Origin of the sequence: Yersinia rochesterensis (assembly GCF_003600645.1) — a bacterium.
Classification (GTDB): domain Bacteria; phylum Pseudomonadota; class Gammaproteobacteria; order Enterobacterales; family Enterobacteriaceae; genus Yersinia; species Yersinia rochesterensis.
In genome coordinates, this window is the sequence record NZ_CP032482.1 from 1,152,068 (window position 1) to 1,209,738 (window position 57,671).

Below are 57,671 nucleotides of genomic sequence, written 5' to 3' on the forward strand. Positions count from 1 at the left end.
TGTCACGGTGGTATTATTGGCTGCGCCATCAACAATAAAGTCGCCGGAATTCAAGGTGGTCGTGTTGGCTGTTGCACCTTTATTCAGTGCAAATTTGCCGCCTGTCACGGTGGTATTATTGGCTGTGCCATCAATAATAAATTCGCCGGAATTCAAGATGGTGCTGTTGGCTGTTGCACCTTGATTAAGCGCAAATTTGCCGCCTGTCACGGTGGTATTATTGGCTGTGCCATCAATAATAAATTCGCCACTATCAAGGGCGGTGATGTTAGCGATTGCACCCTGTTCCAGTCTAAATTTACCGCCATTTATTGTCGTGTTATTCGCCGTCGCCTTGGTATTGGCAATAAAGTTACTATCACTGCCAATAGAGGTATTTTTTGTTTCCGCGCCCTCGAGCAGCGTAAAGGTTGAACCGTCCAACAGTGTGGTGTCATCCGCCGTGGCACCTTTTACCAACGCTAATTCGGCAAAGTTCAACAGAGTGCCAGTGGCTGTGGCACCGCTTTCGAGGGTAAATGTGGCAGCTCTATCATATATCTTAGCGCTTTTGACTACGGCACCAGATTTGAGAATCAGTGTACCCTCATCCGTTACATTAACTTCATCCGCACTGGCACCGTCATTAACGGTCATCGTGCCATTGAGCACATGAGTTAAAAAGGCTGACGAACCTTTTTCCAAGGTAAACTCACTATTGTCAGCACGCACCTCAGTTCCACTGGTTTTAGCATTAGCCTTTAAAGTAAATACCGCGTCTTCACCGACTTTAGTGCTATCAGCCGTTGCTCCCTCGATCAACTCCAGATTGGCTCCATTCAGTGAAGTATGTTGCGAGTTAGCCCCTTTTTCGATAGTCAGCGTGCCGCCATCAATAGCGGTGTTAAAGGCTTTAGCGCCATCTTTCAGCTCAACAGTCCCTTTTGTGCTGCTAAGGTTATGAATTTCGGCAAATTTGCCAACCGTCGCTGTACCACCTTCAAGGATTTTCGCACCATAGGATTCAGCAACGTTTATGACATCCTTGCCATTCGCATCTTGTTTCTTTTCACCTTTCAGTGACAGCTTGCCACCATCATTGATGACTGAATCGTGATCAGTACCACCATTGTTGTTAATGATGCCTTTATTGATCACTGTATCGTGAGCCAGTGCGCCAACGGCCAAGTTTAGGGTACCGTCTTCGCTAATAATGCTGCCAATGACCTGGCCGTCTTTTTCAACATGTTGCGTGCCGCCCGATACTTGGGTAGCCATTGCCATCGTGTTTGCGGTGACTGTTTGCAGCTCACTTTTGGCAATGATTTTATCAAATACCGGCATATCAACAGTAGGATCGGTCGCTTTATCAAACAGAGCGAGTTCCGCTACTGCAACATCCATTTCGGCTTTTTTGGTTGTCAGCTCGGCAGTTGCGTCAACTTTTTGCTGCTTGGCAGCAGTAAACTTAGCGGTTGTATCTTGGGCGGAATTTTGGGCGGTTATGTGCGCAGTAGTTGCATCTTGAACTAACTGATTTGCAGCTTCTGCTTTTGCGATGGACTCTTGGGCTGTTTTAGCGTCTGCTATTTTTAACGGGGGAGTATTTTGGTCGGCAATCAAGTCCTGTAACTTTGTAGCGAGATCTGGCGTGTTTGCATCCCAACTGGGATCTACATCTTTAATCGCTGCCATTTTTTCTGTATCCAGTTTAGTGAACTCAGCTTCAGCGTCATTTTTCGCTTTTTCAGCGATTTTGGCTTTTGAATCCGCAATGATTGATTGCATCGTAAGCTTTAACTCCGCAACTTTTGCTGCTTTTTCTACTTTTTCTGCTGCTTCCTGTGCCTGTTTAGCTACTGCTTGCGTGTCTAATTTGGTTTTTTTATCCGCTAACTGGGTTACCAATTTTTCTTTTTGTTCTGAGGTAATCAGACCTTGATTCAGATAATCCTGAAGCTTATTCAGGGCATCTTTGTCAGTTTGTTGTTGCTGCTCGATTGCTGTGATTTTTTGCTTAATCACGGGCGAAAGAGTTGATTGGTCTTGGGTTAGTGACGAATTAAACAGCGAATCGGCTTCTTCTGGTGTGAACTGACCCGGTGCTTTGGTCTCTAGACTGGTAGCAAAAGCATTTTTCGCGGCTTGAAGGAGTTTGTTCTTGTTGTCATCACTCTGATCTTTTGCATAGGTAAGAGCGGCCTCTGCTCCCAGTATATTTTTTGCAAATACCTTTTCAAAGGCAGCTAATTCTTTATTCGCTTGTTTTTTTTGTTCAGGTGCCATTGTGTCAATAGCAGCTTTAATATTCACAATTTGCTGCTGGTGATCACTTTTTATTGCCGCAATTTGCGATTCAGCCTCAGTTTTCATCTGTGATGTAATGGGTTGACCCGCTGGGAAGAAAGTTTCTAGCAGGATATCCTCAGGTTTTTTGTTGTTAGCCACGTTATTATTGGCCGTGAGACGGCTGGTTATCTGAGTGTTGCTGCCATTCGATATATTGGGTGTAACCGCTGTTGTTGATGCGGCTACTGCCCCACCTGACACCAGCGAAGAAATCAAGATAGATAAAGGTAATAAACGCGTATTCAGAGTGTTGTGATGACTCATGGTTTTATAGGTTCCTATTTAAAGATTAATTTTGATAGACATGGAATAAAGATTTTTAATAACGGGAAGGTGTTGGGTGAAATATAATGGCATGAGGTTTCTATGCCTACTTATTAAAAAATAAAAATTGATTTTTTATATTTATTTTATATTTTGTTTTATTTCTATTTGGGTTTATCGTTTTAATTCATTGTTTTTGTTGTATAAAATATTAAATTCTGTAATTGGTTATTTTATGTGTTCATTAATTTAATTTTTTATTAAAAAAATATTAAATATGATTTTTTTCTGTTTTTTTCTGTTTTTTTCTGTTTTATTCTATTTATCTAAAACTAATTCGATAAAAGATGAGAATATTCTCTATATAGAAATGGTCGGTTTATCTGTCTATATTCCCTTTCCGGTGAATGCTATAATCTTGCCATCAACCAGGGAGAGAGATATGAATCACAAGGGTTTACATCGGTTAATGTCGAAAATAAAAGGGCGTCAAATGGCACTCTTGGTCAGTGCCGTGCTGTTATTGGCGGGCTGTGATGATGAGAGTAAAAATAAGGATGTTGCCGCTCCATCTACCCCGGTCACGACACAGACCAGTGAACCGGCAGCCAAAGTTGCGGTGAGCAAAATAGACGATGTAAATAAGTTGGCGGAGCTGACAAAACAGCATGCGGGTCAGCCACTAACCTTACTGGATGCCTCTGAGTTACAACTCGATGGTGCCAGTGCCATGGTGCTGACTTTCTCGCAGCCATTGGATCCCAAGCAAGATTTCTCCTCTCTGGTGCATTTGGTTGATACTGTTAGCGGCAAAATCGACGGGGCTTGGGAGCTGTCCGACAATCTGATGGAGCTGCGGTTACGCCATCTTAAACCTGAACGTAAATTGCTACTGACCGTCGACAGCACCTTGAAAGGGATCGGCGGTACTGAGCTGGGTAAACAACAACAGCAGCAAATAACCACCCGCGATATCAAACCGAGTGTCGGGTTTGCCAGTAAAGGTTCTTTATTGCCGGGTAAATTGGCACAGGGCTTGCCGGTGATGGCGCTTAATGTTGATAGCATTGATGTTAACTTTTTCCGCATTAAGCAAAGCAGCCTGGCTAATTTCCTGGCGAACTGGCAGTACCGCAGCGCGCTGTCGAATTGGGAATCGGACGAATTGTTGAAAATGGCCGATCTAGTCTATACCGGCCGATTTGACCTCAATCCTACCGCCAATACCCGCGAAAAACTGATGCTTCCATTAGCCGAAATCAAGCCGCTGCAAGAATCCGGTGTTTATTTGGCGGTGATGCAACAAGCCGGGCGTTACAGCTACACCAATGCGGCCACCTTATTTACGCTTAGTGATATGGGTGTTTCGCTGCACAGCTACCATGACCGGATGGATGTCTTTACCCAAGCATTAGCTGGCGGGGCGGCCTTGAAAGGGGTGCAGCTGCAATTGCTGGATGAAAAAGGCCAAGTGCTGGCACAGGTTGAAACTGACGGTCAGGGCCATGCGCAGTTGGAAAAGAATGCTAAGGCGAAATTGCTGCTGGCTTCGCAAAACGGCCAAACCAGCTTGATTGATTTCAATACACCGGCGCTGGATCTGGCCGAGTTTGATATCGCCGGGCCGGAAGGTTTCCAAAAGCAATTTTTTGTTTTTGGCCCGCGAGACCTTTATCGCCCCGGAGAAACGTTAATTGTCAATGGGTTACTGCGTGACGCTGATGGTAAACCCCTGACCACCCAGCCGGTTAAAGTGGATATTCTCAAGCCCGATAACCAAGTGGTGCGCAGCTTTGTTTGGCAGCCGCAAGCCGGTTTGTATCAATATCAATACGCCATTCCGGAAGGCGGCCCCACCGGTGAATGGTCACTGCGCATGAATCTGGGCGATAACCAGCCGCGCCTGTATAAATTTAAAGTCGAAGATTTTCTGCCAGAACGCATGGCATTAGAGATTGCCACGAGTCAAGAACCCATTGCCACCGACAGCGAAGCGAGCTTTGCCATCACTGGCCGCTATCTTTATGGCGCTCCAGCATCCGGTAACCGGTTGCAAGGGCAGTTATTCCTGCGCCCATTGCGGGAAGCGGTGGCATCATTACCCGGTTTTGAATTCGGTTCAGTTATTGAAGAAAATCTCTCGCGCACCTTGGATGAGTTTGATACCACACTCGACAGTGATGGCCAAGCTGACATCGAAGTCGATAACAGTTGGCAGAATGCGCAATCGCCGCTGAAACTGATTTTACAGGCTAGTTTGCTGGAATCCGGCGGGCGGCCGGTCACACGGCGCGCTGAGCAAGCATTGTGGCCAGCTGATGCGCTGGTGGGGATTCGCCCCTTGTTTAACCAGCAGCAAGTTTATGATTACCGCAGTGACAGCTATAAATCGCAGGCCATGGTTGATCAAGACACCAGCGCTGATTTCGACATTGTTTATGCTAATGCTGACGGTGAAAAACTGGCGGTGAATGGTTTGAAAGTCAAACTGGTGCGTGAGCGCCGCGACTACTATTGGCAGTGGTCAGAAAGTGATGGCTGGCAGTCACTGTATGATAAAAAAGATCTGACACTGGCCGAGCAGTCAGTGAATATTCCCGCCGACGGCAGCGCCAAGGTCAGCTTCCCGGTGGAGTGGGGCGCATATCGTATTGAGGTGAGTCATCCAGATAATGAATTAGTCACTAGCTCCCGTTTCTGGGCGGGGTATAGCTGGCAGGATAATACCGGCGGCAGTGGCGCGGTTCGGCCCGATCAAGTCAAACTGACACTGGATAAACCGGCTTATCGCCCGGGCGAAAAAGTAAAATTACACATTGAAGCCCCGGCTGCCGGTAATGGCTATTTGCTGGTGGAGTCCAGTGACGGCCCATTGTGGTGGCAGGAGGTGACCATTCCGGCTGGCGGCGCTGAGGTTGAAGTGCCGATTAACAAACAGTGGAACCGCCATGATTTGTATCTTAGCGCGACAGTAATTCGCCCTGGTGATAAGTCACAGCAGGCGACCCCCAAACGCGCCATTGGTTTGCTGCATCTGCCGCTGGTGGATGAAACCCGCAAACTGGCGCTCGAGCTGGAATCACCGGAGCGAATTCGCCCGAATCAGACCTTGACGGTCAAGGTGAAAGCTAGCCGCACCGGTGCGCCGTTACCCGAAAAAGTGCAAGTATTGTTGTCGGCGGTTGACAGCGGGATTCTCAATATCACGGATTACGCCACGCCAGATCCCTATGACGCTTTCTTTGGTCGCAAACGCTACAGTGCTGATCAATATGATGTTTATGGGCAATTAATTGAAGGGCAGGGGCGGTTGGCGAGTCTGCGTTTTGGTGGGGATGGGGATGACGAAGATGCGCTTTCCCGTGGTGGTAAAAAGCCCATTACGGAAGTCACTATTGTGGCGCAACAAGCCCAGCCGGTGACATTAAACGCACAGGGTGAGGGCACCATTGAACTGGCTATCCCTGACTTTAACGGTGAGCTGCGCTTGATGGCACAAGCCTGGAGCGAAGAAGATTTCGGTAAAACGGAAGCTAAAGTGGTGGTCGCGGCCCCATTGATCGCCCAACTCGCCACCCCGCGTTTCCTGGCCGGAGGGGATAGTACCCAACTGGCCTTGGATTTGAGCAATTTATCCGGCCAACCTCAAACTTTGTCACTTCAATGGGCCGCCAGCGATTTACTGGCACTCAATGGCGCACAAAACCAAGCTATCTCGCTGGCCAATGGCGAGCGCAAGACGGTGCTGATCCCGGTGCGGGCCTTGAATGGCTTTGGGCAGGGTGATATCGGCCTGACCATCACGGGGATGGTTTTACCGAATGAAAAGCTGCCGGATTACCAGCATCATTGGAAAATTGGAGTGCGGCCCGCGTATCCGGCTCAGACTCGCCATTTCGCCAATGTGTTGCACAGTGGTGATAGCTGGAGTTTACCCGCAGAGGCTACCGCAGGGCTGGCCGCTGAAACTCTACAAGGGAAATTGCTGATAACCAGCCGGCCGCCACTGAATTTAGCGCGTTATATCAGTGAGTTATATGCCTATCCTTATGGCTGTCTGGAACAAACCGTCAGCGGGTTATATCCCTCTTTGTACAGCAATCATGCTCAATTGACGGCGCTGGGTATCAAGGCCGACAGTGATGAAAAACGGCGCAAAAGCATTGATGTCGGTATCGAGCATTTGCTCAGTATGCAGCGCTATAACGGCGGTTTCGGCTTATGGAGCAATAATAGCCCAGAAGAATTTTGGCTGACGGCTTATGCCACTGATTTCCTCTATCGCGCCAGCCAGCAAGGGTACAGTGTGCCAGTAGCGGCGCTCACTGCGGCGAATAATCGTTTGCAGCGCTATTTACAAGACCCGAGCCAAATTGAAATTCGCTACAGCGAACAAACTAAACATACCCGTTTTGCGGTGCAGGCCTACGCGGGCTTGGTGTTGGCACAGCAGCAGCAAGCTTCATTGGGCGCTTTGCGCCAATTGTATAGCCGCAGCAATGATGCGCACTCCGGTTTGCCGTTGGTGCAACTGGGCGTGGCGCTGAAATTGATGGGGGATATGCCACGAGCTAAAGAGGCCATTACCCAAGGGCTGAACACCAGCCGCAGTGATAAAGATTATTGGCTGGAAGATTACGGCAGTTCGCTGCGCGATGATGCGCTGATTTTAGCCCTGTTAACTGATAACAATTTACTGCCGGAAGCGCGTGATACCCGGCTGTTGGCACTGTCTGATGCGCTGACCAGCCGCAACTATCTGTCCACGCAGGAGAGCAATGCGGTATTCCTTGCGGGCCGCACATTGATGAGTGGGGCAGAAACGCCGTGGCAGGTGGCGATAGCTCCACAGGTTGAGCCGATCGAACAGGTAGCAACATTGACGCAAAGCACGGCATTGAACCAAAACTGGTCGGCGCAACAGCTGGCGAGCGGAATGCAATTACAAAACCGTGGCGATGTTGCTTTGTATAGCCGTGTGGATATCGTGGGATACCCGCAGCAAACGCCTGCGCCATTTAGCAATAATTTACATATCACCCGCAGTTATATGGGGCTTGATGGCCAGCCGCTGCGCTTATCACAGTTGAAAAGTGGCGAGTTAGTTTTGGTGCATTTAGATGTCTGGGCCGATAAACGGGTGCCAGATGCGCTGGTGGTCGATTTGCTGCCCGCCGGTTTGGAATTGGAAAACCAAAACTTGGGCGACAGCAGTGCCAGTCTGGGGGATAGCGCCAGCAGTGTGACGGAGTTGATGCAAGATATGCAGCAGTCGGATATCAAACATCAGGAATTTCGCGATGACCGCTATGTTGCCGCAGTCAATGTCGATGGATACCGCCACACCACCTTGCTATACCTGGCGCGCGCGGTAACACCGGGAGTCTATCAAGTGCCTGCGCCACAGGTGGAATCTATGTATGTTCCGGACTGGCGAGCACTGGGTAGCACGGTGTCGCAGCTCGAAATAGTGAAGTAAACACTTACTCCCCTTTTGCGGTACCGGTAAAAGGGGAGCGAAATAGTCTTGATGCTAAAAATAGGCTTTTCCCGTCATCGCCGTAAAGTTTGGCTGCTGGCGCTTATCGTTTTACTGTTTCCGGCCCTATTGTGGTTGGCGGATAAACGCTGGCCGCTTCCGCTGACCGAAGTACAGATCGCGCGAGTGGTCACCGCCGAAGATGGCACGCCGTTATGGCGCTTTGCCGATGCTGATGGTGTGTGGCGCTATCCGGTGGCACTGCCACAGGTTTCTCCTTATTATCTGCAAGCGCTGCTGACCTTTGAAGACCGCTGGTTTTATTCTCATCCTGGTGTGAACCCATTGGCGCTGGCCCGCGCCGCCTGGCAGGATTTGCGGGCGGGTAAGATTCTTTCTGGCGGCAGCACCGTATCTATGCAAGTTGCCCGCTTAATCGACCCACATCCCCGCACGTTAGCCGGTAAACTGCGCCAAGTCTGGCGAACGTTTCAGTTGGAATGGCACTTTTCTAAAGACCAAATTCTCGAAATTTACCTTAATCGCGCCCCTTTCGGCGGCACATTGCAAGGGATTGGCGCGGCCAGTTGGACATATCTGGGCAAACCGCCCTCTGAATTAACTCCCGCAGAAGCGGCATTATTGGCCGCGTTGCCGCAAGCACCGAGCCGTTTGCGCCCGGATCGCTATCCGCTGCGGGCTAAAGCTGCACGCGATAAAGTGCTAAGTAGACTGGCGGATTACCAGGTGTGGCCGGCGAAGCAAGTGGCTGATATAAAACAAGAAGATATTTGGCTGGCTCCACGTCAGGTGCCGCAATTAGCGCCATTATTGGCTCGGCGCTTGACGACGGGCAATCAGCGGGAAGTGATTCAAACTACAGTGGATGCCGGGTTACAGCGGCAATTGGAAGATATGGCCGCAGGTTGGCGTCATCAACTTCCCGAGAAAACGTCATTGGGATTGCTGGTGGTGGAGCACAGCGGCATGAAAGTGCGTGCTTACCTCGGCTCGGTCGATTTTCAAGACGACCGCCGCTTCGGCCATGTGGATATGGTCAGCGCCTGGCGCTCGCCGGGGTCAACATTGAAGCCATTTCTCTACGCGATGGCCTTGGATGATGGCCTGATCCATGCAGAATCACTGCTGCAAGATGTGCCGCGCCGTTTTGGTGATTATCGGCCCGGCAATTTTGATACCGGATTCCACGGCCCGGTCAGTGCCAGCGAGGCATTGGTGCGTTCATTAAATCTACCGGCGGTGCAATTACTGGAAGCCTATGGCCCGAAACGTTTTACCGCTAATTTGCGTAATGGCGGTTTGAACTTACGTTTTCCTCTTCACAGTGAACCCAGTTTGGCGGTGATTTTGGGAGGAACAGGGTCACGGCTGGATCAGTTGGTCGCGGCATACAGTGCTTTTGCGCGCGGCGGAATGGCGGCCAGTTTGCGGTTCGAACCCCAACAGCAGGTGCAGGAGCGGCGGTTATTTTCGCCAGGCGCTGCATGGATTACCCGGCGAATCATGGCGGGGGAAGCCCGGCCATTACCGGATGATATTTTACCGGCCACTGTGCCGCTGGCATGGAAAACCGGCACCAGCTATGGTTATCGTGATGCTTGGGCGATAGGTATTAACGCGCGTTATACCATTGGCGTGTGGGTTGGTCGGCCAGATGGTACACCGGTCGCCGGGCAGTTTGGTTATGCCACTGCCATTCCTATTCTTAATCAGGTCAATAACTTACTGATGACGGGATTACAGCAAAATGGCCGCCAGTTGCCTCTTGATCCCCGCCCATCCTCTGTTAGCCGCGAAGAAATTTGCTGGCCGGGTGGGCAACCGCTTGCTGCGGGTGATAGTAACTGCCGACAGCGGCGGCAAAGCTGGGTTCTTGACGGCACTTTGCCCCCAACCCTGGCTGCACCTGGTCAGGAAAATATGCAGGGTAGCCAACTCCGTGTGTGGTTAAATCTTCAAGGCAAACGAGTTGCGGCAGATTGCCCGGGCGCTAACCCAGCCCTGTTAACTCTCTGGCCACTACCGCTTGAACCCTGGCTACCGCTGGCAGAGCGCCGTAGCCAAAGACTCCCCGCAGCCAGCAGTGAATGCCCGCCACAAGGTGATATTGAGGCGGCACCCTTGTTGGTTTTAGGTATCCGTGACGGTGCCGTTGTGAAGCGATTGCCGGGCCGAAATCGTCTCGACCTCCGCTTAGCAGCACAAGGTGGGCGTGGACAAAGATGGTGGTTCCTCAATGGGGAGCAGGTGGCGGTGACTGAGAATAATCAGTCGTGGATACAAACATTAACAACACCGGGCCGTTATCAGCTTAATATATTGGATGAAAGTGGGCAGGTGAGTAATTTGGTATTTAAATTAAATTAGCAATTATGCTTATGATTTTAAATGATAGTCTATTTTTTCTATTTCACTAAAATAATATGCTTGTAATAAAAATCATATTAATGACCTTCTTTATTTTAATGTAATATGTTCGAAGTTATTTTTATATGATTTCCTTTAATTTCAGGTTAATGGTGCGCTTAATTTTGTTAAGAACTTTACTATAATAAAATAATGTAATTTCATTATAATTAATAAAATATTGGAGGATGTATGATAAGAAATAAAATTCCATTCATATTGTTTTCGTTAGTTTCAATGTTAAGTTTTGATGTGTTTTCTAATGACCCTAAAGTTTGTTTTTTCGTTGATGAAAATTATAAGGGGGAATCTCTTTGTACTACAGAGGGTAATGCTATTAATGATATACCTCTTAAGTGGAATGATCGGATATCGTCAATTTCTGTTCCTCGTGGGTTAGTGGTTTCTATTTTTAAAGATATCAACTTTTCTGGCAGAACATTAACATTGAAAGATAGTGTGGATTCATTGTCATCCCTGCGCTGGGCAGATTTAAATGACAACATTAGTTCTTTTAAGGTCAGAAGCGCCGCGTGTTTTTATGAACTTGATGCGTTTGCTGGTGACTCGTTTTGTTTGTCCGGTAATGAGAGTTTAGACCTTTATCATGACAGTGATCCTGCGGATCGTAAATATCATATCGTCAATACATTTAATGATAGAATTAGTTCTATAAAGCTACCGCCAGATACTCAAGTGACTCTTTATGAAGATGATAATTACAGCGGGAAATATTATGTAATAATGAATGATTTTTCTGCTGGCGATTTAGAAGCAATTGGTATGAATAAAAATATAACCAGCATGAAGGTTTCTCAACAGGAGTATTTTACTTGTGATCAATATTGTATTGTGAAAAAATCTATTTATATTCCTATAGGGTATGAATTTGGAAAATATTGGATAGATGACAGAATTAAATATAAAGATGTATTAATTAGTTTCAATATTAGTGGGGAAGATAATTATGCCATTAAACTTTTTGATGGCGGCATTATCAAGGTTATGGGGTTGGTGATATTGTTGCTGCATAAGAATCACCAAGAAAATAGTTATATATTTGAATTAGATGAACTTAGTGATACATTATCATTTCTATTTAGGTTTAATGGTGGTTATTCTGAAGTTCAGTTTATTGAGTCTGTGGGGAGTCAAGCAGTATATATATCACCTTTGGTTGGTTCTTTATTTGATGTTGAATTTGCTAATATAAGATTATTTGTTGAGAATTATAATAACAAATATTATGATCATAAAAGTAAGCCTCTGATTATTAATAAAGTCGTCCTGGCAGCAGAGAAGATGTCATCTCGACAGGTACGAAGCTTTATTGGAAATGCTGCCTGTTGGTTTATACCCATCATTAGTATTTATAACTATGTTATCCAAGGTAACTGCAATCAAGCCGACAGGTTTATAAATAATACTGTTGCTTTCTTTGCTAATAACGACAATAAAATATTACAAATATCTGGTTCTGCAAAGCCGTTGCCGAAAAAAAACACTAATAACACTATGGAGTTTGAAACGAGTATTACAGATATTTCTTCTGACATTGAGGCAACATTAACACATATAAATGTTGATATGTGGAGCAAAGCATTAACCATACCGGCGACTGCATTAGCCTGCAAGGTGCCGATGAAAGAACAATTATTGCCTAATTTACGTATTCGGCGTGATCTAACCCCGAATTGTGTTGATTGGACATTAAGTATTTTGACTGATTTCACTTTGCTATTTGGTGACAGTGTAGATCATTGGAATGCTGAAAATTTTGGTCGTGTCATTGAACACATTATTAAAGAGGGAAATATCGATGATACGCAGACGAATGGCCTGGTGGAAACGCGGTTGATTGAAAGTGTTCAGGCACATCTGGCTGAAAATGCGGCGGGTTTTTTACACATCAAAACGGCATTTGATTTCTCACAGCTTAGTTATGCCAATTATTTGCGCCAGCATGACGCTGATAATAGCGCCCACTCACCGGCGGTAGCACAGGAGTTATCCTTGGGTCGTTATGAATTAGCGCTGCCAAATTTTCAATTTACCGTGACCCCGCCCCGTATACGTCGAGGGGGGAATTGGGTAGAAGATTCCGAATTAAATTTTGATATAGAGGTGATTAGTGGGACTACGGACAACACACTGGCAGCCAGGCTAAATATTATACCAGTGATTAACCAATGGCGAAAAGTGTATCACCAAGCTAAACAACCCTCTCTGACGGTGCCTGCATCAGGTGAAAATATGGATGATCCGGTTAGCAAGGATGATAAGGTTTTGACTGATACTGGTGCTAGCAGTAGTGCCGGTAGGAGGGGGATTAATGATGCGGTCACGACTGGTGATGGAGTGATTGAGGCAGCGCGTATTGTTAGTGATGTTGCGCAAAGTTGGTTGCGAACCAGCAGTGATGACTATATTTATGTGGTAGTCCGCCTTTCCGGGCAGATAATTAGCATCACAATGGCTATTGATATCAATGAGTTTGATGTTGGTATTTCAGGTTCACTGACTCACCCTGATTATGTATTACACCCAGAGGCAGAAGGCACAATAAGAGGGGCAGGAACTGCAGCGATCCGGGCTTTGGCTGAGCACTTGAGTAAAAAAGGCAAACGAGCGCTAGTATCCGACGTTATCAGTAAGCCTTCGGCCATTGTCAAAAAGAAAGTGGGATTTAAGTTTATTGATGAGCTCTGACCCCAAATTCACCTGTGCTGCCAGGGAGTTGCCTTTTAATAGGGGGCAGTGATAAAACAGGTTTGTATCTAAAATGTGAGTTGTGCATAAAAATGAGCAATTAAGATAAAATTTTTTTAATGAAATGTTGTAATTCCCGTAGGCAAGTGTAAGGCGCGCACATATAATCGGCGGCCACTGTACAAAGGACGGCATAATTTTGTCGTAAAGGAACTGTCCACCAGCCAAGTTTAAGTGTTTATTTATGATACTTATCGGGGCGTGTTCCGAGTCCGGTTAATATTAAAAATCCAATAGAGGTTATCATGGCTTTAGAACGTACTTTCTCCATTATCAAACCCAATGCTGTTGCCAATAATGACATCGGTGCCATCTATGCGCGTTTTGAAAGTGCTGGTTTCAAAATCATTGCTGCAAAAATGCTGCACCTGACCAAAGAACAAGCGGAAGGTTTTTACGCTGAACATAAAGGCCGCCCATTCTTCGATGGCTTGGTTGAGTTTATGACCTCTGGCCCAATCATGGTTCAGGTTTTGGAAGGTGAAAATGCCGTTCAGCGCCACCGTGATATTATGGGCGCAACTAACCCGGATAACGCGCTGGCGGGTACTCTGCGTGCTGATTTTGCTGATAGTTTCACTGCTAATGCCGTACACGGTTCTGATGCGGTTGAATCAGCTCAGCGGGAAATTGCTTATTTCTTTGCTGCGAATGAAATTTTTCCTCGCAGCTAATTAATTGATTAGATGTAGAAATGGCCACTATTTAATCAACTGAAACAATAAAGTTGCTTGTGCGCCTTTCCAATCATGGAATCCCTGCTTTAAAATTCGTACAATGCCGCGCCCCGGTGGAGACAACTCCGCTGGGGCGTTCTATTATTTATTCATCTATTTATTCATCGCCGTTTCGAAAGCCGTACCCGGTTTAAAGCGCAGCGCCGTAAAGTGTAATAACGAGGCCACGACAACTCATGTCTGAACAATTATTAACTGCATCAACGCCAATTGATGCTGCCCCTCAGCCTGACAACGCGGTTGCCACCGCAGCATCAGCCACCAGCAAAATCAATCTGCTGGATTTAAATCGTCAGCAAATGCGCGAGTTTTTTGCCGAGATGGGCGAGAAGCCTTTCCGTGCCGACCAGGTCATGAAGTGGATGTATCACTATTGCTACGACGATTTCGAGCAAATGACCGACATTAATAAAGTGCTGCGCGCCAAGTTACAGCGCGTGGCCGAAATCCGCGCACCTGAAGTGGCGGAAGAACAGCGCTCAACCGACGGCACCATTAAATGGGCCATCAAAGTTGGCGATCAGCAAGTCGAGACGGTGTACATCCCTGAAGGGGACCGCGCGACCTTGTGCGTGTCATCACAGGTGGGTTGTGCTTTAGAATGTAAATTCTGCTCAACGGCACAGCAAGGTTTTAACCGTAACTTGCGGGTGTCTGAAATCATCGGCCAGGTATGGCGTGCGGCCAAGATTATTGGTGCAGTAAAGGCAACCGGTAACCGCCCTATTACTAACGTGGTGATGATGGGGATGGGCGAACCCTTATTGAACCTGAATAACGTGGTACCGGCCATGGATATCATGATGGACGATTTTGGTTTCGGTTTATCCAAACGTCGAGTGACATTATCCACTTCCGGTGTGGTTCCGGCGCTGGATAAATTGGGTGATATGATTGATGTGGCTTTGGCCATCTCGCTGCATGCCCCTACAGACGATATCCGCGATGAAATTGTGCCTATCAACCGTAAATACAATATTGAAACTTTTCTGGCCGCCGTTCGCCGCTATTTAGCGAAATCGAATGCCAATGGTGGGCGGGTTACGGTTGAATACGTTATGCTGGATCACATCAATGACAGCACCGAGCAAGCTCATCAGCTAGCTGAATGTTTGAAAGATACGCCGTGTAAGATTAACTTGATCCCATGGAACCCGTTCCCAGGGGCACCTTATGGCCGTAGCTCGAACAGCCGGGTGGATCGTTTCTCTAAGGTATTGATGGAATACGGGTTTACGACAATAGTTCGTAAGACGCGTGGTGATGATATCGATGCGGCATGTGGTCAATTGGCCGGTGAAGTCATTGACCGTACCAAGCGCACTTTGAAAAAGAAAATGGCGGGTGAACCTATCGCCATTAAAACAGTCTGATTCATAATGCTAATTGTTTGTGTATAACTATTTGTTATTCAACTTATAATTCGTTGAGTGCTCTATACCCAAAGAGTTTAAAATTGCAGTGGTCAGGTAGACGTGAACTCCATGGATGGGCCGCATCATGAGAGCCGCTAACACATCAGCAATTTGAAAGATGACGGGTATCTTCACATATAAGGATAATTGAGAAAGCATGAAGCTGATAAAACTGTGGAGAGTTTGCCTGATAGCGGGCACATTGGTGGCAGGCTGTTCTGGTTCATCGCCGGAAAAAGTGAGCCAACCCGCCGCAGGGCAGACTCGTTTGCAACTGGGTTTAGAGTATCTGGCGCAAGGTGATCTTAATGCTGCGCGGCAGAACCTTGAGAAGGCTGTAGCGGCAGATCCACAGGATTATCGTGCTCAATTAGGTATGGCTTTTTATGAGCAACGCATCGGTGAAAACAGCGCCGCAGAGCAGCGTTATCAACAAGCAATGAAACTGGCACCGGGAAATGGCACTGTACTGAATAATTACGGTGCGTTTCTGTGTAGTTTAGGGCAGTATGTACCGGCCCAACAACAGTTTAGCGCAGCGGTGCTGTCGCCTGATTACGGTCAGGTTGCAGATAGTCTGGAAAACGCGGGATATTGCTTTTTACGGGCGAATCAAAATGACCAGGCTCGGGTATTGTTGAGCCGGGCATTGAAGTATGATCCGGATAAAGGTGAGCCGTTGCTCACAGAAGCTGAAAGGCATTTTGGAGAAGGGAATCGCGCTCAGGCGCAATTATTACTGGATGTTTATCAACATATCCTTCCAGCCAGTGCTGAAAGTTTATGGTTACAAATTCGTTTCGCCGCGCTAGCAGGCCGTCAAGATAGTGTTCAACGCTATGGCAAGCAGCTTGCGCGAAGTTTTCCACAATCCAAACAGTACCAGCATTTTCTAGCTAATGAATACTGAAGCCTCCCAAGATCAAACTGTTCCAGAGACGACAGGTGTGCGCCTGCGTCAAGCCCGTGAAGCACTAGGGCTAACTCAGCAGATGGTTGCAGAACGTCTGTGTCTGAAAGTATCCACAATCCGTGATATTGAGGAGGATAAAGCACAAGCTAATCTCGCCTCGACATTCCACCGTGGTTACATTCGTTCTTACGCTAAACTGGTTCACCTTCCTGAAGATGAACTATTACCAATGTTGGAAAAACAAGCACCGATCAGAGCGGAAAAAGTGGCTCCGATGCAAAGTTTCTCATTGGGTAAAAAGCATAAAAAACGTGATAGCTGGTTGATGAGTTTCACCTGGCTTATTGTGTTGGTTGTGCTCGGCCTAACGGGAGCATGGTGGTGGCAAAATCATCAGGCGCAGCAAGCAGAAATAGTCAGTATGGCTGATCAATCCTCTGCTCAGTTGTCGCAAAATGACGGTCAATCTGTGTCGCTCACTGATGATAATAGCGAACCTGCGACCTCAGCAGAGACTCAAGCTCCGGTCGCAAATAGCCAACCATCTACTCCAATAGAAAACGGTACTGCACCAGCGACGAACAGTGCAGCACCGGCAGATACGGTGAATAACCGTGTTGCCACAATTGATCCCCAAGGAACGGCCTCAGCGGAGCCTGCGGTCGTTTCACCCAGCCAGGCACCTATGCCTGATGTCCCTACCGCGCAATCACCATTACCTACAGCAGATGCTGGGGTAACGAGTGCTGCCTCATCTGTCGGCTCATTGGTCATGAATTTCACCGCTGACTGCTGGCTACAGGTAGTTGATGCGAGCGGAAAGACATTATTTAGCGGTATCCAAAAAGGAGGCGCGACCCTCAATCTATCAGGAAAATCGCCCTATAAACTGACCATTGGTGCACCGAGTGCATTGACGATTATGTATCAGGGTAATCCAGTAGATTTGAGCAAGTACATTAAGGCTAATCGCGTAGCCCGCCTGACTGTCGGTGTAGAGTAATATTGTGTTTTTGACAAACAACTTTGTGGTTCTAACAAACTGCCATTGTCTTGAGAGAGAACGTCTTGAGAAAGATCGTGGTTTTGGAAGACCACTTAGTTGCGAAAACTACACGACTGTAAAGGAGAGTGTGTAATGCATAATGAATCCCCCATTATCCGCCGTAAATCGACTCGGATTTACGTCGGTAAAGTACCCATTGGTGATGGTGCACCGATTGCTGTGCAATCAATGACCAATACCAAGACTACTGATGTTGATGCAACTGTTGCTCAAATAAAGGCATTAGAGCGTGTTGGCGTAGATATCGTGCGAGTCTCAGTACCGACGATGGATGCGGCTGAGGCGTTTAAGTTAATCAAACAGCAGTCAAATGTGCCGCTGGTTGCTGATATCCATTTCGATTACCGTATTGCGCTGAAAGTCGCTGAATACGGTGTTGATTGTTTGCGAATTAACCCCGGTAACATTGGTAACGAATCCCGTATTCGGGAAGTGGTTGCTAGTGCCCGTGACCACAATATTCCTATCCGTATTGGTATCAATGGCGGATCGCTGGAAAAAGATATTCAGGAAAAATATGGTGAACCTACGCCAGAAGCCCTGCTTGAATCAGCGATGCGGCATGTTGATATTCTTGATCGCCTCAATTTTGATCAGTTTAAAGTCAGCGTAAAAGCCTCCGATGTTTTCCTGGCGGTAAATTCCTACCGTTTGTTGGCCAAGCAAATTAATAATCCTTTGCATTTAGGGATAACTGAAGCGGGTGGTGCGCGCAGTGGCTCGGTAAAATCGGCTATTGGGTTGGGCTTGTTGCTGTCAGAAGGCATTGGCGACACTTTGCGTATCTCGTTGGCTGCCGATCCGGTCGAAGAAGTCAAAGTTGGCTTTGATATCCTGAAATCACTGCGGATCCGTTCTCGTGGGATTAACTTTATCGCCTGCCCAACCTGTTCCCGCCAAGAGTTTGATGTTATCGGTACGGTAAATGCGCTGGAGCAGCGGTTAGAAGATCTGATTACCCCAATGGATGTTTCTATTATTGGTTGCGTGGTCAATGGGCCGGGCGAAGCATTGGTGTCGACTATCGGTGTGACGGGTGCACATAATAAGAGTGGTTTCTACGAAGATGGTGTTCGTCAGAAAGAACGTTTTGATAACGAAAAGATGATCGACCAGTTAGAAGCGAAAATTCGTGCAAAGGCATCGATGCTTGATGCGAATAACCGTATAGTTATCAATATGCTGGATGATAAATAAGTATCTCGGGCTATTTGTCATCGATGAATACAAAAAAGCGGGCGTGGCCCGCTTTATATTGAGCCTGTAGAGCTATACCCTAAATAATTCGAGTTGCAGGAAGGCGGCAAGCGAGGGAATCTCGATGAGCTTACATCAGTAAGTGATTCGGGTGATTGAACGTAGCCAACGCATATGTAGCTTGAAGTATGACGGGTATAACAAACTGTCGCCATTGAATATGTGGGTGGCAAGCCTCTATAATCGGCTTTATTTTTTGCACTATGCCCAATGTCATTGGCGTTGCTGCCGACACCGCTGCAACATCAAGTAGACCGGACATAAAACTACAGAGAACAGACGTGGCAAAGAACATTCAAGCCATCCGTGGTATGAACGATTACCTGCCAGCCGATACGGCGATATGGCAGCGTATTGAAAGCATTTTAAAACAAGTGCTGGCGGGCTACGGTTATAGCGAAATCCGCATGCCGATTGTAGAGCAGACCCCGTTATTCAAGCGCGCTATCGGTGAAGTTACCGACGTGGTTGAGAAAGAGATGTATACCTTTGACGATCGCAATGGCGAAAGTCTGACACTGCGCCCGGAAGGCACCGCAGGGTGCGTGCGCGCAGGCATTGAACATGGTCTGCTGTACAATCAAGAACAGCGTCTGTGGTATATCGGCCCGATGTTCCGCTATGAGCGTCCACAAAAAGGGCGCTACCGTCAGTTTCATCAGTTGGGCGCAGAGGTCTTTGGTCTACAAGGGCCTGATATTGATGCAGAATTGATTCTACTAACTGCCCGCTGGTGGCGTGCGTTGGGGATTTCAGAGCATGTACAGCTTGAATTGAACTCTATTGGTTCATTGGATGCGCGCGCAGATTACCGCGAAGCATTGGTCACTTTCTTGGAACAACATGTTGACGTGCTGGACGAAGATTGTAAGCGCCGCATGTACAGCAACCCATTACGGGTGTTGGATTCCAAAAATCCGGATGTTCAGCTGTTACTTAATGACGCGCCTAAACTGTCTGATTATCTGGATGAAGAATCCAAACAACATTTTGCGGGCTTGTGTGAACTTTTAGACCAGGCCAGTATCCCATATACCGTCAATGAGCGTTTAGTCCGTGGTTTGGATTATTACAACCGCACGGTATTTGAGTGGGTAACCAACAGTTTGGGCGCACAAGGTACAGTTTGTGCCGGTGGGCGCTATGACGGCTTGGTAGAGCAACTGGGTGGTCGTGCAACACCTGCTGTTGGTTTTGCTATGGGGCTTGAACGTTTAGTCCTGTTGGTACAGGCAGTTAATCCTGACTTCCAAGTGCCAGCGACAATTGATGTGTATCTCATTTCATCGGGTGAGGGGGCACAAAGTGCTGCTATGCAACTTGCTGAGCGCCTGCGTGATGATTTGCCAACGCTAAAGTTGATGACTAACTACGGCGGCGGTAATTTCAAAAAACAAATTACCCGCGCTGATAAATGGGGTGCCCGCGTCGCATTAATACTTGGTGAAAGCGAAGTGGCTGCACAGCAAGTGGTCGTAAAAGATTTGCGAACGGGTGAACAAGAAACGCTGGCGCAAGCGGATGTTGCTGCGCGTCTGGCTTTGATGTTGGTTTAAGGAGAGAGACACCGTGGAAGTCTATACCACTGATAATGACCAGGTTGATGCAGTACGCCGTTTCTTTAGTGAGAATGGTAAAGCGCTAGCCGTGGGTGTGGTGCTCGGGATTGGTGCATTAGTGGGTTGGCGTTACTGGCAGAGTCATCAGAACACTGTCTTGACGGAAGCCTCCTCTGCCTATCAGCAAGCCAGTGATGCTTTATCAGCCAATAGTGCTGATGGTGTTGCTCTTGCTGAAAAATTTGTTCAGGGCAATAAAAATAACTACGGCGTATTGGCCGGGTTAGAACTGGCTCACCATTTTGTTGAGCAAAACGAGTTTGATAAAGCGGCACAGCAACTTACCCAAGCATTGGGCCAGACAAAAGATGAAAATCTGTTGTCGCTGATTAATCTGCGTCTTGCTCGTTTGCAACTGCAATTGAAAAAACCAGATGAAGCATTGAAAACTCTGGATGCAGTGCAAGGTGATGGCTGGACTGCGATGGCGCAAGATGTTCGTGGCGATGCATTATTAAGCAAAGGTGATACCGCAGGTGCACGGGCAGCTTACAGTAAAGGCGTCGAATCAAATGCTTCTCAGGCGCTGCAAGCTTTGCTGCGCATGAAATTGAATAATTTGTCCAGCTAAGGGGTATTCCCATGCAATTGCGTAAAACACTCTTAGTAGGACTGGTATCTGTTGCCCTATTGAGTGGTTGTTCACTGTTCAACAGTGAAGAAGATGTGGTTACCATGTCGCCACTGCCAAAAGTTGAGAATCAATTCACACCGACTAAAGTGTGGAGCACTTCTGTTGGTGGTGGTGTTGGTGATTACTACTCTCATCTGCGCCCAGCCTGGCAGGGGACTTCTGTCTTTGCGGCAGACCGTAAAGGTCTGGTAAAAGCCATGGAAGCCGATACCGGCAAGCAAATTTGGCAAACCGACCTGTCTGAGAAAACCAACTTCCTCTCCAGTAACCGTTCTGCAATGTTATCTGGCGGCGTAACCGCTTCAGGTGCTCATGTGTATGTCGGCAGTGAGAAAGCGGTGGTGTATGCCCTTAATTCTGACGATGGTAAGGTTGCATGGCAGACGGCGGTTGCGGGCGAAGCCTTGTCCCGTCCGGTTGTCAGCGATGGTGTGGTACTGATCCATACTTCCAATGGCATGCTGCAAGCACTGAATGAGTCTGACGGTGCAATTAAGTGGACTCTAAACCTCGATACTCCTGCATTGTCTCTGCGTGGTGAATCAGCCCCAACAGTGGCATTCGGTGCAGCTATTGTCGGTGGTGATAATGGCCGTGTTAGTGCGGTGATGATGGAACAGGGCCAGTTGATTTGGCAGCAACGTATTTCCCAAGTGACCGGGACCACTGAAATTGACCGCCTGAATGATGTCGATACCACCCCAGTCGTTGTTGATGGCGTGGTTTATGCTCTGGCATACAACGGTAATCTGACTGCACTGGATCTGCGCTCTGGCCAGATTTTGTGGAAACGCGAAATGGGTTCAGTCAATGACATCATTGTTGACGGTGGCCGTATTTATCTGGTCGATCAGAATGACCGCATTGTTGCACTGAAGACCGATGGCGGCATAACCCTTTGGAGTCAAAGCGATTTATTACATCGTAACTTGACCGCGCCAGTGATGTATAATGGTTATCTGGTTGTAGGTGATGCCGAAGGTTATCTGCATTGGGTGAATACCGATGATGGTCGTTTTGTTGCTCAGCAGAGTGTAGACAGCTCTGGCTTCCTGAGTGCGCCTGTGGTTGCCAGCGATAAGTTGCTGGTGCAGGCAAGAGGCGGCACGGTATACGCGTTCACCCGTTAATCCTGATTTAGCGCCTGTTTAACAGGCTAATACCTGAGTGCCTTGGCGTTGCAGTAAGTCACACCGCTGTAACTTCAAGGACAAAGGTTTTTAAACGGCTCCTGAGGTTCAGGGGCCGTTTGTATTCTAAAAACTGCGCTGTCGAATATTCGATACAGCGCTGTAACGCTTTGAAAATTAAGTAATGAGGCTCCAAAAATGATACCTGTCATCGCGCTGGTCGGGCGCCCGAATGTGGGTAAATCCACTTTATTTAACCGCTTAACGCACACCCGTGATGCGTTAGTTGCGGACTTTCCCGGGCTAACGCGTGACCGTAAGTATGGTCGTGCCGAGGTCGAGGGTCATGAGTTTATTGTTATCGATACCGGAGGTATTGATGGCACAGAAGATGGCGTAGAAACCAAGATGGCGGGTCAATCGTTATTGGCGATTGAAGAAGCCGATATTGTCCTGTTTATGGTCGATGCGCGCGCCGGGTTGATGCCAGCGGATCAGGGCATTGCCCAGCATTTACGCAGCCGTGAGAAAGCCACCTTCCTGGTTGCCAACAAAACTGATGGTATTGACGCCGATACTGCTGCCGCCGATTTCTATTCATTAGGATTAGGTGAAGTTCATGCTATTGCGGCTTCCCATGGCCGTGGTGTGACTCAGCTGATTGAAGATGTTATGGCGCCTTATATGGACGCCGAAGAGCCAGAAGTTGAGCTGACAGACGAAGAAGCTAATGCGGCCTATTGGGCAGCGCAGGAAGCTGACGAAGATGAAATCCCAGAAGACGAAGAAGATGATTTTGACCCGCGAACTCTGCCAATCAAGCTGGCTATCGTCGGGCGTCCTAACGTAGGGAAGTCCACACTAACTAACCGTATCCTCGGTGAAGACCGTGTGGTGGTTTATGACCTGCCGGGTACCACCCGCGACAGTATTTATATTCCAATGACCCGCGATGAGCGTGAATATATTCTGATTGATACTGCGGGTGTGCGTAAACGCGGTAAAATTACTGAGACAGTTGAAAAATTCTCAGTGATTAAAACCTTACAGGCAATTGAAGATTCCAATGTGGTGCTGTTGGTTATTGATGCCCGTGATGGTATTTCAGATCAAGATTTGTCTCTGTTAGGCTTTATTCTCAATAGTGGGCGCTCACTTGTTATTGCGGTCAACAAATGGGATGGCATGACAGAAGAAGCCCGTGCTCAGGTTAAAGATATGCTAGACCTGCGCCTCGGCTTTGTTGACTTTGCTCGTATTCACTTTATCTCCGCTTTGCATGGCAGTGGCGTCGGCAACCTGTTTGAATCCATTCAGGAAGCCTATGACTGTTCAACTAAGCGAGTAGGTACTTCCTTACTGACTCGTATAATGCAAATGGCAGAGGAAGACCATCAGCCTCCGTTGGTTCGTGGTCGTCGAGTGAAGTTGAAATACGCGCATGCCGGTGGCTATAACCCGCCTATCGTGGTTATCCATGGCAATCAGGTCACTGATTTGTCTGATTCTTACAAACGCTACCTGATGAATTACTTCCGTCGTTCATTGAAAGTTATGGGTACGCCAATCCGCATTCAGTTTAAAGAGGGTGAAAACCCGTTTGCGGGCAAACGCAATACTCTGACGCCAAATCAGATGCGGAAACGTAAGCGTTTGATGTCGCACCTGAAAAAAGGTAAGTAATAGCAGCAAAGCGCGGGCATCCCGCGCTTTTTGCATTTTTAGCGCACCCTCTTAGGGGGTTGTTCTCTGGGGTGAGTCGCGCAAAACAAAAGGAGTTGAACGTCAGCCATGTCTTGGGAAACCTGGAGTTTCGCGTTTGGTGTAACAGTGCCCAACTTATTGATGATGTTACTGGGTGTATTGTTACGGCGCTATGGCTTGATGGATGATCGGTTCTGCGATGGTGCAACCCGAGTTGTCTTCAATCTGGCGCTTCCTTGTTTGCTGTTTTTCAGTGTTGCGACCAATCATGTCAGCTTGATGGATAACTTGCCCTTAGTGATCTATGGTGCGGTTGGCACCTTAGTGACATTTTTATTGCTCGAAATTGCCGCCAAGTGGCTGGTAAAAGACCCGCGTGAGCGCGGTGTGTTCGTGCAGGGTGGTTTCAGAGCTAATACCGCGATTGTCGGCTTGGCATTTGCCATGACGGCCTATGGTGCCGAAGGGGTAGCGCTGGGCTCGATGTACCTGACGGTGACCGTCATATTATTTAATATGCTGTCAGTGATAACACTGACCCGCAGCTTACAAGGTGGGCAGGGCGGGAAAATCAGCAAATTGGCATTACTACGCAGCATTGTCACCAATCCTCTGATTATTGGTTTGGTGTGTGGTTTGGCCTATGCTCAAACCCGTCTACCTATTCCTCAAGTCATTGTCCAGACAGGCAGTTATATCTCCGCCTTGGCACTCCCACTGGCATTACTCTGCACTGGCGCGAGTCTGGATTGGCATGCGATGTTCCGCTCCTCTAATGTGGCTGCGTTATCCTCAGTGGCAAAATTATTCATCGTGCCAATATTGATGACTTTAGGCGGTTTGCTGATGGGGTTCCGTGGTGCAACCTTAGGGATTATTTTTCTATTTTCTGCAACTCCGACTGCTGCGGGTAGCTATGTCATGACCCGGGCGATGGGGGGAAATGCGACGCTGGCTGCGAATATTATTGCGATTACTACCGTCGGCTCATTTTTCACGACTGCTATTGGGATTTATTTCTTACGCGCACTGGGCGTAATGTGAGTTTTTAAGTCAATTCGAGGAGAGAAATGATGGATGCATTATGTCCGATTTGTCAGAAAGCAATGACGCAAGTGAGTGGTCACTTTCACTGCTCTAACTGCCACGGCAACTATCAGCAACAGGCCGATTGCCCTGATTGCGCCAAACCGCTCCAAGTGTTGAAAGCTTGTGGGGCCGTTGATTATTTTTGCCAGAATGGTCATGGGTTGATTTCGAAAAGCCGCGTTCTTTTTAGTTATCTGCCGACAGTCTGATTGCTCACCTGAATCACTTATTTGGGTAAATGATTCGGAATTAATGAGCCTCATCCCTGAGGCTCACCCTGCGGGCGAGCATAAATACTGTTCAAATCGGTTCCCGACCAATTTGTCTCTCTCTTGCCGCCTACCGGCAACATCAAATTATTTCAAAGGTGGCGATTTGGCTAATGGGTCGGCTTACGCTGACGGGGCTTTTTTGTCACATTGATTTGAGTGATTTCACTTTCCACCCAGCCATCTTGCAGTCGGGTCGTTAGCTTGTCGCCGGTATGCACTTGTTTGGTAGTCTTAAGCAAGGTGCCTGCGGGGGTCTGTGTGACACTGTAGCCGCGGGCCAATGTAGCTAATGGACTGACTGCCTCCAATTGCGAGCAGGCGATACCAAAGCGCTGACGATAGCCATTCAGTTGGCGCTCTAATGCTTGGCGCAAGCGGTATTCCTGCTGCTGTACCCGTTGGTTATAACGGTGAATTTGCCCTTGCGGTTGAACTTGAATCAAGCGCTGCTGGAGCCGTTCAGTGCGCCGGCCTAATGAGCGAATTTGGTTTTGCGCGCTGTCTTCCAGACGGCGCTGTAACTTCAACAGCAGTGTTTGCTGACGCGCTAGGCGCAAATGTGGGTGTTGCTGTTGGAGCCGATGCTCAAGGCGGCTAAATTGCTGGCTACGCTGCGCCAGATAATAATCCATCGCCATTTCCATGCGCTGCTGCTGCCCCTGAATTTGCCGGACCAGCTCAATTTGGTTGCGGCTGACCAGTTCTGCGGCGGCTGACGGGGTTGGGGCGCGTAAATCTGCGACAAAGTCCGCAATGGTGACATCGGTTTCATGGCCGACCGCACTGACAATGGGAATTCGGCTGTTAAAAATGGCGCGGGCGACTCGCTCGTCATTAAAACTCCACAAATCTTCCAGTGAACCGCCACCCCGCCCGACGATCAGCACATCACATTCTCCGCGCAGATTAGCCAAGTGAATGGCTCGGACTATCTGTAGGGGGGCATCGGCACCTTGCACTGCTGTTGGATAAATAATCACTGGCAGTGATGGATCACGGCGTTGTAAAACGTGCAAAACATCGTGCAGAGCCGCGCCGCTAGATGAGGTTATCACCCCGACTTGTCTGGCTGGACTGGGTAGTGGTTGCTTGTGACTTTGATCAAAAAGCCCTTCTGTGGCCAGTTGTTGTTTAAGCTGCTCAAACTGTTGTTGCAGTAGCCCGTCGCCAGCAGGTTGCATACTTTCAGCAATTAACTGGTAGTCACCGCGCGGTTCATACAGGGTAATTGATGCCCTGACCAAAACTTGCTGGCCATTTTGCGGGCGGAAAGTGGTTCGGCGATTGCTGTTGCGAAACATCGCGCAGCGCACCTGCGCCCGGTCGTCTTTTAAGGTGAAATACCAGTGACCAGACGAAGGCTGAGAGAAATTGGAAATCTCGGCCGTGAGCCAAATTTGGCCCATTTCCATTTCCAGCAGTTGTCGCACCGTCTGATTAAGGCGGCTGACGGTAAAAATTGATGACGCAGAAGTTTGTGACATGTGACCTGGATCAAATTTTAAAACAAGCACTTAATTGATCGATATTACCTGCCTCAAACCGCATAGCAAGAAAAATAATGAGAAAGTGCTGGAGGCAACCGATTACGCTCTGTATAATGCCACGGCAATATTTTATCTTTTTCACATTCACCTTGGTGAGATATTGCCCATGCTACGTATCGCGAAAGAAGCTCTAACATTTGACGACGTTCTCCTGGTTCCAGCCCACTCCACAGTCTTGCCTAATACAGCAGAACTTGGTACCCAACTGACTGCAACTATCCGCCTGAATATCCCTATGCTGTCCGCAGCAATGGATACCGTAACCGAAGCTCGTCTGGCCATTGCGCTGGCACAAGAGGGCGGTTTAGGTTTCATCCACAAAAATATGTCCATTGAGCGCCAGGCTGAAGAAGTCAGCCGCGTGAAAAAACACGAAAGTGGCGTGGTGACTGAGCCACAGACTGTAACGCCAACCACAACTCTCCGTCAGGTTAAAGAACTGACCGCCCGTAACGGTTTCGCCGGTTATCCGGTAGTGACCGAAGATTACGAGCTGGTTGGGATCATTACTGGCCGTGATGTGCGCTTTGTGACTGATCTGGACCAACCCGTGACGGCGGTGATGACACCGAAAGAGCGCTTGGTAACGGTCAAAGAAGGCGAAGCCCGCGAAGTTGTACTGCAAAAAATGCATGAAAAACGTGTCGAGAAAGTGCTGGTCGTTGACGATAGCTTCCATCTGCGCGGCATGATTACCGTGAAAGATTTCCAAAAAGCAGAACGCAAGCCAAACGCCTGTAAAGACGAGCATGGCCGTCTGCGTGTTGGTGCCGCTGTCGGTGCCGGTGCGGGCAATGAAGAGCGTATCGACGCGCTGGTCGCTGCGGGTGTTGATGTTTTACTTATCGACTCATCTCATGGTCATTCCGAGGGCGTGTTACAGCGCATTCGCGAAACCCGAGCCAAATATCCTAACCTGCAAATTGTTGGTGGTAATGTCGCGACAGGGGCAGGTGCGAAAGCATTGGCCGATGCTGGCGTGAGCGCGGTCAAAGTGGGTATCGGCCCTGGCTCAATCTGTACCACCCGTATTGTGACTGGCGTTGGTGTGCCACAGATTACTGCAATTGCTGATGCCGTCGAAGCGCTGGAAGGCACTGGTATCCCGGTTATTGCGGATGGTGGTATTCGTTTCTCTGGTGATATTGCTAAAGCCATTGCTGCGGGTGCTTCATGTGTCATGGTCGGCTCGATGCTGGCAGGGACAGAAGAATCACCCGGTGAAATCGAACTCTATCAAGGCCGTTCATTCAAATCTTACCGCGGTATGGGGTCATTGGGCGCGATGTCCAAAGGCTCTTCAGATCGCTACTTCCAGACCGATAATGCTGCCGATAAATTAGTACCGGAAGGTATTGAAGGGCGTGTGGCATACAAAGGTTTGTTGAAAGAGATTGTGCATCAGCAAATGGGGGGCTTGCGCTCTTGTATGGGGCTGACCGGCTGCGGCACTATCAATGAATTGCGTACCAAAGCTGAGTTTGTGCGTATCAGTGGTGCTGGGATTCAAGAAAGCCATGTGCATGATGTTACCATCACCAAAGAATCCCCGAATTATCGGATGGGTTAATTCCAAGGGCTAAACCGGCGAATTTGGTGATTGTCCGCTGCTCGTATTGCTCATTGACTTGGTGTCAACTGCGCATGCTGGGCTGCGGACATTAACTAGCTTGTTGGTTTTTCCGACGGAAGTGACTCTGGTAACCATTTAATTTAATTAATTATTTTTAAAAGCGGCACACATGACAAAAAATATTCATAAGCATCGCATCCTTATCCTCGATTTCGGCTCGCAGTACACCCAACTGGTGGCGCGACGTGTTCGTGAAATTGGTGTCTATTGTGAACTTTGGGCGTGGGACGTGACTGAAGCCCAGATCCGCGATTTTAATCCAAGCGGCATTATTCTTTCTGGCGGCCCTGAAAGCACCACTGAACACGACAGCCCACGCGCGCCGGATTATGTGTTCACTGCCGGTGTCCCTGTGCTGGGTGTGTGTTACGGCATGCAAACCATGGCTATGCAGTTGGGCGGTAAAGTTGAAGGGTCAAACCAGCGCGAATTTGGCTATGCGCAGGTTGAGATTAAAACTGACAGCGCACTTATTCGCGATATCAAAGATGCGATCAATCCAGCGGGTGAAGCCGTATTGGATGTGTGGATGAGCCATGGCGACAAAGTGACTGCAATCCCGTCTGACTTTGTGACGGTTGCCAGCACGGATACCTGCCCGTTTGCCATTATGGCCAATGAAGAAAAACGTTTTTATGGTGTGCAATTCCATCCTGAAGTGACACACACCAAGCAAGGCCAACGCCTGTTGGAGCGCTTCGTTCTGGATATCTGTGCCTGTGAAGCGCTGTGGACCCCAGCCACCATTATTGAAGATGCGATTGTGCGCCTGCGTGAGCAAATCGGTGAAGACCACGTGATTTTGGGCTTATCCGGGGGGGTTGATTCTTCAGTAACCGCGATGCTGCTGCACCGTGCGATTGGCAAACGCCTGACTTGTGTGTTTGTTGATAACGGCCTGTTACGCTTGAACGAAGCTGATCAAGTATTGGAAATGTTCGGCGATAAATTTGGTCTGAATATTGTCCATGTAGCAGCGGAAGAACGTTTCCTGACGGCATTGGCTGGTGTTGATGAACCAGAAGCAAAACGTAAAATTATCGGTCGCGTGTTTGTAGAGCTGTTTGATGAAGAAGCTTGCAAACAAGAACAGGTGAAATGGCTGGCACAGGGCACTATCTACCCAGATGTGATTGAGTCAGCAGCATCCGCTACCGGTAAAGCGCATGTGATTAAATCTCACCATAATGTGGGCGGCTTGCCGAAAGAGATGAAGTTGGGCTTGGTCGAGCCACTGAAAGAGTTGTTTAAAGACGAAGTGCGTAAGATTGGTCTGGAGCTGGGCCTGCCGTACGACATGCTATATCGCCATCCATTCCCAGGCCCAGGTTTGGGGGTGCGTGTATTGGGCGAAGTGAAGAAAGAATATTGCGATTTACTGCGCCGCGCCGACGCGATCTTTATTGAAGAGCTGCACAAAGCGGATCTGTACAATAAAGTCAGCCAAGCCTTCACCGTCTTCCTGCCGGTTCGTTCCGTCGGCGTAATGGGTGATGGCCGTAAATATGATTGGGTTGTTTCACTGCGTGCTGTTGAAACCATCGATTTCATGACTGCGCATTGGGCGCATCTGCCATATGATTTCCTAGGTCGCGTGTCAAACCGCATCATTAATGAAGTGAATGGTATTTCTCGTGTGGTTTATGATATTAGCGGCAAGCCACCAGCAACCATTGAGTGGGAATAAATATTTTATTTTATCAATAAGATATTTCCACTGATATAAATAAAACCTCCGATATTTCGGGGGTTTTTTATTTTTATTTTAGCTATAAGAAAAAATGTATTTATTATTTTGCCTTTAAATGTCAGTAAAAAATGAATTCATTTTATGTGGATTGTTCTTTGATGTCGTTTATGTTTGTGTGAGTATAAAAAATCAAGTTATTACTTATTGGCTCATGCAAAATAGCATGTTTCTGCTAGCTTACTCTTTAAAGGTGAAGCATGAATATCAATGTTCAAGTATGTAAGGTTTTTTATAGTTTAGTTTTTATCTCATTTAGTGCAATATCCAATAGTTTTGATGATGATAATGTCTGTTTTTATTCTGTCGATAATTATATTGAAAAAGGCGATTCTAAAAAATTTTGTGTACCCTCCTATACTGAAGATGAATGGCTGTTTAGTCAGTGGAATAATAATATTTCATCTATTAAGATACCATTAAATTTTCAAGTCGATGTCTTTAGTGATTTTTCATTTTCCGGAAAATCAGTATCACTTTATAAAAATACCAATGCTGCTGAATTGGAAAGAAATGGACTGACCTCTGATATCAGTTCTTATCGTGTATTTCCAAAAACTTTATATCCAAGTAATAAACGAATTATCTTTAGCTATCGCTCTAAGCTGTTTCAAGAAAAATATATTGGCTACAATTATTATTTGAGCAGTGGGCACAGTATTCTTTTAAGTCGAAAGAGCCGACCCTCAGATGTCGACAGCCAAAGCTCCTCTATATTTTACAGCCATACCGGGCAAATTATGACCGCCTTTACCGGGCAAGGTTTTGATCGCAATATCTATTGCTTGCTCCCAGCAGACCGGAGGAAAGATAATTTAAAGGCGGGTGTGACATTTAGTTATTGTGACTTTAGCAATCCGGGGCAGAGGTGGCTGCCGCAAAAAATAGCGAATAAAATAGTATTAGTTAATCAGGGGACAAGTACGGCCTTGTCACTGGATGATGAAGGGTTTTATATTAATTTAAAAAATAAGCCAATATTATCGAACCATCTATTTGGTCGAGGGAAACAAGATTATGGCCCTGAAGTTCAAATTAACCATGATACAATATGGTTTGATGAGAAATATATTGAAGAAATGAAATTGTTGGCTGTAAGACCTTTTTTACAATATAAAGAAACGTTAGAGTCATTAAATGAGATGGGTCATCGTGATATTATTGTTAATCATTTAGACAAAACCGATGATGTTAATATGTATTTAGGCGGAAATAAAATAGGAATGCACATTTATTACAATGCTGAGACCAAGGCTTTAATTGCTTATAATAAGTCGAGTGCTGAACGTATGTTAATAGAGTCTTCATGTCTTTCATTGATAAATAATCCTGTTGGTCAATATTTTCCAATCAACTTCACCTATAGTCGCAGTAGTTATAGCGACAACTCCATTGGCTATCGTTGTGATAATGGCATTGCCTATAATCGCTATAATCAGCAGTGGAATTTTATAGCTGATCATCAGTTTCTCTATTTAGTGAATGGTCGTGAAAATAAAGTTCTACATTTTTATACCAATGAAACCCCACAAAAAATGGATTATCGTGGTGAATTAATGGGGCCTGAATTAGGCGCTCGTATTGCTCATGCTGTTAATTTTAATGAGCGAAATCCGCAGGGTGCGATATTTATTAGCACTCAGACATTAGGATATGCTTTAGATATGGAGAAGGAGGTTTGTGAACTGAGGTCTATGCGCGATAAAACTGGCGATCAATGTGGGGGACTTGATACCACTTGGTCTTCAACTAATTATCACGTACAGAATATCAGCCTCAGTCACGACTATATTCCCTGGTTACTGTCAAAAATAGCCAATAGGCTACATCAAGATGAATGGACTGATGAATTGGCTGCTTTCCTGCACAAGCTTGAAGCTCTGGAGACCCTGTTTGAAGAAAATAAAAATCAGCCGACCGATAAAACAGCATTGGAGCAAACAAAAGCGCTGTTAATCGCGTTTTTACAAACTTACAACTCAACTAAATACACCAAAATTTGGTATCAGGCTGCACATGTTCTTAATCGTGTTGATGTATTAATCGAATGGGGCAATAACTCGGCATCATAGTTACAAAATGTGACTTGCGTCACATTTAACTTTACCCTTCTTAATTAGGGGTATAATCTTGACGAATATTTACAACTAAACTAAATATTTAACATCTTCATCTTATAATTCACATCGCCATAAGGCGGGAATTCCATTCATTATTCGTCAAGATTGCCACTGCCGAGAGTACCTTACTCGGTGGTTTCGCCCGCAGTCACCCGCATCTATTGACTATGCTGATTAACAGCATGATCAACAGATGAACACTGCGTGCATGCTCTTTTGTGGAGAAAAAACATGTCGGTAACTCGCTCTCCGATACCTCAGCTACGCGGCATTTCACGTCGGCGTTTACTCGGGTATGTCGGTGTTGGGCTGGTCAGCAGCCTGATGAACCCCCTTTCTTTGGATGCTTTCGCAGCATCAACTCAAACCTCGCCGCAGCACTTTGAAAGATTCATGTTGGTCTCCCGCGCACTGACGGGTAAGCGCCAACTTAATGCGCAGGTTGGTCAGCGCCTCTATCAGGTTTTACTCGGTAAAATCGGTGGTTTTGACCAGAAACTGGCCTTATTACAACCTTTACCTAGCGGCGAACCTCATCAATGGCCGCCACTACAGCAGCAGATTGCCCGGCAGATTTTGCAAGGTTGGTATGTGGGAGTGATTGGTGAAGGAACTGATGCGGCAGTCATCAGTTATGAAAATGCATTAATGTTCGATGCGGTATCCGATGTGTTGGTTATTCGCTCTTATTGCCCGAATAAACCCGGATACTGGGCTGTAAAGCCTGATGTCGCCTTATAATTTTGGAGGATACATTTATGGCTGACACACTCAAGGTGGACATCGTCGTCATTGGCTCGGGCGTTGCTGGCGGTTTAGTCGCGCATCAATTGGCGATGGCTGGCAAGTCAGTATTGGTTTTAGAAGCGGGGCCGCGCCTTTCGCGTTGGGAAATTGTGGAAAACTTCCGCAATCAGCCCGACAAATCAGACAATATGGCGCCTTACCCCTCAACATCTTATGCCCCCCATCCTGAATCTAACCCTAATAATAACTATTTGATTCAAAAGGGTGAGCACCCCTACGATGTACAATATATTCGCGCGGTAGGGGGCACCACCTGGCACTGGGCAGCATCGGCCTGGCGTTTTCTGCCGAATGATTTCAAGCTAAAAACAATCTATGGCGTCGGGCGCGATTGGCCGATTGACTATGCCGCGCTGGAAAAATGGTATTTACGCGCAGAGCAGGAACTCGGTGTTTGGGGGCCGAGTGATGAAGATCTTGGCTCCCCGCGTAGTGCGCCTTACCCGATGGCACCGCTGCCGTTATCGTGGAATGAACAGCGCATTAAAACCGTGCTCAACAGCCACACTTTTAATGGCAGTCGTTTTGATGTTGTGACTGAGCCGGTGGCGCGCAACAGTCGCCCTTATGATGGCCGTCCCACTTGCTGCGGCAACAATAACTGTATGCCAATTTGCCCGATAGGGGCGATGTATAACGCCATAACTCATGTTGAAAAAGCCGAGCTGGCGGGGGCTATTATTCGCCCACAAGCGGTGGTTTATCAGCTGGAAGTGGATGATCAGCAGCAAATTACCGCCGCTTTGTTTAAGGATGCACAAGGTAATGAGCACCGCGCTGAGGGCAAGTATTTTGTGTTGGCAGCCAATGGCATTGAAACGCCGAAATTGATGCTGATGTCCACCAATGATAAAAATCCACTCGGTGTCGGGAATAGCTCCGATATGGTCGGGCGCAATCTGATGGACCACCCCGGAACTGGCGTCACCTTTATGGCTAGTGAGCCGCTCTGGCCTGGGCGTGGCCCGCAGGAAATGACCTCTTTGATTGGGTTCCGCGATGGCGCATTCCGTGCTGAATATGCGGCGAAAAAGATTCATTTATCTAATTTGTCCCGCACAGATCAAGTCACCATTGAGTTGCTCAAGCAAGGAGAATTACAACTCGGGCCGCAGCTTGACGCCAAAATCCGCGATCGGGCGGCGCGTTTTGTGCAATTCGACAGTTTCCATGAAATCTTGCCGCATGTGGAAAATCGTATTATTCCCAGCCCGACAGAGAAAGACGCCATTGGCATTCCGAAGCCGGAATTTTACTATGCAATGGATGATTATGTGCGCAAAAGTGCAGTGCATACTCAGCAAGTCTATGCCGAAGCGGCCAGATTGATGGGCGGCACTGAAGTGCAGTTCCACAATAACTTTGCCAATAATAACCATATTACTGGCACCACCATTATGGGCAATGACCCCAAAGATTCCGTGGTGGACAGTGATTGCCGCAGCCATGACCACAAAAATTTGTTTATCGCCAGCAGCAGTGTGATGCCAACTGTCGGTTCAGTGAACTGTACTTTGACGATTGCCGCGCTCTCTCTGCGTATCGCTGAAACTTTAAAGGCCGAGGTGTAAGATGAAAAAGCTAACCCTAGGTCACTCAATGAAATTCCTGTTTATAGCATTGGGATTCGCTGCAACTGGATATGCTCGTGCGGATGCTAACCTGATTGCGCGGGGTGAGTATTTGACCAAAGCCGCAGACTGTGTGGCGTGCCACACCACTAAAGATGGCAAACCCTTTGCCGGTGGATTGGCCTTTAAAACCCCGATGGGCACCTTATATTCGCCGAATATTACCCCCGATAAAGAAACCGGAATTGGTGGTTGGACGGATGAAGAGTTTTTGCGCGCACTGCATGAAGGGAAAGGCAAAAACGGCGAGAATCTCTATCCTGCTTTCCCTTATACCTCTTATACCTTGCTGACGGATGATGATGTTAAAGCCATAAAAGCTTATTTGTTTAGCTTACCAGCAGTGCATCAACCGAATCGCGAAAATGACATGCCGTTCCCATTCAATCAGCGCTGGGGGCTGTGGTTCTGGAATCTGGTGAATTTTGAGGGGCAGCGCTTCCAGCCCGATACCAGCAAAGATGCACAATGGAACCAGGGGGCTTATTTTGTTGAGGCGCTGGGGCATTGTGGTGAATGTCATACTCCGCGCAATATCACCATGGGAATGAAAGACAGTAAAGCTTATGCCGGTGCTGATATTGATGGTTGGACGGCATTCAATATTACCTCAGATCCGCATGCTGGGATTGGGGGCTGGAGCCAGCAACAGGTCGTACAATATCTGCGCAGCGGCCATGTTGACGGTAAAGCACAAGCGGCTGGGCCGATGGCGGAAGTGATTGAAAACAGCACCCGACATCTGACTGACAGTGATCTGAATGCAATGGCGGTGTATCTGCGCACGCTGAAGCCATTAAATCCAAATGACGAAACTAAGAGCCGTTCGGATTGGGGGCAGTCGGCGACCAGTGTTAATACCTTACGTGGCGTACCTTTCACGGCGGATACTGTTACGGGGAACAATAACACTGACGGCGCGCGCTTGTATTTGGGGAACTGTGCCAGTTGCCACAGTTTTACCGGTGAGGGCGTGAAAGATAGTTATTACCCATCATTGATGAAGAATTCGGTGGTCGGGGCATCCGCGCAAAATAACCTGATTAATGTCATTCTCCACGGCGTGTCGCGCAAAACCAATGATGGCGAGGTCTTTATGCCCGGTTTTGCCAACACATTAACTGATGAGCAGGTTGTCAGTTTGAGTAATTATCTATTGCAGCAGTTTGGGCAACCCACACTGAATATCAAAGCCGATGATGTTAAAGCATTACGCGGAGAATAATGAAGAAGAATAAGGGGGCTTTGGCTCCCTTTTATCACATGCTATTTATATCACTAAGCCATTGGTTTGGTGAATGTATTATTGACCTTCTATCATCTGCCCGTGATAATAACAATTCTGACTCGGGGTGCCTGCCACAAATAGTGGAATGGCTGAGATATTACCCGTATTACCTGATCTGGATAATGCCAGCGTAGGGAAGTATATTAATGAAGCGTATCAATGTGTTAACTATTGCCGGAACTGACCCAAGCGGCGGTGCCGGTATCCAGGCTGATCTGAAAACCTTTTCTGCATTACAGGCCTACGGCACCAGTGTTATTACCGCTTTAGTGGCGCAAAACACCGGTGGTGTACAGTCTGTTTATCCCATCGAACCCGCTTTTGTTGCTGCTCAGCTAGATTCTGTCCTCAGTGATGTGCGTATCGATAGCGCCAAAATTGGTATGCTGGCAAATGCGGAAATTGTCGATATTGTTGCTACGCAACTACGGCGTTATCCCATTCCATTTGTAGTGTTAGATACTGTGATGGTTGCCAAAAGCGGGGACCCGTTACTTGCACCAGAGGCCGTTGATGTGGTGCGCCGCTTATTGCTCCCGCAAGTTGATTTGATTACACCTAATTTACCGGAAGCCGCAACATTGCTTGATTGCCAACCCGCGCATAATGAACAAGAAATGTGTGAACAAGGGCGGGCATTGTTAGCTCTCGGCTGTCAGGGGGTATTGATGAAGGGGGGGCATTTGAGTGGCGAAGAAAGCCCAGATTGGCTGTTTACCGCGCAAAGTGAGCAGCGCTTTGTGACACGGCGGATTAATACCCGACATACCCACGGCACCGGTTGCACCTTGTCGGCTGCACTGGCGGCATTACGGCCACGGCACGCGAATTGGGCCGCTACCCTGAGTGTAGCTAAAGATTATCTGCAAGGGGCACTGGAACAAGCCGACACCCTCGAGGTGGGGCAGGGGATCGGGCCGGTGCACCATTTCCATCAATGGTGGTAATCCCCTTCGACCTTGAAACCGCAGGGGGCTGTCTGGTTGCAATTCCATTGACTTTGGAGGCTGAAGTCGATGAAATTATTACGCCAGTAAATAGCGCTGTGTCATCGTAAACATCGCGATGGCACGTTGCAAATGATGAGCATCAAAACGATTAAGCAGGTAACTTTTAGCCCCTTTGCGTGGGCGAATACACAGTAGCAACTTCGGCTCGCCAGCTTCATCTTTGATCAGGTCGAACTGATAACTGCCGATGCTTTTTTCGTCTTCCCGCCAAGAAATTTGTATTGCTGGCAACGGGTTATCTGCCGTGGGTTGTCTGACGGCGAAAAAGTATTCTCCGGCCCAGAAACCGGCATAATTGCCGTCAGCTTGCAAAGGTTTGGTTTGGAAAATGGGGGCTGCCGCGAGCTGGCTGACGGCAGCCAAAGTTATTTCTCGATGAGCTTGTTGCCACAAAGGAACATTATTTTCGATTTGCCAGCAAGCCGCGCCCAGATAATCGTTCAGTTCACGCCAATCTTCATCCAGTTGCTGGCGTAATTCCTCTTCGAGAATATTACGATATTGCTGCATCCCGCTGGGTTGCTCGCCTAATGTTTCGTAAGTGATTAACTCCATGGTGCGGGGCTTGCGGCGAAAACTCATCCACAACACCACCTTGGGGATACGAAACTCAATCGACTGAATACTCAGCCGATAGCTATCCCCTTTGTTCAACACAAAGCCATTGGCGGTGCCGCGCTTATTTTGATAATTCCGTATCACCACCACGCTATTTAGCCCCATCCAGCCGGTAACATAGTGCTCACTGTCAGAGTTGGCAACATCCAGATCGACCACCATTTGGACGATTTTATCGCTCTCAAGCTTATCTAGCGGATGGGCATCCCCAGCAGAGTAATACAGCTTCTTAGGGGCTTCGGGTAACTCAAGGGTCAACATAGCAGGGCCTTTTTCGCGGGTGGTTATCAACTCATCATCTACTGGTTTATAGCTTACCTCAAGCTGTCATACAGATTGCGGTATAACGAGAATTAGGATGAAAATTCGTGCTATGGATCAACTTTTCCTACTGTTAAGGGTCATAAATATGCAAACTACTATCACGCATGCCAATTTATTGCATTGAGGCCTGTTCAATATATTTAGGGTATAGATTAATCAGATAATAAGGATTTCGATAATGAAAGGTCATAAAACCCTCCATTGTCTTGTTGCTGCGGCGATACTCAGTGCCAGTTCCTGGGCTTTCGCGCAGCCAGCGATGAATGTTGTTTCGGCTCCATCAGACTCAGCGCCTGTTCAGGGCGCACCTGCTAAGCCCCTTCCCACCACCGCTGATCTTCTACAACAACCGGTGTATAAAAATAGCTGGCAAAAAATGGTGAAGAGTCAGAAAAATTTGCCTACATGGGCGCGTAAAGGGGTAGGGACATCCGCGCCGTATGAAGTCATCAATTGGGAAGGCCAGCAGTATAAAGTGGGGCGAATTTGCAAACCTCATGATTGCAGTAATAATTTTATGTGGGTGGCTTTTAGCAAGGATAAAAAACAAGTTTGGCAGGCATGGGGGATGCGAGTGTCGGTAGAGGATAAGCCAGAAGCGCTCAATACTCCGAGCAAGTTCGCGACTTATCAATGGCTTGGTCGCCCGAGTGAGAGTGTTCAGACTTTGCTGAAAAAACAATTAGAGCAAGATCCTAACTGGCACTGATTCTTGATTGTTTTCAAGTTGCAGGAAAGCAGCCAACACACCTGCAACTTGAAAGATAAGGGGGTATCAGCCAACGCCTGCCTGGTGCAAATCATGCAGATTGATAGCGCCAACCAGTTTCCCATCAAGGTTAACCACCGGTGCCGCACTGATATGATGCTGATGCAGAGCTTCCAGTGCTTCACCCGCGCGCCATTGTTCTGGCAAGCGGTAACCCGGGCGAGTTATCGCGCCGCCGAGCGGCTGTTGCAAAGTGCCGCCTTTAACCAACCAGCGGCGTAAATCACCATCAGTGAATACCCCGACCACCCGTTGATTTGGATCACAAACCGCCACCAGCCCTAATCCGGTGCGACTCAATTCCAGCATTGCTTCCATTACGCTATCGGATTCATTTACCACCGGTAAGCGGTCACCGGTTCTCATTAAATGATGAACTCGGTTGAGCAACCGCGCCCCCAAACTGCCACCGGGGTGTGAGCGCGCAAAGTCTTCTGCATTGAAACCGCGATGGCGCATTAATGCCATTGCCAGCGCGTCACCCATCATCAGGGTATTGACGGCGCTGGATGTTGGCGCTAGCCCCATCGGACAAGCTTCATGTTCAACACTGATATCCAGCACGCAAGCCGCCGCCAGCGCTAATGGCGACTCTAAACCGCCGGTAATTGCAATCACTGGAATATGGCTGTCGGCTAGCAAGGGTAGGATCATATCCAGTTCTTTAGCTCGGCCCGAATAAGAGATAAAAATCAGCACATCTTGCGGGCCAATCATACCTAAATCACCGTGCAATGCCTCGGCTGGATGCACGAAAAAGGCCGGAGTGCCGGTGCTGGCCAGTGAAGCGGCAATTTTTTTACCAATATGACCGGATTTGCCAATGCCAGAAACAACCGCTTTGCCGGTACAGCTCAACAATAGCTCGCAAGCTTGGACAAAATTATCATCTAAACGTGATAACAAGCGCTGGGCTTCTGTTAGCTCAATCTCCAGTGTTTCACGGGCATAGGTAAGTAATGGATTAGTCATCTTTATCAACCAGAATGATGTTAATGCCCATTTTCTGCAGTTCCTGCAAATATTCGTCGCTAATACCTTTATCGGTAATCAGAGTATCGACGGCACTCAGTGCACAAACAACATTGGGACTTTTACGGCCAAATTTGGAAGAGTCGACCAGCAGAATAATACGGCTGGCGGCGTGACACATAGCGGTACTGACATGATAAACTTCGTTAAACGTGGTGACACCTGCTTTGAGATCGACGCCATCTGCGCCGATAAAGAGCTTGTCGAAGCTGAAGTTATCAAAGGCGGATTCTGCCAAGCTACCATGAAAAGATGCTGAACCTTTACGATAAGTGCCGCCCGGCATCAAGATAGTCTGATCGTTATCCAGCTCAACCAATTCATTGACGATATGCAAGCTGTTGGTCATCACCGTAATATTATTGAATTTAGTCAGGTGCGGCACCATTTGCAGTACGGTACTGCCCGCATCAAAAACCAGACTATCGCCATCTTTAATCAGCTTACTGGCCGCTTTGGCGATTTGTTTTTTCTTCTCGGTATTTATATGGGTTTTACGGTCGATGGGTTGCTCAACATCATCACGATTTAATACTACCCCGCCATAGGTGCGAATCACTGCACCTTCATTTTCGAGGCTGGTTAAATCTTTGCGGATTGTCGTGCCAGTGGTCGAAAAATGGGCGGCAAGTTGATCAACCGCCGTTTTACCGTGCTGCTGGAGATATTCCAGGATAGCGACTTGTCGCTGCTTTGGTTTCATAACGATTCCTGCTCAAGTATTTCCATTGCCTCTTTTTCAGACATAACTTTCACATGAAAAAGAATAACTTTCATTATGAAAATATCATGATTTCGGTTTAATCGCTAATGATAGTGCAGTTTGACATGCTGTATCCGTAGGGAAGATCACATCCGGGATTAAATCCTGCTGATGTAATCCATGAAGGTGCAGTAATGCGCGTGGGCGGGCAAAAACACTGATGCCACGCATGATCATGCTGTCACTGACGCGCATATTCTCATCAAAAGCCAGCGCCATCACCACTCTCGGTTTAAAACGCCCACCAGAACGGCCCACTCCGACCGATTTACTGTTTTGGCAAAGCCTATCAAAAGCACGGTTAAAGCGGTTGATTTGCCACCATCCGAGCAAAATCTGGAGTACCCAGGCGATGATGACAATACTGATCAGTGCTGATGTAGGAGACATAATTTACCCTTTTACTCTTCGCCCTAGACGCCGCAGCGGTGTTAGCTGCACTCATGCACCCGAATCACTGACTGATGTCAGCTCATCGAGATTTACTCGTTGGCTGCCTTGCTGCAACGCCAATGGCTTTGAGTCATATCTTCGCCCTAGACGCCGCAGCGGTGTTAGCTGCACTCATGCACCCGAATCACTGGTGCGAGTCAGTGATTCGGGCTTGATAACTCATTGCTTTAAAAATTATTGCTTTAAAACATCACTTGCCCGCCGGTAATGTTAATAGATTGGCCGGTACAATACGCGGCTTTATCACTGGCGTAGAACAACAGCGTATTGAGCACATCCTGATAATCGCAGCCGCGTTTTAGTGGCACTTTATCGGTATAATATTTTTCAACTTCTTCGGGTTTAATGCCCAATTTTGCAGCGTATTGCGGCAAAAGTGATTGGAACATCGGCGATTTTAACAGATTTCCTAACATCAGTGAATGCACGGTGATGCCGTAATCCGCCAAATCGAGCGCCAATGATTGTGTCAAACCAACACCACCAAATTTCGCGGCGCTGTAACCCGAGTTGTGTTTGCTGCCGACTTTACCTGATTTAGAATTGATTTGGATGATGCGCCCGGCAATGCCATCACGGATCATCAGGCGGGAGAATTCGCGAGCACATAAGAAGTAACCTACCAGGTTCACTTGCAGTGAGCGGTCAAAATCATCCAGCGGGAAATCAGTGATAGGCGCGGCCTTAGCAATGCCAGCACTGTAAACCAGCAAATTAGCTTGATGGAAGCGCTGATCGACCGCTTTTGCCAACATCTGTACGCTGTTTTCATTGGTTGCATCAACCTGGAAACCTTGTGCGCTGTCGGTACCATATTCGGCATTAATCTGGTCCGCGACCAACTGTGCGTTATCTGAATTCAAATCAGCAACCGCCACTTTATAACCTGCTTCGGCCAGACCATGGCACAAAAATGCACCCAGAGTTTGCCCACCACCAATCACTACTGCTACTTGTTGTGACATAACGACCTCCCAATTTATCCTTAGTGATTGAAATTGCAGCGGTATTAGCTGTACGCCCTGCAACTTCAAAACGTCGGATATAAATTAATAAATAAATTAACGAATAAATTTCAACGAACTGCCAACAGAAATATCAGTTGGTGTCGGGCCAATAACATGAATAGAACCTGGGAACTCTGGATGCTCATCGCCATTAAATCGGATGGTGATATGACCCAATTCACGGAGGTTTTGCGTCGCCACTTCGCCCACGGCGGTGATGACATAGCGTATCTCGGCCAATTCCATAATGTTGCCAGCCTGTAATTCCCCATCAGTGGCGCTGTGCTGGTGGATAAAACAGAACTCTTCAATATCTTTAGGTGCCCCTTCGCGGAAGGTGATGAGCATGTCATCCAGCAGCGCCTCACGGGCGCTGCCTCCGATATTGGTAATAGTTGTCTGATAAATAGTATTCACACGTACATCCTTAACCGTTGAATTTATTACAGAAAGTCTAATTCTTCTCTCTTGCTAATAACATCTTATTGATAAATAAAGGCAGATGCTGCCCAAGCAATCAATACCGTCGGCGCACCTGTCAGGAAGCGGCCAACCAAGACGGATGGAACACCCACGCGGACGGTATCTTGCTTCGCTTCAGCCAGAGACAGGCCGACAGGGATGAAGTCACATGCTGCTTGAGCATTAATCGCAAATAATGCTGGCAGGGCTAATTGCGGTGGGATATTCCCCAAACCAATTTGTACCCCAACCAATACGCCGATAACTTGCGCAATAACTGCCCCTGGGCCTAAGAATGGTGACAACAGCGGGAAGGAACAAATCAGCGCCAAGAGCACTAAGCCAATCGGGCTGCTGGCCAGCGGCGTTAAGCCGTGGGCAATAAAATCACCCAAACCGGATGCCATGATGATGCCGATTAATGCCGAGACGAAGGCCATAAATGGCAGAATGGTTTTCAGTACAGTATCAATGGTGTCGCGGCCTGACTGGAAGAACACGGCCACAACAGAACCCATGCCCATCCCCACTTTTGCCAGCAAACCGTCACTTTGTTCGGTGATTTTCTTGGTGGTATCGTAATCACGCCCCCCTTTGGCAGCAGGGGTGTCCGCCGCTTTGGGTGTGGCTTCTACTGTCGGAGCGGCGGCGGCTGCACTGTCGGTTTTACTGATTTTCTGGATATTCTTTTCACGGACGCCGGAGACATAAATATCTTCCAGTATGTATTGCGCCATCGGCCCAGATTGACCGGTTGAATGGATGTTGACGGTAGGTATACGGCGCTTAGGGTACAAACCACAGCGCAGGGTGCCCCCACAGTCAATAATGGCAATGGCGATTTCTTCCGCTGGCGGCTCGCCTTCTTTGAAACCATCGACGGCTTCCCAGCCAGTCAGTTCGCTGATGCGGTCAATAATGGCCGGGCGGGTTCCGGCAGTGATATAGACAATTTTTTTACCGGGGACGATTGGCAACTCTAATGGACCACCCCAACCGCCTTCGCCTTTTTCAATCCGGATAAATTCACTCATGATCTGCTCCACACAGTATGTATTTGAATTACATATTAAAGTTGTACGTCACGGTCTAGGCGGATGCCCATTTTGCGTTCGAAAATGGATGTCGTCAGGTCAGTAATCCAGCCGCGGAAGAAGTTGGTCACCATCCCGACCAGGAAGTAGCTCACCGCCAGCGGGCCTAATGGCAGGCCCAGTGTGGTTAAACCACTGGCGATACCGAGGTAGACGAATAATTCACCTGGATTGATGTGTGGGAACAAACCATTCATTGAGTGACAGCTGTAAGACGCTGCGGCGTAATAGCTTGGTTTGTATTTTTCTGGCATAAAGCGCCCGAGACTTAATGTCATCGGGTTACAGAATACAAAGGTACCAATCACTGGCAGCAACAGATAACGAGAAACAGGGTTCCCCGCGCAACGTTGCGCCAATCGTTCAATCCTGTCCTGACCGACAAATTTGATCAGCGCATTCATGATGACTAACAAACTAATTAATAAAGGTAAAATCCCGGTGACCATTCCAACAAAAACTTCTCCCCCTTTCTGGAAGAGTCCGATAAACCACTCGGCTCCATGGGTTATAAGTTCAATCATTCTTCTTCTCCTGTAATCGAGGCTATGGCTGTTTTTATAAACTTTTGTTATCAAAAGAAATTTAATGTTCCGCCTGCTAAAGCGGTTTCAAAACACGGAGAGTTCAGAATAAACTTCAGCATCTTGTTTGTCGCCATGTGCACTACCATAATCATTTTTTAGATCTATTTATCGCATATAGATCACACTTTGAAAGAAAAATCTTTCAAAATGAAGATTAAAAATAAAAGAAAATTAAATCGAAATGAAAGGTTTCCGTATGGTGAAAATATGACCGTCTAAGCTGACGTCGGATTTGAAATGAAAGATGCAGAAGTTAATATAGGGATAAAATAGAGAATAATCATAGGCTAACGATTGCTAGCCCTTGTGTAGATAGTTAGCCTAGCAGCTCACAATTAGGAGGGAGGCGACATTGGATAGCATTGGGGATTATCTCAATATGAAAGTTTTTTCCTGATAACGGCTCACCATCCAGATTGAAAGTAATGTCATGCGGCGCGGTGATGTCGAGCCAGGGTAGCGATGTTTCAATGACATTCTTGTTTTTCTCACCACTGAAGACGCTGGCCAATAGCGCGGGCAGTAATTCTTCGGCGATCAACAAACGCAATTGCAACAAACCATCATTAATCAGAGCATCAGGGCAGAGCGGTTGCCCGCCACCGGCTTGTCGGCCATTGCCAATTCCTATTACCAAAGCATCGCCAGACCATTCAAAGCCAGGGCCGCGAATTTCACAGCTGTCAGCTTTAATGGCGTCCATGCGCATCAGACCGTGAATAAAGTAAGACGCGCCACCTAACACTGCCTTGAGTTTGTCCGGCGTTTCGGTAGTTATGCGAGTACCAAAGCCCCCGGTAGCCATATTGATAAAATAGTGTTTATCATTCACTTGCGCTAAATCAATGGCAACCACGCGGCCTTTCACCGCTAATTGCAATGCGTTTTCTATTTGCAGAGGAATGCTGCAACTGGTGGCGAAATCGTTGGCCGTCCCCAATGGCAGGATACCCAAACAGGGGCGATTTTCCTCCGGTAATGTTATCAGTGCGCTGGCGACTTCATTGATAGTGCCATCGCCACCACCGGCAATGACTGTATCAACCGCCAATAATGCGGCTTCTTCGACATAGCGTTTTGCATCACCGTGCTCCCAAGTAACACGAACATGGAGAGTCACACCTTCCTCGCGCAAGTTTTTGACGGCATTGCGAACATCTTGGTTACCCGCTCCTTTACCATTAAGGATGAGGAGTGTCTGTGGCATTGAGGTCATAACTTGCTCCAGAGCGTTTTTGCAATAAACTTAACAATAACCCACACTTGTTTAATTTATCTATCAGATTATTCAATAAATAATGGAGAATATTAGTAATAGTTGGCTCTAATAAAATAGTTTTTATTTTTACTGGAATATTTATTTAACTAAGATGATTTTTATTTGGTGTGGGATTATTCATGGAAGGAGATAATTCTCGTTATTATTAAACAGTATAACAAGAACCACTAATAATAAAAAAATGAGACAAATTACCTATAATCAACAGGTTAGGATGATAAAAAGAAAAGGCCAGCCCAAGGGAGATTGGGCTAGCCAAGGAGGTGGTTCCTAGTCTTGCTGTAAAACTTTTTTAGTTCTTGATTGTACTCGAGCTATCCTACCCCAGTGTTATTATAATTGATGTGATCCATTTCTAATATTTGCTAAAAATGCCATCTGAACGATGGCATTATTTGGTATTACAGCTTCTTAGGCTTTTTCGTGAGGATTACGGCTATTTGTTCCGTTCAAATTCCGTATCAGTAAGCCATATTCTACATTAATGTCTTCGGGAATAGGCAAATACATGATGTGCCCGTTACCCGGCGCGATATCTGCCGGTTGACCCTTTTTATCCTGCATACTTTCAAGGATAAACTGGATATTACCCTGGGGAGTCATCAACTCAACACTGTCACCGACTGAGAATTTATTTTTGACGATGACTTCAGCCTGCCCATCACGGCGAACACCGGTAAACTCGCCGACAAATTGCTGGCGTTCTGAAACTGAATAGCCGTAGTCGTAAGTTTGTTGATCTTCATGCACATGACGGCGTAGGAAACCTTCGGTATAACCGCGGTGAGCCAAGCCCTCCAATGTGGTTAGCAAAGTCGGGTCAAAAGGTTTACCGGCCACGGCATCATCAATAGCGCGGCGATAAACCTGCGCGGTACGGGCGCAATAATAGAATGACTTAGTGCGGCCCTCAATTTTCAGCGAATGCACGCCCATTTGGGTCAAGCGCTCTACATGTTGAATAGCACGCAAGTCTTTGGAATTCATGATGTAAGTGCCATGCTCATCTTCAGTCGCCGTCATGTACTCACCTGGGCGTTGGGCTTCTTCTATCATAAATACTTTGTCGGTTGGGGCGCCGATACCCAATGTGGGTTCGACATTCTTCACCGCAATAGGCTGATGGATATGCACGATATTGCCAATATCATCTTCTTTGCCTTCCTGAACATTATATTCCCAGCGGCAGGCATTGGTGCATGTTCCCTGGTTCGGGTCACGTTTATTAATGTAGCCGGAGAGCAGGCAGCGGCCGGAATAGGCCATGCAAAGTGCGCCGTGCACAAAAATTTCCAGCTCCATGTCGGGCACTTGTGCGCGGATTTCAGCGATTTCTTCCAATGATAATTCACGGGAAAGTATCACGCGGGTCAAGCCCATTTGCTGCCAGAATTTAACGGTCGCCCAGTTAACAGCATTGGCTTGCACCGACAGGTGAATATCCATCTGTGGGAAAGCTTCTCGCACCATCATGATTAAACCGGGGTCAGACATAATCAGGGCATCTGGCCCCATATCAATTACCGGTTTTAAATCACGTAGAAAGGTCTTCAGTTTGGAGTTGTGGGGGGCGATATTCACCACCACATAGAAGCGCTTGCCCAAATCATGGGCTTCCTGAATACCTAATGCCAGATTCTCGTGATTGAATTCATTATTACGCACTCGCAGGCTATAGCGCGGCTGACCGGCATAAACCGCATCTGCGCCATAAGCAAAAGCATAACGCATATTTTTAAGGGTGCCGGCCGGGGATAACAATTCCGGTGTAAAAGGCATATTTGGTGAAGATATTGATGATGACGACTCTTTTGGTAAGGACATATCACGGCTCTCAGTCTGAGTTCAAGTCAGAACCACGCCCGAGGGAGTGGCTAAAAGCCGAGGATTGTAACCTTGCCCATCGTGAAAATCAGCCATTGCACAATTTTTGTAAGGTTTAAATGATCTGGATCAATATGAGGAGAGAAAAGCGCGGTCACATACTCCGCGCGAATACATTCTTAGCAGGGTAGTTCGGCAAAATAGTGCTATCGAATCAATAAGGTTACAGTGTCAGGTCTTTAATTATGGTGGTCGGGCCGTTTTTCACGACAGAAGCAATTCCCTTTTTAGCGGCAGCTTCGGAACTGTAGGATTCACTGACACCAATAACCTGATGGTTTTTCGCTTTCAACACGAAATAAGGCTCATTTTTCGTGTTGAGCTTTAACTCATATTGGCTTTCCAGTGGAGAGTTACTTTGTACCGATGATATGCCGTTTTCAGCGGAAGCTTTACTGGCGTACATCTCACTGGTGAGAATTATTTCGCCATTGCTGGCTTTCAGACTGAAATGATACTGCCCATTTTTTGCTTTCTTAATCTCATAGTGACCGGTGGCCATAATGTTGCTCCTTTTGGTAATATGCCTATTAGAGTGTAGTCAACGACTCATACACCACCAACATTAGTAAAGAGCGAATTACAGCAAACGGCAAATCTCGGCCTCCCAGCGATACCCCATTCCATAAACCGCGCGAATAAAGGGCTTCTCACCATCAAGGGCTTCCAATTTTCGCCGCAGATTTTTGATATGGCTGTCGATAGTGCGGTCAGTCACCACGCGGTAATCGTCATACAGATTATTCAGCAGTTGCTCGCGGCTAAAGACATGGCCCGGTTGGGTTGCCAGGATTTTTAGCAGGCGAAACTCCGCTGGGGTCAGCTCCAGCAAATGGCCCTGATAGCTTGCCTGGAAGCGGGATTCATCAATCAGCAACTGTGCGCTTTCACTGGGTTGTTCCCGCTGTTGTTGGCAACGGCGCAGGATAGTTTTGACTCGCGCCACCACTTCCCGTGGGCTATAGGGTTTGCAGATATAATCATCAGCCCCTATTTCTAACCCCAATAGCCGGTCAATCTCTTCCGTTTTCGCCGTGACCATCATGATAGGGACATCGGAAAAACGGCGGATTTCACGGCAAATACTGATGCCATTACTGCCGGGTAGCATCAAATCCAGCAAGATGATGGCGGGAGGAGCCTGGCGGACGGCGGCGACCACTTCGGCACCATTGGTGAGCCACTGAGTGCTGTAACCTGCGGCTTGCAGGTAATCGACCAATAACTGGCCCAGTTTGGGCTCATCTTCAACAATCAATACGGTACCAAACTGGCTGCTAGACTGTAGCTGTTCGTGCATAAGATGAATTACCCTATTGAATGGAATAGCGGAAATACTACCGTAATCCGCAGGCCGCCCATAGGCGAATGTTCGGCACTGATTTTACCGCCATGTGCTTCAACAATATTGTGGCAAATTGCCAAGCCCAGCCCCGAGCCGCCACTGGCGCGGTTACGTGAGCTTTCAGTGCGATAAAAACGCTCAAAGATGCGTTGTAACTGTTCATCACTAAGGCCCGGTTTAGTGTCCTGCCAGCTTAGCGTTAAGGTTTCTTCTGCAAGCTGAGCGCTGATTTCTAATTGCCCCCCCTCATTGGTGTAGCGCAGGCTATTTTCCAACAAGTTGTGAAACAGCTGATTTAGCCGGTCGGGGTCGCCAAACATGACAGCTTGTTCAGGTAGGTGGGTGGTGATGCGGATATTTTTATCTTCAAAGCGGCCATGGAAGCTGGCAATAGCAATTTGCAGCAGGCGAGTGGCATCTAACTGGGTTTTACGATAAGCCAGCGCCCCTCGATCAGAGAGCGAAAGTTGGTGTAAGTCATTCACCAGTTTTGTCAGTATGGCGACCTCAGCTTGCAGTGAAATCAGCGATTCTGGTGTTGGCGCGCGCACGCCATCTTGCAAAGCTTCCAGTTCACCGCGCAATACCGCCAGTGGAGTGCGTAACTCGTGGGAGACATCGGCCATAAAGTCGCGCCGATTCTGTTCATTTTTCTCCAGTGAACTGGCTAACTGGTTAAAATCCTGCGCCAAACGACCCAATTCATCGCGGCTACTGACCGCCACGCGGGCGCTGAAATCACCGGCAGCCAGCCGATGAGTCCCTTCCACCAAGCGTTTTACTGGAGCCAACATGCCGCGCGATAAAATCCAGGTCACAGCAGCGGCCAAGAAAGTCGACAAGGCGACAATAATCCAACTGGTGCGGCGCTGTTGCTGATCAAAATTAATATCAGCATTGCGGGTTAGTTTTTCCGGTGGGGTAGATATCACCCAGCCAACCACCTGTTTATTCACGGTTATTGCCCTGCTGCTGGCCTCTTTGGGGAGCTTCCCGGTGTGCCCAACCAGCAGATTATTATCATTATCCACCACCCAAAATTGAGTGCGCCAACCGCGTGGGGGCAAGTTGCGGCCGTTATCATTACTTTGCTCGAGAGACTTCATTATCTGATAAATAACTTGATCATTATTGCGCAAAAAATCCCAATTACCGTAGCGCTGATATTGAACTTCAAGCGCATCTCCTAGCATGGCTATCCGCTGTTCATTAGTTTGCTTGATATAATCAATAAAGCCGCGCTCGAAGCTGGCTCTTATTCCCCAATGCATGGTGATGAGCACCAGCATGCAGGTGGCAAATATCGCCATAAACAGTTTTCCGGTAATGCCGATTCTCATGCTATTTCCACCTATTTTATCGGTTAGCCGGTTTCGCGGACGGGCGGGGTAGATTACGATTAATGCTGGTATCCGGTGGTACGCGGTTAAATATCAGGGCTAGTAGCGCAATAATAATTGCCATATCCATCATTTTTAAACACGCAGGTGTGTTGGCTGCACTTTTAAGTCTATAGCGTTTGCCATTATTCCAGTCTCATCAACGGCTTTTTACTAAAGCGGCTGCGTAGCTGGTCAAAATAGAGATAAACCACTGGCGTGGTATATAAGGTGAGTAACTGGCTCATGACCAACCCGCCAACAATAGTAATCCCGAGTGGTTGGCGTAATTCAGCGCCATCACCACTGCCCAAGACCAACGGCAACGCGCCGAATAAGGCGGCCAGTGTGGTCATCATAATCGGTCTAAAGCGCAGCAAACTGGCCTGGAAAATGGCATCGCGGGCGCTAATATTGCTATTGCGTTGTGCATCGAGAGCAAAGTCGACCATCATGATGGCGTTCTTTTTCACGATACCAATCAATAGCATAATACCAATCAGGGCGATGAGACTAAAGGGCGCATCGAACAGTTCCAGCGCCAGTAATGCCCCGACCCCGGCGGAGGGCAACGTTGATAATATGGTCAGCGGATGAACATAACTTTCATACAAAATCCCCAGCACGATATACACCGTGGCGATCGCCGCCATAATCAGCCAAAGCTGAGATTTCAAGGTTTCCTGGAACACCTGCGCGGTACCGGCAAACACGCCGCGCACCGTGCTCGGCACCCCCAACTCTGTCATTGCCCGCTCAACTGCGGCGGTGGCTTCAGACAGGCTACCGCCATCGGGTAAGTTAAATGAGATAGTCGAGGCGGCTGATAAACCTTGATGATTGACCGCCAGCGGGGCATTCGCCGGCCGCCATTTAGCAAAATAAGACAGTGGAATTGACTGACCGTTGCTGTTAATCACAAACATTTTGTCCAGTGAACTCACATCCTGCGTGTATTGAGGCGCGACTTCCATCACCACTTTGTATTGGTTTAGTGGCTGATAAATAGTGGAAATTTGCCGCTGACCAAAGGCGTTATTGAGCAACGCGTTGGCATCTGACACATCAATACCCAGCCGCGCCATGGTTTCGCGGTCATAGGTCAGCGCCATTTCCGAGCCTTTATCCTGTTGGTCGGAGTTCACATCGGCTAACTCCGGTAACTTGCTCAGGGCAGCTCGGACTTTTGGCTCCCATTCACGCAGGGCGGTTAAGTCATCCGCCAATAACGTAAATTGATAGCTGGCGTTGGATTGACGGCCACCGACGCGAATATCCTGCACCGGAGAGAGGAACAAACTGGCCCCCGGCTCTTTTGCCAATTTGCCGCGTAGCCGGGCAATCACTTGTTGGGCTGTTTCGCTGCGTTCACTCAGTGGTTTCAATGAGATAAACATCGAACCGCTGTTGGTGCGCGAACCGCCGGTAAATCCAGTCACATTGTCGACCGCTGGATCGGCACTGACAATTTTCATAAAATCTTTCAGTTTTTGCTGCATTGCCTGGAAAGAAATACTCTGATCGGCTTGAATAAAGCCCATCATGCGGCCGGTATCCTGCTCAGGGAAAAAGGTTTTTGGGATACTGATATAGAGCCAAACATTCAGCGCAATAGTGGAAAGCAGCACGGCCATTACCCAGCGCGTATGGCCCAACACCCAATTGAGTGAGCGGCCATAACCTTTCTGAATAGCTAGCAGCACTTTACCGAAACCGCGAATACGTTGCTGCTGACCGGCCGGATGGGCGCGTAGCAAATGGGCGCACATCATCGGCGTTAGGGTCAACGAAATAACTAACGAGATACCGATAGCCACCGACAATGTAACGGCAAACTCACGGAATAACCGCCCCGGTAACCCCTCCATCAGCAGCAGCGGAATAAACACTGCCACCAGAGAAATACTCATCGACAGCACAGTAAAGCCGACTTCGCGCACCCCGCGCAGGGCGGCAACCATCGGTTTGACCCCGGCCTCCAGATGGCGAGAAATATTCTCCAGCACCACAATGGCGTCGTCGACCACAAATCCGGTGGCGATGGTCAGCGCCATCAATGACAGATTATTAAGGCTAAAGTCGCACAAATACATAGCAGCAAAGGTGCCAATCAGCGAAACCGGCACCGCAACGGCGGGGATCAAGGTGGCGCGGCCTGATCGTAGGAACAGGAACACCACCAGAATCACCAATGCCACGGCGATCACCAGCGATTGCTCCACTTCATCCAGTGAGGCGCGGATCGTCGGCGAGCGATCTTGCGCAATATTCAATTGAATCGAGGCCGGAATAGAAGCGCGCAGGGCCGGGAGTTCGGCCCGAATTCTGTCGACCGTGGCGATAATATTCGCCCCCGGTTCACGGCTGATCACCAAGAGAATCGCGGGTTTACCGTCAGACATCCCGGCATTGCGCACATCCTGCACGGAGTCGACGACATTGGCGACATCTTGCAGCCGCACTGCGGATCCATTGTTGTAGTGAATGATAAGCGGGCGATAACCCTCGGCAGTTTTGATCTCATCATTGGCCTGCACCTGCCAATGTTGCTCATTGCTATCAATGGAACCTTGCGGGCGGCGCACATTGGCCGCGCTAATCGCCTGACGCACCGCATCCAGTGACACACCTTGGTTGAACAGTGCGCTAGGATTAAGCTCTACCCGCACCGCAGGCAGTGAACTGCCACCGACGGAAACCTCACTGACGCCCTCGGTCTGAGCAATTTTCTGTGCCAATTGAGTCGAGGCAAAGTCATATAATTGGCCCTGACTGAAAGTATCCGAGGTCAGCGTCATGATCATAATTGGCGCATCAGACGGGTTCATTTTGAAATAGGTTGGGCGGTTTGGCATGCCCGAGGGGAGCAAGCTTTGCGCGGCATTAAGCGCCGCCTGTACATCACGGGCCGCACCATTAATATCGCGGTCGAGGGAGAATTGCAGAATAATTCGCGTACTGCCCAGCGAGCTGGTTGAAGTCATTTCATTGACGCCAGCAATTCTTCCCAGTGCGCGTTCCAGTGGTGTGGCAATGGATGACGCCATGGTTTCGGGGTCGGCACCGGGCATGGAGGCACTGACCATAATCACCGGATAATCGACCTGCGGCAGCGGTGATACCGGCAATAAGCTAAAGCCGATAATTCCGCTGAGGGTGATGGCCAGTGTCAGCAGGGTGGTGGCGACCGGGCGCTGGATGAACAGAGCAAAGAATTTCACGGCTGTTCCCGCCCATCTGGCAATTCTGGCGTCTCAATATCTTCATGATGATAGCGATTTTTGCCATGGGAATTGCGTGCCAGTTTATCAAATAACAGATAGATAACTGGCGTAGTGAACAGGGTCAGCACCTGGCTGACAATCAGTCCGCCGACCATACAGACCCCGAGAGGATTGCGTAATTCGGCCCCGGAACCGGTACTGAGCATCAGTGGCAACGCGCCAAACAGCGCGGCCAATGTGGTCATCAGAATAGGGCGGAAGCGCAATAAACAAGCTTGATAAATTGCATCATACGGCGTCATGCCCTGATCCCGCTCGGCGGCCAGCGCAAAGTCGATCATCATGATGGCGTTTTTCTTCACGATGCCGATCAGCAGAATGATCCCGATAATGGCGATCACATCCAGCTCATTGCCGGTCAACATCAGGGCTAGCAAAGCCCCGACACCGGCGGTCGGCAGGGTGGATAAGATAGTCACCGGGTGAATAAAACTTTCGTACAACACCCCGAGCACGATATACATCGCCACAATAGCGGCAATAATCAGCCATAGCGTGCTGCCCAGTGCGGCCTGGAATGCCAGTGTCGAACCTTGGAAGCGGGTCATAATATCCGCCGGTAGCTCAATTGCCTGCTCCGCTTGGGTCACGGCATTGACGGCTTCCCCCAGAGAATAGCCCTGCGCCAAATTGAATGAGATGGTGGCTGATGGGAACTGATTCAAATGGTTGATAGAAAGCGGCCCAAAACGCTCTTCAATAGTGGCAATGCTGCTTAGCGGCACACCTTTGCCGTCACTGCCAGTCAGGCGGATATCATTGAAAGCCGCCAGCCCCGGTGTGGCTTTGACATCATGCTCCAACACCACCCGATACTGATTGGCTTGGGTATAAATGGTGGAAATCAACCGCTGGCCAAAGGCGTTATAGAGCGCGTTGTCGATGGCTGCCATGGTGATCCCCAGACGGCTGGCGCTGTCTCGGTCGACATTAACAAAGGCCACTAACCCCTGATCTTGCCAGTCGCTGGTGACATCCTGGAATGGCGCTTGTTGCTGTAATTCACTGACCAATTTCGGCACCCAGGTGCTCAGTTCCTCCAGTGAGGTAGCTTGCAGAGTGAACTGATATTGGGTACGGCTCAGTTGGGTATCAATGGTCAAGTCTTGCACCGGCTGCAAATAGAGTTTAATCCCCGGAATTCCGGCCACACTCTGCTGCAAGCGGTTGATTATCTCTGGGATGCGCTCCTCTCGGCTGCTCAACGGCTTAAGGTTAATCTGCAACCGACCATTGTTGAGAGTGGCATTGGTGCCATCGACCCCGACAAATGAGGTCAAGCTTTCGACCGCCGGATCTTTCAGGATAATCGCGGCCACTTGTTGCTGGCGTTCCGCCATATTACTGAATGAAACAGATTGCGGCGCTTCCAAAGTGCCCTGAATGAGTCCATTGTCCTGCAAGGGGAAAAAGCCTTTAGGGATCAATAAGTAAAGCAACACGGTCAACACCAGAGTGCTTAGGGCGACACCCAGAGTAATCCATTGATGATTAAGCACTTTTTTCAGTGCGGCTGCATAATGGGCGATGACCCAATCAAAGAATTTTTCACTGGCGCGCGACAGGCGGTTTTGCTTGCGCAGAGATTCATAACTGAGCATCCGTGCGCACATCATTGGTGTCAGTGTCAGGGAAACCACCGCTGAAATCAGGATAGCCACCGCCAGTGTGACGGCAAATTCGCGGAACAGGCGGCCGACGATATCACCCATAAATAGCAGCGGAATCAACACCGCAATCAATGAGAAAGTCAGAGAAATAATGGTAAATCCAATCTCACCAGCCCCTTTTAGCGCGGCATCCAGCGGTTTCTCGCCCTTTTCGATATAGCGCGAAATATTTTCAATCACCACGATGGCATCATCGACCACAAAACCGGTGGCAATGGTCAGGGCCATTAATGTCAGGTTATTGATTGAAAAACCAAGGAAATACATCGCGGCGAATGTCCCAATCAGTGACAGCGGCACGGCAATACTGGGGATAATGGTGGCTGCTGCATTGCGCAGGAACAGGTAAATCACCATCACCACCAATACAATCGCTAGCATTAATTCAAACTGCACATCACTGACCGAGGCGCGGATAGTGGTGGTGCGGTCGGTCAGCACTTTGACATCAACTGACTTCGGCAGGCTTTTGATCAAATCCGGCAGCATTTCGCGAATACTGTCGGCAGTGGCAATCACATTAACCCCCGGCTGGCGCTGGATATTCAGCACAATCGCCTGTTGGGTATTGGCCCAGGCGGCCAGTTTGTTATTTTCTGCGCCCTGTTCGATGGTGGCGACATCCTGCAAGCGCACTGGCGCACCATTTTGGTAAGCCACAATCAGGTCGCGGTAATCCTCGGCGGATTTCATTTGGTCATTGGCCGACAAGGTGACCGAGCGAGTTGGCCCGTCCAGACTGCCTTTGGCGGAGTTGACGTTGGCATTGCTGATGGCGGTGCGAATGGTTTCGCTATCTAACCCTAAGGCGGCTACCGCCGGTGCATTGAGTTTTACCCGCACTGCTGGGCGCTGACCGCCAGAGATGGTGACCAAACCAACCCCGGTCACTTGCGAGATTTTCTGCGCAATGCGGGTTTCGACCATATCTTCCACTTGAGTCATCGGGATCGCGGTGGAGGTCACCGCCAGAGTCAGAATGGGCGGATCCGCCGGATTCACTTTGCTGTAAATTGGCGGATAGGGCAGGTCATTGGGCAGCAGATTTGTGGCGGAGTTAATCGCCGCCTGCACTTCTTGCTCGGCTACATCCAGCGGCAAAGTGAGCTGGAATTGCAAAGTGATGACCGATGCGCCACCGGAGCTTTGTGACGCCATTTGTTTCAAGCCAGACATCTGACCAAACTGGCGCTCTAATGGCGCAGTAATGGCGGAGGTCACCACATCCGGGCTAGCGCCGGGATAGAGGGTGACTACCTGAATGGTCGGATAATCGACTTCCGGCAGGGCGGAAACCGGTAAGGCGCGGTAGCCGAGAATCCCCGCTAACAGAATGGCCACCATAAATAATGTGGTGGCGACTGGGCGCAGGATAAACAGCCGTGATGGCCCGCCGCCGGGTGTTGGAGGCATCACTTGCATCAGGATTTCTCCGCTGCTGGGGCGGTGCCAGCCGGTGTATCAGTCGCCGGTTTTTCACCTCGACGGTGTGTGCCTTTTTCGGTCGTAGCCGATTTTTCTGCCACATTGGCTGGCGCAGCATCCGCTGAACGCGGAGTGACCACTTCAACTTGCAAACCTTCCGTCAGGCGATCAATACCGTCAGTGACCACGCGCTGACCAGCTTCCAGCCCGGTGCTGATAACCACTTGTTTACTATCTTGAATTCCGGTGGTGACTAAGTGCTTACTGACTTTATTCTCGTCATTTAATGTCCAGACAAAACTCCCCTCGTTACCCATTTGCACCGCCGCGGTTGGCACCACCACGGCATTTTGCAGTAAATCCACTTTGATACGCGCATTCACAAATTGATTCGGGAACAGCACGTCATCTTCATTGGCAAAGCGGGCTTTCAGCTTAATGGTGCCGGTGGTGGTATCAATTTGGTTATCAATACTGAGCAGATAACCTTGGGCTAGCATCTGCTTATTGGTGCGGTCCCATGCTTCAACCGGCACGGTAGTATTGTTTTTTGCTGCATTTTTCTGTGCTTGCATAATGGCCGGGATATCACTTTCCGGCAGGGTGAAGACCACATCAACAGGATGTGTTTGAGTGATAACCACAATCGGGGTGGCGGTGCCGCTGGTAATGTAGTTGCCGACATCCACTTGTTTTAACCCGACTTTACCGGAGATGGGCGCGGTAATGCGGCTATACGTCAGTTGCAGTTGGGCGCTGTCGATAGCCCCTTGATCGGCTTTTACACTGCCTTCGCTCTGGCGTACCAATGAGGCTTGAGTATCTAAATCTTGTTGTGAAATCAGGCCGGTTTTAGCCAGTTTTTGATAGCGGGCCAAATCGCGGCGAGCATTGTCCAGTGTGGCCTGGTCTTTGGCCAGTTGCCCTTGAGCTTGAGTCAGTTGGACTTGGTAAGGGCGCGGGTCAATTTCGACCAGTAAGTCACCGGCCTTGACCTGCTGGCCTTCAGTAAAGTGGATAGCCATTAACTGGCCATCAACCCGGCTGGTGACCGTGACGGTGTTCGCGGCAATCACTGTCCCTAAGCCGGTGAGATAACGCGGCACAGCTTGTTCGGTGGCGGTGGCGGCTTGCACTGGAGACATCGGCATATTACGGCGGCCACCCGCGCGTGCGGAGCTGCTCCCTCCGTCATTTTGCTGTGCCCCCGGCGCACTGTTTGGTGGGGCAGCACTGAAATGACGCCAGACAAACACAGCAACAATAATCGCCACCACGATTCCCAATAAAGTCAGCAATCGGGAAGTGCGTTTGGATTGAGCTTTCATGATGCGGTGAGTCCCTTTTATTGATCTGTTTATGCGCACACAGGTGCAAAAAATAAAAATTCATACCCCATAGATTTCGAGA

Annotated in this window: 40 protein-coding genes and 1 riboswitch (1 of these 41 cut by a window edge); of the genes, 22 read left to right on the forward strand and 18 right to left on the reverse strand. The window is 48.3% G+C overall.

The genetic code is table 11. The features are described 5' to 3' along the window. Positions 1-2,592: the 5' portion of an autotransporter outer membrane beta-barrel domain-containing protein gene (locus tag DXZ79_RS20910; protein WP_244942318.1), read on the reverse strand. 1,941 nt of this gene lie to the left of the window's left edge; 2,592 of the gene's 4,533 nt are visible here — the first part of the coding sequence; its start codon is at positions 2,590-2,592; its stop codon lies off the left edge, out of view. A gap of 442 nt (positions 2,593-3,034) precedes the next feature. Between DXZ79_RS20910 and DXZ79_RS05420 the strand changes: the two genes are divergently transcribed. The 14 genes from DXZ79_RS05420 to DXZ79_RS05485 all read left to right on the forward strand — a co-directional run bounded on the left by DXZ79_RS05420 (position 3,035) and on the right by DXZ79_RS05485 (position 25,040). Beyond that, complete coding sequence (locus DXZ79_RS05420) at positions 3,035-8,071, forward strand: alpha-2-macroglobulin family protein (protein WP_038635459.1); 5,037 nt, start codon at positions 3,035-3,037, stop codon at positions 8,069-8,071. A gap of 51 nt (positions 8,072-8,122) precedes the next feature. Then, complete coding sequence (gene pbpC, locus DXZ79_RS05425; protein WP_038635457.1) at positions 8,123-10,459, forward strand: peptidoglycan glycosyltransferase PbpC; 2,337 nt, start codon at positions 8,123-8,125, stop codon at positions 10,457-10,459. 231 nt (positions 10,460-10,690) lie between these two features. Further along, positions 10,691-13,207, forward strand: coding sequence for a peptidase inhibitor family I36 protein (locus tag DXZ79_RS05430; RefSeq protein WP_050291486.1), 2,517 nt, complete (start codon positions 10,691-10,693; stop codon positions 13,205-13,207). A 305-nt stretch (positions 13,208-13,512) separates the two neighbouring features. Then, positions 13,513-13,941 (forward strand): nucleoside-diphosphate kinase, encoded by a 429-nt coding sequence (ndk, locus tag DXZ79_RS05435; RefSeq protein WP_038635451.1) that lies wholly within the window; start codon positions 13,513-13,515, stop codon positions 13,939-13,941. A gap of 239 nt (positions 13,942-14,180) precedes the next feature. Next, positions 14,181-15,377 carry a dual-specificity RNA methyltransferase RlmN gene (rlmN, locus tag DXZ79_RS05440; RefSeq protein ID WP_038635448.1) on the forward strand — a complete coding sequence of 399 codons (1,197 nt, stop codon included), beginning with the start codon at positions 14,181-14,183 and terminating at the stop codon, positions 15,375-15,377. 199 nt (positions 15,378-15,576) lie between these two features. Then, positions 15,577-16,329, forward strand: a complete 753-nt coding sequence (pilW, locus tag DXZ79_RS05445) for a type IV pilus biogenesis/stability protein PilW (protein ID WP_038635446.1) — start codon at positions 15,577-15,579, stop codon at positions 16,327-16,329. After that, positions 16,319-17,335, forward strand: coding sequence for a cytoskeleton protein RodZ (gene rodZ / locus DXZ79_RS05450; protein WP_038635443.1), 1,017 nt, complete (start codon positions 16,319-16,321; stop codon positions 17,333-17,335). Before pilW ends, rodZ begins: the two co-directional genes overlap by 11 nt. Positions 17,336-17,470: 135 nt before the next feature. After that, positions 17,471-18,595 carry a flavodoxin-dependent (E)-4-hydroxy-3-methylbut-2-enyl-diphosphate synthase gene (gene ispG, locus DXZ79_RS05455; RefSeq protein WP_038635441.1) on the forward strand — a complete coding sequence of 375 codons (1,125 nt, stop codon included), beginning with the start codon at positions 17,471-17,473 and terminating at the stop codon, positions 18,593-18,595. Positions 18,596-18,936: 341 nt separating this feature from the next. Beyond that, on the forward strand, positions 18,937-20,211 hold the full coding sequence (hisS, locus tag DXZ79_RS05460) for a histidine--tRNA ligase (RefSeq protein ID WP_038635437.1): 1,275 nt from the start codon (positions 18,937-18,939) through the stop codon (positions 20,209-20,211). A gap of 13 nt (positions 20,212-20,224) precedes the next feature. Further along, on the forward strand, positions 20,225-20,845 hold the full coding sequence (locus DXZ79_RS05465) for a YfgM family protein (protein WP_038635435.1): 621 nt from the start codon (positions 20,225-20,227) through the stop codon (positions 20,843-20,845). Between the two features lie 11 nt (positions 20,846-20,856). After that, positions 20,857-22,038 carry an outer membrane protein assembly factor BamB gene (gene bamB / locus DXZ79_RS05470; protein ID WP_038635430.1) on the forward strand — a complete coding sequence of 394 codons (1,182 nt, stop codon included), beginning with the start codon at positions 20,857-20,859 and terminating at the stop codon, positions 22,036-22,038. Positions 22,039-22,236: 198 nt separating this feature from the next. Beyond that, on the forward strand, positions 22,237-23,721 hold the full coding sequence (gene der / locus DXZ79_RS05475; protein ID WP_004391234.1) for a ribosome biogenesis GTPase Der: 1,485 nt from the start codon (positions 22,237-22,239) through the stop codon (positions 23,719-23,721). Between the two features lie 108 nt (positions 23,722-23,829). Continuing rightward, positions 23,830-24,786: an AEC family transporter gene (locus DXZ79_RS05480; protein WP_038635426.1), complete on the forward strand. Its 957-nt coding sequence runs from the start codon at positions 23,830-23,832 to the stop codon at positions 24,784-24,786. A 29-nt stretch (positions 24,787-24,815) separates the two neighbouring features. Next, positions 24,816-25,040, forward strand: coding sequence for a zinc ribbon domain-containing protein (locus tag DXZ79_RS05485; protein ID WP_120011143.1), 225 nt, complete (start codon positions 24,816-24,818; stop codon positions 25,038-25,040). A gap of 170 nt (positions 25,041-25,210) precedes the next feature. Here DXZ79_RS05485 and xseA read toward each other — a convergent pair whose 3' ends face one another. Further along, the gene (xseA, locus tag DXZ79_RS05490; RefSeq protein ID WP_038635420.1) at positions 25,211-26,587 is read right to left on the reverse strand and encodes an exodeoxyribonuclease VII large subunit; all 1,377 of its coding nucleotides are present in this window, start codon (positions 26,585-26,587) and stop codon (positions 25,211-25,213) included. Positions 26,588-26,756: 169 nt separating this feature from the next. Between xseA and guaB the strand changes: the two genes are divergently transcribed. The 7 genes from guaB (at position 26,757) to thiD (ending at position 36,823) form a co-directional block, all read left to right on the forward strand. After that, the gene (gene guaB / locus DXZ79_RS05495; protein WP_038639720.1) at positions 26,757-28,220 is read left to right on the forward strand and encodes an IMP dehydrogenase; all 1,464 of its coding nucleotides are present in this window, start codon (positions 26,757-26,759) and stop codon (positions 28,218-28,220) included. A 172-nt stretch (positions 28,221-28,392) separates the two neighbouring features. Continuing rightward, entirely contained in the window at positions 28,393-29,970 is a 1,578-nt protein-coding gene (gene guaA / locus DXZ79_RS05500; RefSeq protein ID WP_038635417.1) for a glutamine-hydrolyzing GMP synthase, read from the forward strand. A 260-nt stretch (positions 29,971-30,230) separates the two neighbouring features. Further along, complete coding sequence (locus DXZ79_RS05505) at positions 30,231-32,102, forward strand: hypothetical protein (RefSeq protein ID WP_050291484.1); 1,872 nt, start codon at positions 30,231-30,233, stop codon at positions 32,100-32,102. Positions 32,103-32,381: 279 nt separating this feature from the next. Further along, the gene (locus DXZ79_RS05510; protein WP_120011144.1) at positions 32,382-32,891 is read left to right on the forward strand and encodes a sugar dehydrogenase complex small subunit; all 510 of its coding nucleotides are present in this window, start codon (positions 32,382-32,384) and stop codon (positions 32,889-32,891) included. Between the two features lie 17 nt (positions 32,892-32,908). Beyond that, entirely contained in the window at positions 32,909-34,528 is a 1,620-nt protein-coding gene (locus DXZ79_RS05515) for a GMC family oxidoreductase (protein WP_120011145.1), read from the forward strand. A gap of 1 nt (position 34,529) precedes the next feature. Continuing rightward, complete coding sequence (locus DXZ79_RS05520; protein ID WP_050291483.1) at positions 34,530-35,813, forward strand: cytochrome c; 1,284 nt, start codon at positions 34,530-34,532, stop codon at positions 35,811-35,813. Positions 35,814-35,926: 113 nt separating this feature from the next. Then, positions 35,927-36,030, forward strand: a riboswitch (TPP riboswitch). Beyond that, positions 36,023-36,823: a bifunctional hydroxymethylpyrimidine kinase/phosphomethylpyrimidine kinase gene (gene thiD, locus DXZ79_RS05525; RefSeq protein ID WP_038635272.1), complete on the forward strand. Its 801-nt coding sequence runs from the start codon at positions 36,023-36,025 to the stop codon at positions 36,821-36,823. (Overlaps the previous riboswitch by 8 nt.) 78 nt (positions 36,824-36,901) lie before the next feature. Here the strand turns inward: thiD and DXZ79_RS05530 are convergent, their stop codons facing one another. Then, positions 36,902-37,765, reverse strand: coding sequence for a hypothetical protein (locus DXZ79_RS05530; RefSeq protein WP_038635269.1), 864 nt, complete (start codon positions 37,763-37,765; stop codon positions 36,902-36,904). A 241-nt stretch (positions 37,766-38,006) separates the two neighbouring features. Between DXZ79_RS05530 and DXZ79_RS05535 the strand changes: the two genes are divergently transcribed. Further along, complete coding sequence (locus tag DXZ79_RS05535; protein WP_050291481.1) at positions 38,007-38,537, forward strand: inhibitor of vertebrate lysozyme family protein; 531 nt, start codon at positions 38,007-38,009, stop codon at positions 38,535-38,537. A 66-nt stretch (positions 38,538-38,603) separates the two neighbouring features. Here the strand turns inward: DXZ79_RS05535 and gutQ are convergent, their stop codons facing one another. The 15 genes from gutQ to DXZ79_RS05610 all read right to left on the reverse strand — a co-directional run bounded on the left by gutQ (position 38,604) and on the right by DXZ79_RS05610 (position 57,589). Further along, positions 38,604-39,569: an arabinose-5-phosphate isomerase GutQ gene (gene gutQ / locus DXZ79_RS05540; protein ID WP_038635263.1), complete on the reverse strand. Its 966-nt coding sequence runs from the start codon at positions 39,567-39,569 to the stop codon at positions 38,604-38,606. Continuing rightward, entirely contained in the window at positions 39,562-40,332 is a 771-nt protein-coding gene (gene srlR / locus DXZ79_RS05545) for a glucitol operon DNA-binding transcriptional repressor SrlR (RefSeq protein WP_038635260.1), read from the reverse strand. The genes gutQ and srlR overlap by 8 nt, the downstream gene beginning before the upstream one ends. An 84-nt stretch (positions 40,333-40,416) precedes the next feature. After that, positions 40,417-40,782 (reverse strand): transcriptional regulator GutM, encoded by a 366-nt coding sequence (gene gutM, locus DXZ79_RS05550; protein ID WP_120011146.1) that lies wholly within the window; start codon positions 40,780-40,782, stop codon positions 40,417-40,419. Between the two features lie 245 nt (positions 40,783-41,027). Beyond that, positions 41,028-41,810, reverse strand: a complete 783-nt coding sequence (srlD, locus tag DXZ79_RS05555) for a sorbitol-6-phosphate dehydrogenase (protein ID WP_038635254.1) — start codon at positions 41,808-41,810, stop codon at positions 41,028-41,030. A 96-nt stretch (positions 41,811-41,906) separates the two neighbouring features. After that, positions 41,907-42,269 carry a PTS glucitol/sorbitol transporter subunit IIA gene (gene srlB, locus DXZ79_RS05560; RefSeq protein WP_050291479.1) on the reverse strand — a complete coding sequence of 121 codons (363 nt, stop codon included), beginning with the start codon at positions 42,267-42,269 and terminating at the stop codon, positions 41,907-41,909. A gap of 65 nt (positions 42,270-42,334) precedes the next feature. Continuing rightward, a complete protein-coding gene (gene srlE / locus DXZ79_RS05565; protein WP_038635248.1) occupies positions 42,335-43,348 on the reverse strand; it encodes a PTS glucitol/sorbitol transporter subunit IIB in 1,014 nt (337 codons plus the stop codon). Positions 43,349-43,383: 35 nt separating this feature from the next. Further along, positions 43,384-43,932, reverse strand: coding sequence for a PTS glucitol/sorbitol transporter subunit IIC (gene srlA, locus DXZ79_RS05570; RefSeq protein ID WP_038635245.1), 549 nt, complete (start codon positions 43,930-43,932; stop codon positions 43,384-43,386). A gap of 379 nt (positions 43,933-44,311) precedes the next feature. After that, positions 44,312-45,202 carry a lipid kinase YegS gene (yegS, locus tag DXZ79_RS05575; RefSeq protein ID WP_072089049.1) on the reverse strand — a complete coding sequence of 297 codons (891 nt, stop codon included), beginning with the start codon at positions 45,200-45,202 and terminating at the stop codon, positions 44,312-44,314. 483 nt (positions 45,203-45,685) lie between these two features. Continuing rightward, positions 45,686-47,005 (reverse strand): prephenate-dependent tRNA uridine(34) hydroxylase TrhP, encoded by a 1,320-nt coding sequence (trhP, locus tag DXZ79_RS05580; RefSeq protein WP_230852346.1) that lies wholly within the window; start codon positions 47,003-47,005, stop codon positions 45,686-45,688. Between the two features lie 316 nt (positions 47,006-47,321). Next, complete coding sequence (locus DXZ79_RS05585) at positions 47,322-47,660, reverse strand: YegP family protein (RefSeq protein WP_038635235.1); 339 nt, start codon at positions 47,658-47,660, stop codon at positions 47,322-47,324. Positions 47,661-47,738: 78 nt separating this feature from the next. Then, the gene (gene baeR / locus DXZ79_RS05590) at positions 47,739-48,458 is read right to left on the reverse strand and encodes an envelope stress response regulator BaeR (RefSeq protein WP_038635233.1); all 720 of its coding nucleotides are present in this window, start codon (positions 48,456-48,458) and stop codon (positions 47,739-47,741) included. 8 nt (positions 48,459-48,466) lie between these two features. Beyond that, complete coding sequence (gene baeS, locus DXZ79_RS05595) at positions 48,467-49,843, reverse strand: envelope stress sensor histidine kinase BaeS (protein ID WP_120011147.1); 1,377 nt, start codon at positions 49,841-49,843, stop codon at positions 48,467-48,469. A gap of 185 nt (positions 49,844-50,028) precedes the next feature. After that, complete coding sequence (mdtC, locus tag DXZ79_RS05600; RefSeq protein ID WP_038635227.1) at positions 50,029-53,103, reverse strand: multidrug efflux RND transporter permease subunit MdtC; 3,075 nt, start codon at positions 53,101-53,103, stop codon at positions 50,029-50,031. After that, a complete protein-coding gene (locus DXZ79_RS05605) occupies positions 53,100-56,258 on the reverse strand; it encodes an MdtB/MuxB family multidrug efflux RND transporter permease subunit (protein WP_038635223.1) in 3,159 nt (1,052 codons plus the stop codon). Before DXZ79_RS05605 ends, mdtC begins: the two co-directional genes overlap by 4 nt. After that, entirely contained in the window at positions 56,258-57,589 is a 1,332-nt protein-coding gene (locus tag DXZ79_RS05610; RefSeq protein WP_038635220.1) for an MdtA/MuxA family multidrug efflux RND transporter periplasmic adaptor subunit, read from the reverse strand. The genes DXZ79_RS05605 and DXZ79_RS05610 overlap by 1 nt, the downstream gene beginning before the upstream one ends. Between the last annotated feature and the right edge of the window lie 82 nt (positions 57,590-57,671).

Excerpts from the sequence above, each read along its gene's own strand:
- DXZ79_RS05505 (WP_050291484.1), top strand. The coding sequence starts at position 30,231 with ATGAATATCAATGTTCAAGTATGTAAGGTTTTTTATAGTTTAGTTTTT.
- DXZ79_RS05510 (WP_120011144.1), top strand. The coding sequence starts at position 32,382 with ATGTCGGTAACTCGCTCTCCGATACCTCAGCTACGCGGCATTTCACGT.
- DXZ79_RS05480 (WP_038635426.1), top strand. The coding sequence starts at position 23,830 with ATGTCTTGGGAAACCTGGAGTTTCGCGTTTGGTGTAACAGTGCCCAAC.
- DXZ79_RS05530 (WP_038635269.1), bottom strand. The coding sequence starts at position 37,765 with ATGTTGACCCTTGAGTTACCCGAAGCCCCTAAGAAGCTGTATTACTCT.
- guaA (WP_038635417.1), top strand. The coding sequence starts at position 28,393 with ATGACAAAAAATATTCATAAGCATCGCATCCTTATCCTCGATTTCGGC.
- pbpC (WP_038635457.1), top strand. The coding sequence starts at position 8,123 with ATGCTAAAAATAGGCTTTTCCCGTCATCGCCGTAAAGTTTGGCTGCTG.
- yegS (WP_072089049.1), bottom strand. The coding sequence starts at position 45,202 with ATGCCACAGACACTCCTCATCCTTAATGGTAAAGGAGCGGGTAACCAA.
- xseA (WP_038635420.1), bottom strand. The coding sequence starts at position 26,587 with ATGTCACAAACTTCTGCGTCATCAATTTTTACCGTCAGCCGCCTTAAT.
- DXZ79_RS05610 (WP_038635220.1), bottom strand. The coding sequence starts at position 57,589 with ATGAAAGCTCAATCCAAACGCACTTCCCGATTGCTGACTTTATTGGGA.
- pilW (WP_038635446.1), top strand. The coding sequence starts at position 15,577 with ATGAAGCTGATAAAACTGTGGAGAGTTTGCCTGATAGCGGGCACATTG.
- baeS (WP_120011147.1), bottom strand. The coding sequence starts at position 49,843 with ATGAGAATCGGCATTACCGGAAAACTGTTTATGGCGATATTTGCCACC.
- srlR (WP_038635260.1), bottom strand. The coding sequence starts at position 40,332 with ATGAAACCAAAGCAGCGACAAGTCGCTATCCTGGAATATCTCCAGCAG.
- DXZ79_RS05485 (WP_120011143.1), top strand. The coding sequence starts at position 24,816 with ATGGATGCATTATGTCCGATTTGTCAGAAAGCAATGACGCAAGTGAGT.
- gutM (WP_120011146.1), bottom strand. The coding sequence starts at position 40,782 with ATGTCTCCTACATCAGCACTGATCAGTATTGTCATCATCGCCTGGGTA.
- rlmN (WP_038635448.1), top strand. The coding sequence starts at position 14,181 with ATGTCTGAACAATTATTAACTGCATCAACGCCAATTGATGCTGCCCCT.
- ispG (WP_038635441.1), top strand. The coding sequence starts at position 17,471 with ATGCATAATGAATCCCCCATTATCCGCCGTAAATCGACTCGGATTTAC.
- baeR (WP_038635233.1), bottom strand. The coding sequence starts at position 48,458 with ATGCACGAACAGCTACAGTCTAGCAGCCAGTTTGGTACCGTATTGATT.
- ndk (WP_038635451.1), top strand. The coding sequence starts at position 13,513 with ATGGCTTTAGAACGTACTTTCTCCATTATCAAACCCAATGCTGTTGCC.
- bamB (WP_038635430.1), top strand. The coding sequence starts at position 20,857 with ATGCAATTGCGTAAAACACTCTTAGTAGGACTGGTATCTGTTGCCCTA.
- gutQ (WP_038635263.1), bottom strand. The coding sequence starts at position 39,569 with ATGACTAATCCATTACTTACCTATGCCCGTGAAACACTGGAGATTGAG.
- DXZ79_RS05535 (WP_050291481.1), top strand. The coding sequence starts at position 38,007 with ATGAAAGGTCATAAAACCCTCCATTGTCTTGTTGCTGCGGCGATACTC.
- thiD (WP_038635272.1), top strand. The coding sequence starts at position 36,023 with ATGAAGCGTATCAATGTGTTAACTATTGCCGGAACTGACCCAAGCGGC.
- DXZ79_RS05430 (WP_050291486.1), top strand. The coding sequence starts at position 10,691 with ATGATAAGAAATAAAATTCCATTCATATTGTTTTCGTTAGTTTCAATG.
- trhP (WP_230852346.1), bottom strand. The coding sequence starts at position 47,005 with ATGCGTTATGCTTTTGCTTATGGCGCAGATGCGGTTTATGCCGGTCAG.
- DXZ79_RS05585 (WP_038635235.1), bottom strand. The coding sequence starts at position 47,660 with ATGGCCACCGGTCACTATGAGATTAAGAAAGCAAAAAATGGGCAGTAT.
- DXZ79_RS05520 (WP_050291483.1), top strand. The coding sequence starts at position 34,530 with ATGAAAAAGCTAACCCTAGGTCACTCAATGAAATTCCTGTTTATAGCA.
- DXZ79_RS05515 (WP_120011145.1), top strand. The coding sequence starts at position 32,909 with ATGGCTGACACACTCAAGGTGGACATCGTCGTCATTGGCTCGGGCGTT.
- DXZ79_RS05420 (WP_038635459.1), top strand. The coding sequence starts at position 3,035 with ATGAATCACAAGGGTTTACATCGGTTAATGTCGAAAATAAAAGGGCGT.
- srlE (WP_038635248.1), bottom strand. The coding sequence starts at position 43,348 with ATGAGTGAATTTATCCGGATTGAAAAAGGCGAAGGCGGTTGGGGTGGT.
- guaB (WP_038639720.1), top strand. The coding sequence starts at position 26,757 with ATGCTACGTATCGCGAAAGAAGCTCTAACATTTGACGACGTTCTCCTG.
- srlA (WP_038635245.1), bottom strand. The coding sequence starts at position 43,932 with ATGATTGAACTTATAACCCATGGAGCCGAGTGGTTTATCGGACTCTTC.
- der (WP_004391234.1), top strand. The coding sequence starts at position 22,237 with ATGATACCTGTCATCGCGCTGGTCGGGCGCCCGAATGTGGGTAAATCC.
- srlD (WP_038635254.1), bottom strand. The coding sequence starts at position 41,810 with ATGTCACAACAAGTAGCAGTAGTGATTGGTGGTGGGCAAACTCTGGGT.
- rodZ (WP_038635443.1), top strand. The coding sequence starts at position 16,319 with ATGAATACTGAAGCCTCCCAAGATCAAACTGTTCCAGAGACGACAGGT.
- DXZ79_RS05605 (WP_038635223.1), bottom strand. The coding sequence starts at position 56,258 with ATGCAAGTGATGCCTCCAACACCCGGCGGCGGGCCATCACGGCTGTTT.